The 57671-nt window shown below is 41.0% G+C and carries 63 protein-coding genes and 1 pseudogene (2 of these 64 cut by a window edge); 7 read left to right on the top strand and 57 right to left on the bottom strand.

Annotation, left to right across the window (positions count from 1 at the left end):
• The 25 genes from rpmD to M1P97_RS20985 all read right to left on the bottom strand — a co-directional run.
• A protein-coding gene (gene rpmD, locus M1P97_RS21105; RefSeq protein WP_009859531.1) for a 50S ribosomal protein L30 crosses the window boundary here: on the bottom strand, positions 1–124 show its 5' portion. The gene continues 53 nt to the left of window position 1, outside the view; 124 of the gene's 177 nt are visible here — the first part of the coding sequence; its start codon is at positions 122–124; its stop codon lies beyond the left edge, outside the window.
• 16 nt (positions 125–140) lie between these two features.
• Complete coding sequence (rpsE, locus tag M1P97_RS21100) at positions 141–659, bottom strand: 30S ribosomal protein S5 (RefSeq protein ID WP_075560128.1); 519 nt, start codon at positions 657–659, stop codon at positions 141–143.
• A gap of 5 nt (positions 660–664) precedes the next feature.
• Positions 665–1009 carry a 50S ribosomal protein L18 gene (rplR, locus tag M1P97_RS21095; RefSeq protein ID WP_028730664.1) on the bottom strand — a complete coding sequence of 115 codons (345 nt, stop codon included), beginning with the start codon at positions 1007–1009 and terminating at the stop codon, positions 665–667.
• A gap of 21 nt (positions 1010–1030) precedes the next feature.
• Positions 1031–1582, bottom strand: coding sequence for a 50S ribosomal protein L6 (gene rplF, locus M1P97_RS21090; protein ID WP_075558838.1), 552 nt, complete (start codon positions 1580–1582; stop codon positions 1031–1033).
• 16 nt (positions 1583–1598) lie between these two features.
• Positions 1599–1994: a 30S ribosomal protein S8 gene (gene rpsH / locus M1P97_RS21085; RefSeq protein ID WP_028730662.1), complete on the bottom strand. Its 396-nt coding sequence runs from the start codon at positions 1992–1994 to the stop codon at positions 1599–1601.
• Between the two features lie 54 nt (positions 1995–2048).
• Positions 2049–2318, bottom strand: a complete 270-nt coding sequence (gene rpsN / locus M1P97_RS21080; protein ID WP_028730661.1) for a 30S ribosomal protein S14 — start codon at positions 2316–2318, stop codon at positions 2049–2051.
• Positions 2319–2324: 6 nt separating this feature from the next.
• Positions 2325–2882: a 50S ribosomal protein L5 gene (rplE, locus tag M1P97_RS21075; RefSeq protein ID WP_010800552.1), complete on the bottom strand. Its 558-nt coding sequence runs from the start codon at positions 2880–2882 to the stop codon at positions 2325–2327.
• On the bottom strand, positions 2882–3202 hold the full coding sequence (gene rplX, locus M1P97_RS21070) for a 50S ribosomal protein L24 (RefSeq protein ID WP_075558839.1): 321 nt from the start codon (positions 3200–3202) through the stop codon (positions 2882–2884). The genes rplE and rplX overlap by 1 nt, the downstream gene beginning before the upstream one ends.
• 18 nt (positions 3203–3220) lie before the next feature.
• Entirely contained in the window at positions 3221–3586 is a 366-nt protein-coding gene (gene rplN, locus M1P97_RS21065; protein WP_046146311.1) for a 50S ribosomal protein L14, read from the bottom strand.
• 1 nt (position 3587) lies between these two features.
• Positions 3588–3845, bottom strand: coding sequence for a 30S ribosomal protein S17 (gene rpsQ, locus M1P97_RS21060; protein WP_028730658.1), 258 nt, complete (start codon positions 3843–3845; stop codon positions 3588–3590).
• A gap of 9 nt (positions 3846–3854) precedes the next feature.
• A complete protein-coding gene (gene rpmC / locus M1P97_RS21055) occupies positions 3855–4052 on the bottom strand; it encodes a 50S ribosomal protein L29 (protein ID WP_075558840.1) in 198 nt (65 codons plus the stop codon).
• Positions 4053–4057: 5 nt separating this feature from the next.
• Positions 4058–4492 carry a 50S ribosomal protein L16 gene (gene rplP, locus M1P97_RS21050; protein ID WP_028730657.1) on the bottom strand — a complete coding sequence of 145 codons (435 nt, stop codon included), beginning with the start codon at positions 4490–4492 and terminating at the stop codon, positions 4058–4060.
• A 19-nt stretch (positions 4493–4511) separates the two neighbouring features.
• Positions 4512–5252, bottom strand: a complete 741-nt coding sequence (rpsC, locus tag M1P97_RS21045; protein ID WP_028730656.1) for a 30S ribosomal protein S3 — start codon at positions 5250–5252, stop codon at positions 4512–4514.
• A gap of 6 nt (positions 5253–5258) precedes the next feature.
• A complete protein-coding gene (rplV, locus tag M1P97_RS21040) occupies positions 5259–5669 on the bottom strand; it encodes a 50S ribosomal protein L22 (RefSeq protein ID WP_009859542.1) in 411 nt (136 codons plus the stop codon).
• A 53-nt stretch (positions 5670–5722) separates the two neighbouring features.
• Positions 5723–5992 carry a 30S ribosomal protein S19 gene (gene rpsS / locus M1P97_RS21035; RefSeq protein WP_028730655.1) on the bottom strand — a complete coding sequence of 90 codons (270 nt, stop codon included), beginning with the start codon at positions 5990–5992 and terminating at the stop codon, positions 5723–5725.
• A 20-nt stretch (positions 5993–6012) separates the two neighbouring features.
• A complete protein-coding gene (rplB, locus tag M1P97_RS21030; protein ID WP_009859543.1) occupies positions 6013–6837 on the bottom strand; it encodes a 50S ribosomal protein L2 in 825 nt (274 codons plus the stop codon).
• An 8-nt stretch (positions 6838–6845) separates the two neighbouring features.
• On the bottom strand, positions 6846–7139 hold the full coding sequence (gene rplW / locus M1P97_RS21025) for a 50S ribosomal protein L23 (RefSeq protein WP_075558842.1): 294 nt from the start codon (positions 7137–7139) through the stop codon (positions 6846–6848).
• 11 nt (positions 7140–7150) lie between these two features.
• A complete protein-coding gene (gene rplD / locus M1P97_RS21020) occupies positions 7151–7780 on the bottom strand; it encodes a 50S ribosomal protein L4 (protein ID WP_195373286.1) in 630 nt (209 codons plus the stop codon).
• A complete protein-coding gene (gene rplC / locus M1P97_RS21015) occupies positions 7780–8397 on the bottom strand; it encodes a 50S ribosomal protein L3 (protein WP_075558844.1) in 618 nt (205 codons plus the stop codon). The genes rplD and rplC overlap by 1 nt, the downstream gene beginning before the upstream one ends.
• 21 nt (positions 8398–8418) lie before the next feature.
• Complete coding sequence (rpsJ, locus tag M1P97_RS21010) at positions 8419–8724, bottom strand: 30S ribosomal protein S10 (protein ID WP_005634728.1); 306 nt, start codon at positions 8722–8724, stop codon at positions 8419–8421.
• A gap of 21 nt (positions 8725–8745) precedes the next feature.
• Positions 8746–10875 (bottom strand): elongation factor G, encoded by a 2130-nt coding sequence (gene fusA, locus M1P97_RS21005; RefSeq protein WP_195373287.1) that lies wholly within the window; start codon positions 10873–10875, stop codon positions 8746–8748.
• A gap of 28 nt (positions 10876–10903) precedes the next feature.
• Complete coding sequence (gene rpsG / locus M1P97_RS21000; RefSeq protein WP_075558846.1) at positions 10904–11380, bottom strand: 30S ribosomal protein S7; 477 nt, start codon at positions 11378–11380, stop codon at positions 10904–10906.
• Positions 11381–11537: 157 nt separating this feature from the next.
• Positions 11538–11948, bottom strand: a complete 411-nt coding sequence (rpsL, locus tag M1P97_RS20995) for a 30S ribosomal protein S12 (RefSeq protein WP_028730650.1) — start codon at positions 11946–11948, stop codon at positions 11538–11540.
• A gap of 423 nt (positions 11949–12371) precedes the next feature.
• A complete protein-coding gene (locus M1P97_RS20990) occupies positions 12372–16307 on the bottom strand; it encodes a DUF6383 domain-containing protein (RefSeq protein ID WP_249390114.1) in 3936 nt (1311 codons plus the stop codon).
• 485 nt (positions 16308–16792) lie between these two features.
• Positions 16793–18073: a DUF3874 domain-containing protein gene (locus tag M1P97_RS20985; RefSeq protein ID WP_249390113.1), complete on the bottom strand. Its 1281-nt coding sequence runs from the start codon at positions 18071–18073 to the stop codon at positions 16793–16795.
• Between the two features lie 297 nt (positions 18074–18370).
• Between M1P97_RS20985 and M1P97_RS20980 the strand changes: the two genes are divergently transcribed.
• Entirely contained in the window at positions 18371–18982 is a 612-nt protein-coding gene (locus M1P97_RS20980; RefSeq protein WP_195373290.1) for an HU family DNA-binding protein, read from the top strand.
• A gap of 89 nt (positions 18983–19071) precedes the next feature.
• Here the strand turns inward: M1P97_RS20980 and M1P97_RS20975 are convergent, their stop codons facing one another.
• Positions 19072–21177, bottom strand: coding sequence for a hypothetical protein (locus M1P97_RS20975; RefSeq protein WP_195373291.1), 2106 nt, complete (start codon positions 21175–21177; stop codon positions 19072–19074).
• 170 nt (positions 21178–21347) lie between these two features.
• On the opposite strand from M1P97_RS20975, the gene M1P97_RS20970 reads away from it, so the two are divergent.
• Together M1P97_RS20970 and M1P97_RS20965 are read left to right on the top strand one after the other, a co-directional pair.
• Positions 21348–21707 (top strand): BlaI/MecI/CopY family transcriptional regulator, encoded by a 360-nt coding sequence (locus M1P97_RS20970; protein ID WP_075558849.1) that lies wholly within the window; start codon positions 21348–21350, stop codon positions 21705–21707.
• 16 nt (positions 21708–21723) lie between these two features.
• Complete coding sequence (locus M1P97_RS20965; protein ID WP_249390112.1) at positions 21724–23052, top strand: M56 family metallopeptidase; 1329 nt, start codon at positions 21724–21726, stop codon at positions 23050–23052.
• Positions 23053–23189: 137 nt separating this feature from the next.
• Here M1P97_RS20965 and mutL read toward each other — a convergent pair whose 3' ends face one another.
• The 11 genes from mutL to tig form a co-directional block, all read right to left on the bottom strand.
• A complete protein-coding gene (gene mutL / locus M1P97_RS20960) occupies positions 23190–25085 on the bottom strand; it encodes a DNA mismatch repair endonuclease MutL (protein WP_195373294.1) in 1896 nt (631 codons plus the stop codon).
• Complete coding sequence (locus tag M1P97_RS20955; protein WP_075558852.1) at positions 25082–25387, bottom strand: hypothetical protein; 306 nt, start codon at positions 25385–25387, stop codon at positions 25082–25084. Before M1P97_RS20955 ends, mutL begins: the two co-directional genes overlap by 4 nt.
• A 25-nt stretch (positions 25388–25412) precedes the next feature.
• The gene (locus tag M1P97_RS20950; protein ID WP_195373295.1) at positions 25413–27041 is read right to left on the bottom strand and encodes an OstA-like protein; all 1629 of its coding nucleotides are present in this window, start codon (positions 27039–27041) and stop codon (positions 25413–25415) included.
• Positions 27038–28402 carry a peptidylprolyl isomerase gene (locus tag M1P97_RS20945; protein ID WP_195373296.1) on the bottom strand — a complete coding sequence of 455 codons (1365 nt, stop codon included), beginning with the start codon at positions 28400–28402 and terminating at the stop codon, positions 27038–27040. The genes M1P97_RS20950 and M1P97_RS20945 overlap by 4 nt, the downstream gene beginning before the upstream one ends.
• A 22-nt stretch (positions 28403–28424) precedes the next feature.
• A complete protein-coding gene (locus M1P97_RS20940; protein WP_195373297.1) occupies positions 28425–29279 on the bottom strand; it encodes a peptidyl-prolyl cis-trans isomerase in 855 nt (284 codons plus the stop codon).
• A 13-nt stretch (positions 29280–29292) separates the two neighbouring features.
• Positions 29293–30879, bottom strand: coding sequence for a peptidylprolyl isomerase (locus M1P97_RS20935; protein WP_195373298.1), 1587 nt, complete (start codon positions 30877–30879; stop codon positions 29293–29295).
• Positions 30880–30988: 109 nt separating this feature from the next.
• Positions 30989–32464 carry an IMP dehydrogenase gene (guaB, locus tag M1P97_RS20930; RefSeq protein ID WP_129732048.1) on the bottom strand — a complete coding sequence of 492 codons (1476 nt, stop codon included), beginning with the start codon at positions 32462–32464 and terminating at the stop codon, positions 30989–30991.
• Between the two features lie 141 nt (positions 32465–32605).
• Positions 32606–34786 carry a DNA helicase RecQ gene (recQ, locus tag M1P97_RS20925; protein WP_195373299.1) on the bottom strand — a complete coding sequence of 727 codons (2181 nt, stop codon included), beginning with the start codon at positions 34784–34786 and terminating at the stop codon, positions 32606–32608.
• Between the two features lie 30 nt (positions 34787–34816).
• On the bottom strand, positions 34817–36046 hold the full coding sequence (clpX, locus tag M1P97_RS20920; RefSeq protein WP_195373300.1) for an ATP-dependent Clp protease ATP-binding subunit ClpX: 1230 nt from the start codon (positions 36044–36046) through the stop codon (positions 34817–34819).
• A 62-nt stretch (positions 36047–36108) separates the two neighbouring features.
• Positions 36109–36780 (bottom strand): ATP-dependent Clp endopeptidase proteolytic subunit ClpP, encoded by a 672-nt coding sequence (clpP, locus tag M1P97_RS20915; protein ID WP_195373301.1) that lies wholly within the window; start codon positions 36778–36780, stop codon positions 36109–36111.
• A 189-nt stretch (positions 36781–36969) separates the two neighbouring features.
• Entirely contained in the window at positions 36970–38322 is a 1353-nt protein-coding gene (gene tig / locus M1P97_RS20910) for a trigger factor (protein ID WP_195373302.1), read from the bottom strand.
• Positions 38323–38571: 249 nt separating this feature from the next.
• On the opposite strand from tig, the gene M1P97_RS20905 reads away from it, so the two are divergent.
• Both M1P97_RS20905 and M1P97_RS20900 read left to right on the top strand, forming a co-directional pair.
• Complete coding sequence (locus M1P97_RS20905; RefSeq protein WP_075558862.1) at positions 38572–38817, top strand: RNA recognition motif domain-containing protein; 246 nt, start codon at positions 38572–38574, stop codon at positions 38815–38817.
• Positions 38818–38886: 69 nt separating this feature from the next.
• The gene (locus tag M1P97_RS20900) at positions 38887–39774 is read left to right on the top strand and encodes a CPBP family intramembrane glutamic endopeptidase (protein WP_249390111.1); all 888 of its coding nucleotides are present in this window, start codon (positions 38887–38889) and stop codon (positions 39772–39774) included.
• Here the strand turns inward: M1P97_RS20900 and lptB are convergent.
• The 14 genes and pseudogenes from lptB to M1P97_RS20830 form a co-directional block, all read right to left on the bottom strand.
• A complete protein-coding gene (gene lptB, locus M1P97_RS20895) occupies positions 39771–40523 on the bottom strand; it encodes an LPS export ABC transporter ATP-binding protein (protein WP_075558864.1) in 753 nt (250 codons plus the stop codon). The genes M1P97_RS20900 and lptB overlap by 4 nt on opposite strands.
• Positions 40524–40582: 59 nt before the next feature.
• Positions 40583–41503, bottom strand: a complete 921-nt coding sequence (locus tag M1P97_RS20890; protein ID WP_249390110.1) for an endonuclease/exonuclease/phosphatase family protein — start codon at positions 41501–41503, stop codon at positions 40583–40585.
• A 113-nt stretch (positions 41504–41616) separates the two neighbouring features.
• Positions 41617–42060 carry a hypothetical protein gene (locus M1P97_RS20885; protein WP_249390109.1) on the bottom strand — a complete coding sequence of 148 codons (444 nt, stop codon included), beginning with the start codon at positions 42058–42060 and terminating at the stop codon, positions 41617–41619.
• Positions 42057–42536, bottom strand: coding sequence for a D-Ala-D-Ala carboxypeptidase family metallohydrolase (locus tag M1P97_RS20880; protein WP_249390108.1), 480 nt, complete (start codon positions 42534–42536; stop codon positions 42057–42059). The genes M1P97_RS20885 and M1P97_RS20880 overlap by 4 nt, the downstream gene beginning before the upstream one ends.
• On the bottom strand, positions 42523–42726 hold the full coding sequence (locus M1P97_RS20875) for a hypothetical protein (protein ID WP_249390107.1): 204 nt from the start codon (positions 42724–42726) through the stop codon (positions 42523–42525). Before M1P97_RS20875 ends, M1P97_RS20880 begins: the two co-directional genes overlap by 14 nt.
• Positions 42727–42738: 12 nt before the next feature.
• Positions 42739–43185 (bottom strand): HU family DNA-binding protein, encoded by a 447-nt coding sequence (locus tag M1P97_RS20870; RefSeq protein ID WP_249390106.1) that lies wholly within the window; start codon positions 43183–43185, stop codon positions 42739–42741.
• 174 nt (positions 43186–43359) lie between these two features.
• Positions 43360–43818 carry a hypothetical protein gene (locus M1P97_RS20865; RefSeq protein ID WP_249390105.1) on the bottom strand — a complete coding sequence of 153 codons (459 nt, stop codon included), beginning with the start codon at positions 43816–43818 and terminating at the stop codon, positions 43360–43362.
• Positions 43819–43891: 73 nt separating this feature from the next.
• Positions 43892–44269, bottom strand: a pseudogene (locus tag M1P97_RS20860) (HlyD family efflux transporter periplasmic adaptor subunit); the annotation flags it as partial.
• 23 nt (positions 44270–44292) lie between these two features.
• Positions 44293–45090 carry an HlyD family secretion protein gene (locus tag M1P97_RS20855; RefSeq protein ID WP_249390103.1) on the bottom strand — a complete coding sequence of 266 codons (798 nt, stop codon included), beginning with the start codon at positions 45088–45090 and terminating at the stop codon, positions 44293–44295.
• A 65-nt stretch (positions 45091–45155) separates the two neighbouring features.
• A complete protein-coding gene (locus tag M1P97_RS20850) occupies positions 45156–47348 on the bottom strand; it encodes a peptidase domain-containing ABC transporter (protein ID WP_249390102.1) in 2193 nt (730 codons plus the stop codon).
• A 2-nt stretch (positions 47349–47350) separates the two neighbouring features.
• Complete coding sequence (locus M1P97_RS20845; RefSeq protein WP_249390101.1) at positions 47351–48559, bottom strand: TIGR04150 pseudo-rSAM protein; 1209 nt, start codon at positions 48557–48559, stop codon at positions 47351–47353.
• A complete protein-coding gene (locus M1P97_RS20840; protein ID WP_249390100.1) occupies positions 48556–49821 on the bottom strand; it encodes a radical SAM peptide maturase in 1266 nt (421 codons plus the stop codon). Before M1P97_RS20840 ends, M1P97_RS20845 begins: the two co-directional genes overlap by 4 nt.
• A 12-nt stretch (positions 49822–49833) precedes the next feature.
• Entirely contained in the window at positions 49834–51012 is a 1179-nt protein-coding gene (locus M1P97_RS20835; RefSeq protein WP_249390099.1) for a 6-bladed beta-propeller, read from the bottom strand.
• Positions 51013–51172: 160 nt separating this feature from the next.
• Positions 51173–51400, bottom strand: coding sequence for a TIGR04149 family rSAM-modified RiPP (locus tag M1P97_RS20830; RefSeq protein ID WP_249390098.1), 228 nt, complete (start codon positions 51398–51400; stop codon positions 51173–51175).
• Between the two features lie 327 nt (positions 51401–51727).
• Between M1P97_RS20830 and M1P97_RS20825 the strand changes: the two genes are divergently transcribed.
• Both M1P97_RS20825 and M1P97_RS20820 read left to right on the top strand, forming a co-directional pair.
• Positions 51728–52009 (top strand): transposase, encoded by a 282-nt coding sequence (locus M1P97_RS20825; RefSeq protein ID WP_249390097.1) that lies wholly within the window; start codon positions 51728–51730, stop codon positions 52007–52009.
• Between the two features lie 181 nt (positions 52010–52190).
• Positions 52191–53054 carry a transposase gene (locus tag M1P97_RS20820; protein WP_249390096.1) on the top strand — a complete coding sequence of 288 codons (864 nt, stop codon included), beginning with the start codon at positions 52191–52193 and terminating at the stop codon, positions 53052–53054.
• On the opposite strand, the gene M1P97_RS20815 is transcribed toward M1P97_RS20820, so the two are convergent.
• The 6 genes from M1P97_RS20815 to M1P97_RS20790 all read right to left on the bottom strand — a co-directional run.
• Positions 52974–54068 (bottom strand): 6-bladed beta-propeller, encoded by a 1095-nt coding sequence (locus M1P97_RS20815; RefSeq protein WP_249390095.1) that lies wholly within the window; start codon positions 54066–54068, stop codon positions 52974–52976. The genes M1P97_RS20820 and M1P97_RS20815 overlap by 81 nt on opposite strands.
• 238 nt (positions 54069–54306) lie before the next feature.
• On the bottom strand, positions 54307–54531 hold the full coding sequence (locus M1P97_RS20810) for a TIGR04149 family rSAM-modified RiPP (protein WP_249390094.1): 225 nt from the start codon (positions 54529–54531) through the stop codon (positions 54307–54309).
• Positions 54532–54629: 98 nt separating this feature from the next.
• Positions 54630–55370: a helix-turn-helix transcriptional regulator gene (locus M1P97_RS20805; RefSeq protein ID WP_249390093.1), complete on the bottom strand. Its 741-nt coding sequence runs from the start codon at positions 55368–55370 to the stop codon at positions 54630–54632.
• The gene (locus M1P97_RS20800) at positions 55367–56146 is read right to left on the bottom strand and encodes a galactosyltransferase-related protein (RefSeq protein WP_249390092.1); all 780 of its coding nucleotides are present in this window, start codon (positions 56144–56146) and stop codon (positions 55367–55369) included. The genes M1P97_RS20805 and M1P97_RS20800 overlap by 4 nt, the downstream gene beginning before the upstream one ends.
• Positions 56143–57189 (bottom strand): glycoside hydrolase family protein, encoded by a 1047-nt coding sequence (locus M1P97_RS20795; RefSeq protein WP_249390091.1) that lies wholly within the window; start codon positions 57187–57189, stop codon positions 56143–56145. The genes M1P97_RS20800 and M1P97_RS20795 overlap by 4 nt, the downstream gene beginning before the upstream one ends.
• Positions 57190–57235: 46 nt before the next feature.
• On the bottom strand, positions 57236–57671 hold the end of the coding sequence (locus tag M1P97_RS20790) for a glycosyltransferase (RefSeq protein WP_249390090.1). It continues 2222 nt past the right edge of the window; 436 of the gene's 2658 nt are visible here — the last part of the coding sequence; its start codon lies off the right edge, out of view; its stop codon occupies positions 57236–57238.

The following is a 57671-nucleotide window of genomic DNA, read 5'->3' as shown; positions in this document are numbered from 1 at the left end:
CCGGAGTAGCTTCATGTTCTACCACACGGTTCAACTTTGTCAGGCCCAGTGCATCGAGTGTTCTTTTCTGGTCTTTCGGGCACTTAATTCTACTCTTAACTTGTTTAATTTTAATAGTCGCCATAATTTTTCCTCCCTAATTAACCTCTAAACACTTTTTCAACAGAAATACCTCTGTTCTGAGCAACCACAAACGGACTTCTCAATTCACCCAAAGCAGCAATAGTAGCTTTTACTAAGTTGTGAGGGTTTGAAGAACCTTTTGACTTTGCCAAAACGTCAGTAATACCAACACTTTCCAATACAGCACGCATAGCACCACCAGCTTTAACACCGGTACCGTGAGATGCAGGCTTAATCAAAACTTGTGCACCACCAAATTTAGCAAGCTGTTCGTGAGGAATAGTACCTTTATGAACAGGAACCTTGATTAAATTCTTTTTAGCAGCTTCTACACCTTTAGCGATAGCTGTCGTTACTTCACCAGCTTTACCTAAGCCCCAACCGATGATACCATCTTCGTTTCCTACTACTACAATAGCAGCAAAACTAAAAGTACGTCCACCCTTTGTTACTTTAGTTACGCGGTTGATTGCAACTAATCTGTCCTTCAACTCTAAGTCGTTGGTCGATTTAACTCTATTATTAACTCCTGCCATCTTCATTAAAATTTAAGGCCGCCGTTACGTGCAGCATCAGCTAATTCTTTAATTCTTCCGTGATACAGGTAACCGTTACGGTCGAAAACAACAGCCTGAACACCAGCTTCCTGAGCACCTTTAGCGATCAGTTCACCAACTTTGGCAGCGATTTCTTTCTTAGGAGCCTTAACATCTAATTTCAAAGATGAAGCAGCAGCCAAAGTTTTACCTGTAGTATCATCTATAACCTGTGCATAGATCTGCTTGTTGCTTCTAAACACAGTAAGGCGCGGGCATTCAGGAGTTCCTGAAACTTTGCCACGTATACCTCGTTTTATTTTTAATCTTCTTTCTTCCTTCGTTGTCATGATAATTTCAGTTTACGTAGATTACTTACCTGCTGATTTACCAGACTTTCTGCGAATTTCTTCACCCACGAACTTAATACCTTTACCTTTATACGGTTCCGGCATTCTGAATGAACGAATCTTTGCACAAATCTGACCTATTAATTGCTTATCAGCTGATTCAAGGATAATAAGAGGATTCTTATTTCTCTCAGTCTTCGTTTCAACTTTCACTTCTTTAGGCAACTGCAAATAAATGTTGTGAGTATAACCTAAAGAAAGATCCAACAGCTGGCCTGTGTTAGACACACGATAACCAACACCGACTAATTCCAGTTCTTTTTTGTATCCTTCAGATACACCGATCACCATATTGTTGATCAAAGAACGATACAAACCATGTAATGCACGATGGTTCTTTTCTTCTGTCGGTCTTGTTAAATGAATAACTCCGTCTTCCAAAGTTACATTTATATCAGGATTTACGGCCTGAGTCATCTCGCCTTTAGGACCTTTTACAGTCACTACGCTATCCTTAATCGTAACCGTTACACCGGCTGGCACATGAATTGGTAATTTTCCTATTCTTGACATTCTTCTTTCCTCCTAATTAATAAACATAACATAATACTTCGCCACCGATCTTCAAATCGCGGGCTTCTTTGTCTGTCATCACACCCTTAGAAGTAGAAAGAACGGCAATACCTAAACCATTCAATACTCTCGGCATTTCTTTGTAACCAGTGTACTTACGCAAACCTGGAGTAGAAACTCTCTGAAGCTTCTTGATCGCATTCACTTTGTTTACCAAGTCATACTTCAGGGCAATCTTAATTGTACCCTGAGGACCTTCTTCTACAAACTTGAAGTTAAGAATGTAGCCCTTTTCGAAAAGGATCTTAGTGATCTCTTTCTTTAAATTTGACGCCGGCACTTCAACAACTCTGTGCTTCGCTTTAATTGCATTACGCAATCTTGTCAAATAATCTGCAATAGGATCTGTCATATATAAATGAATTAAATTGATCCGGCCACCCGGACAATATTTAAATAAAAAAACTTACCAACTTGCTTTCTTTACACCCGGTATTAAACCATTGGATGCCATTTCACGGAACTGAATACGTGAAATGCCGAACTGGCGTACATACCCTTTCGGACGACCTGTAATTTTGCAACGGTTGTGCAAACGTACAGGAGAAGCATTTTTAGGTAAAGACTGCAAAGCGTCATAGTTGCCTTCTGCTTTAAGCTGTGCTCTTTTAGCAGCGTATTTTTCAACAAGCTTTGCTCTTTTAACCTCGCGGGCCTTCATTGATTCCTTAGCCATAACTACTTAGTCTTTTTTTGCATTTTTAAAAGGCAACCCAAATTCTCTCAATAGAGCATACCCTTCCTCATCTGTTTTCGCAGAGGTCACAAAGGTAATATTCATTCCCAATATTTTGGTAATATTATCGATATTTATTTCAGGGAAAATGATTTGTTCCTGAATACCCATAGTATAATTACCTCTACCATCCAGCTTACTTTCAATACCTTTGAAGTCACGAATACGAGGAAGAGCGATACGAACTAATCTTTCCAGGAACTCATACATTTGTTCACGACGCAATGTAACCATTACACCGATAGGCATTTTCTTACGCAACTTGAAGTTAGAGATATCCTTTTTAGAAACTGTCGCAACGGCCTTTTGACCAGTGATTGTAGACAATTCGCTGATGGCGATATCGATAATCTTCTTATCAGCAGCAGCCATACCCAAACCCTGATTGATAACAATCTTCTTCAGTACGGGAACCTGCATTACTGATTTATAACCGAACTCTTTCGTCAAAGCAGGAACAATTCTGTCCTGATATTCTTTTTTAAGACTGGCAGTATTGCTCATTACTTAATTTCCTCCCCAGATTTTTTAGAATAACGAACTAAAGCACCTTCTGCATTTTCCTTACGGCCGATACGTGTCGGTTTTCCAGATTTAGGATCAACCACGTTCAGGTTAGAAAGATGGATAGGAGCTTCTTTCTTTTCAATTCCTCCTTGCGGATTCTTTGCATTAGGCTTGGTATGCTTTGATACCATATTAACACCTTCAACAATAGCACGGTTCTCATCTACGAGTACCTGTAAAACACGACCTGTTTTACCTTTGTCTTCGCCGGTATTAACAAAAACTATATCGCCTTTTTTGATATGTAATTTACTCATTACCTTAAATTTTACGAATTAAAGTACTTCAGGTGCAAGTGAAACAATTTTCATATTTGTTGCACGAAGTTCTCTGGCAACCGGACCGAAGATACGGCTTCCACGAATATCACCACCGGCATTCAACAATACGCAAGCGTTATCATCGAAACGGATGTATGAACCATCCTGGCGACGGATTTCTTTTTTAGTGCGAACAATGATAGCTTTAGAAACAGCACCCTTCTTCACGTCACTTGACGGGATTACACTCTTAATTGCAACTACAATTACATCCCCAACAGTGGCATAGCGTTTTCTTGTTCCGCCCAAAACACGGATACATAATGCTTCTTTTGCGCCACTGTTATCTGCTACTACTAGTCTTGATTCTTGTTGTATCATGTTACTTAGCTCTTTCGATTATTTGAACTAATCTCCATCTCTTTGTTTTGCTCAAAGGACGAGTCTCCATAATTTTTACGGTATCACCGATATTACACTCGTTCTTTTCGTCGTGAGCATGATATTTCTTCGTTTTATTAACGAACTTACCATAAATGGGGTGTTTTTCCTTCCATTTAATAGCAACTGTGATGCTTTTTTCCATCTTGTTGCTAGTAACCACGCCCGTTCTTTCTTTTCTTAAATTTCTAGTTTCCATCAGGCTCAATTATTTGTTGTTAAGTTCTCTCTGGCGCAATTCTGTTTTCATGCGCGCAATCATCCTGCGTTGTTGTTTAATCTGTGCAGGATTGTCTGTCGGAGAGATAGTGTGGTTAATAACCTTCTGATCGTAGGCAGCAACCTCAGCATCAACTCTTTCAAGCAATTCTTTTGTGCTTAATTCTCTAATTTCTGCAATCTTCATAACAATTACGCATTTTGATTAGCCATATCATAATCACGTCTCACAACAAATTTCGTTGTTACAGGAAGCTTCTGTGCCGCTAAGCGCAATGCTTCTTTTGCAACATCAAAGGGAACACCTTCGATTTCGAAAATAAGACGACCTGGAGTAACAGGCGCAACAAATCCTTCTGGATTACCTTTACCTTTACCCATACGTACTTCGGCCGGTTTCTTTGTAATAGGTTTATCCGGGAAAATCCGAACCCAAACCTGACCTTGACGTTGCATATAACGAGTTACCGCGATACGGGCAGCTTCAATCTGGCGACCGGTAATCCATTTATTCTCTAACGCTTTTATACCAAACGAACCGAACGCCAGCTGGTTGCCACGTTGAGCTTCGCCCTTCATGCGACCTTTCTGCTGTCTTCTGAACTTGGTTTTCTTTGGTTGTAACATCTCTTCTTAATTCTAACGTTTAACGATTAGCTTTCTTTCTCTTGAAGTTCTTATCTCCTCTGTTGTTGCCGCCGGCATTGTCATTTCTGCGACCTGAATCTTTTGATGCAGTGAATGAAGGAGCAAGATCTCTCTTACCATAAACTTCACCACGGCAGATCCAAACCTTAACACCCAGCAAACCAACTTTCGTCAACGCTTCAGCCAAAGCGTAATCGATATCTGCTCTCAGTGTGTGTAACGGAGTTCTTCCTTCTTTGTACATTTCAGAACGGGCCATTTCAGCGCCATTCAAACGACCAGATACTTGCACTTTAATACCTTCGGCACCCATTCTCATGGTAGAGGCGATAGCCATCTTGATAGCACGACGGTAAGCAATTTTTCCTTCAAGTTGACGAGCAATATTGTTTGCAACAATGACTGCGTCTAATTCGGGTCTTTTTACCTCAAAGATGTTGATCTGAACTTCTTTGTCGGTAATCTTTTTCAACTCTTCTTTCAATTTATCAACTTCCTGACCACCTTTACCGATGATAATGCCCGGACGTGATGTGCAAACTGTTATTGTGATCAACTTAAGCGTACGTTCAATAACGATACGAGATACACTAGCTTTAGCAAGACGAGCATTCAGATATTTACGAATTTTGCTATCTTCCAGCAAAGTATCTCCGTAATTCTTGCCGCCATACCAATTGGAATCCCAACCACGGATGATTCCTAAACGATTACTAACCGGATTAACTTTTTGTCCCATCTACAATTAATTTTGACTATCGTTTTTACTAAGTGTATCAACAAACAAGGTTACATGGTTCGAACGTTTACGAATTCTGTATCCTCTACCCTGGGGAGCCGGACGCATTCTCTTCAATGTTGTAGCGCAATCTACGCTGATTGAAGAAACAAACAACTCACCAGTTTCTGCTTTACGTTCATTTTTCTGCTCCCAATTGGCAATTGCTGAACGAAGCAATTTTTCTACTCTTGCTGCAGCTTCCTTGTTAGAAAACTTCAAAACACCAAGTGCACGGAATACTTCCATACCGCGGATCATGTCTACAACGAGACGCATCTTACGCGGAGAAGTAGGTACGTTACGCAATTTTGCGAAGTACATGGTCTTTTGGGCTTCTTTTCTTGCTTCAGCTGATATTCTTTTTCTAGCACCCATTTTTATTGATTCTTTTTATTTTCAGATTCCTGAATTCCTGTTACTACCGATAATTATTTCTTCTTGTTACCGGCGTGACCACGGAACGTACGAGTTGGTGAAAATTCTCCCAACTTGTGACCTACCATATTTTCGGTTACAAAAACAGGAATAAATTTATTTCCATTGTGAACTGCAATAGTATGGCCTACAAAATCAGGCGAAATCATTGAAGCTCTTGCCCATGTCTTAACTACGGCTTTCTTTCCTGACTCATTCATAGCCAAGACTTTCTTTTCCAGCTTGATGTTAATATACGGGCCTTTTTTTAGTGAACGACTCATAGTTTACTTAATTAATCAGATTATTTCTTTCTTCTTTCAATAATATACTTTGAAGAATGCTTCTTCGGAGCTCTTGTCTTCAAGCCCTTAGCATACAAGCCTGTACGAGATCTTGGATGACCTCCGGAAGCACGACCTTCACCACCACCCATTGGGTGATCAACCGGGTTCATTACAACACCACGGTTGTGAGGACGACGACCTAACCATCTAGAGCGACCGGCTTTACCTGATTTTTCAAGACCATGGTCTGAGTTACCTACACTACCAATTGTAGCCTTACATGCAGCAAGAATCTTTCTGGTTTCGCCAGAAGGCATCTTAATAATTGCATAAGCGCCTTCTTTAGAAGTCAACTGAGCAAATGCACCTGCAGAACGTACCATTTTAGCACCCTGTCCAGGACGAAGCTCAATATTGTGAATAATTGTACCAACGGGAATATTTGCCATAGGCAAAGTATTACCTACCTCAGGAGCGGCATCGCTACCTGAAACCACTGTCTGGCCAACTTCCAATCCGTTCGGAGCGATGATATAGCTCTTTGCTCCGTCAGCATAATACAATAAAGCGATACGAGAAGTACGGTTTGGATCGTACTCGATAGACTTTACTGTTGCAGGAATGCCATCTTTATTTCTCTTGAAATCGATAATTCTGTACTTTTGTTTGTGACCGCCACCAAGATAACGCATTGTCATCTTACCTGTGTTGTTACGACCACCAGTACTGCTCTTACCTACCACAAGAGACTTCTCTGGTGTACTTGCAGTGATTTTATCAAATGCACCAATAACTTTGTGTCTCTGCCCCGGTGTTGTGGGCTTTAATTTACGTATTCCCATTTCTTTTTTTAGATATTACTAAAGAAATCTATTGTTTCTCCTTCTTTCAACGTTACGATTGCCTTCTTAAAAGCTGCCTGTTTACCATTGATAATACCTGATTTTGTATAACGGCTTTTCAACTTGCCAGAGTAGTTGATGGTATTAACATCAACTACAGTTACATTATACATATCCTGTACAGCTTTTTTGATCTCCAACTTGTTGGCATCAGGAGAAACACGAAAACCATAGCGATTAGCCATTTTTTCTGTAATCGCTGTTTGCTTCTCTGTTACTATAGGTTTAATAATAATTCCCATTTCTTTACTCCTTATGCGTTAAAAAGTTTTTCTATAACAGCAACAGAACTTTCAGTCAGCACTAAATTGGCTGCATCAAGAACTTTGTATGTGTTTAATTCAGAAGCTGTTATAACACTTGTCTTCTCTAAATTACGAGCCGACAAATATACAAAATTATTTTTCTCTGGTAAAACCATAAGTAACTTTTTATCAGCCACTTTCAGGTTTTTAGCAATTGTTATTAATTCTTTAGTCTTAGGAGCTTCCAGAGCGAAATCTTCTACAACTACAATTGCGTTATTAGTAGCTTTATAAGTCAGTGCAGACTTACGAGCCAGACCTTTTACCTTCTTGTTCAGCTTGAACTCATAATCTCTCGGTTTCGGACCGAATACACGAGCACCACCAACCAATACAGGAGAGTTGATATCACCACGACGTGCACCACCTCCACCTTTCTGGCGGATCAGTTTACGAGTACTACCAGAGATCTCACTTCTTTCTTTCGATTTATGAGTACCCTGACGTTGGTTAGCCAAATACTGCTTTACATCCAAGTAAATAGCATGATCATTGGGTTCAATGCCGAAGATAGCATCGTTCAAAGTTACCTTTCTACCGGTATCTTCACCTTTAATATTAAATACGCTCAGTTCCATTACTTTTCAATTATTACGATTGAACCTTTTGCTCCTGGAACAGATCCTTTAACCAATAAAAGATTGTGTTCCGGCATTACCTTGATCACTTCCAAGTTCTGAACAGTTACACGTTCATTACCCATCTGTCCAGCCATACGCATGCCCTTAAATACCTTTGCAGGATAAGAACAAGCACCGATACCACCGGGAGCACGCAAGCGGTTATGCTGACCGTGAGTAGTCTGACCTACACCACCGAAACCATGACGTTTTACAACACCCTGGAAACCTTTACCTTTTGATGTACCCACTACATCAACGAAACCAGCATCTTCCAGATAATCTACAGTGATTACATCACCCAGATTGTATGCAGTTTCAAAATTCTTGAACTCGGCCAAGTATCTCTTGGGAGCTACACCGGCTTTCTTGAAATGGCCCATTTCCGGCTGTGTAGTGTGTTTCTCCTTTTTGTCTTCGAAACCAATCTGCACTGCTTCATAGCCATCTTTCTCGATAGTCTTAATTTGTGTAACAACACAAGGACCCACTTCGATAACAGTGCATGGAAGATTTTTTCCCTCGGCACTGAAAACGGATGTCATTCCGATTTTTTTTCCTAATAATCCTGGCATTTCACTTAATTTTTAAATAACTCACACTTTAATTTCTACTTCAACACCGCTGGGTAATTCCAGCTTCATCAATGCGTCAACTGTTTTAGCAGTTGAGCTGTAAATGTCTATCAATCTTTTGTAAGATGATAGTTCGAACTGCTCGCGAGATTTCTTGTTAACGAAAGTTGAGCGGTTCACAGTAAAGATACGCTTGTGTGTAGGCAGAGGTATAGGACCACTAACAACAGCACCTGTAGCCTTTACCGTCTTCACGATCTTCTCGGCAGACTTGTCTACCAGAGAATAATCGTAAGACTTTAATTTAATTCTGATCTTTTGGCTCATATTGTTATATATGTTTCTAAATTATTTGATCAAATCAGCACGACCCTGTACTTCTGTCAGTACCTGCTTAGCGATAGAAGAAGATACCTGAGCATAGTGAGAGAACTGCATTGAAGATGTTGCACGACCTGAAGTGATAGTACGCAGAGCTGTTACATAGCCGAATGTTTCAGCCAAAGGAACCTTAGCCTTCACAACACGTGCACCGGTACGGCTTGATTCCATACCTTCAACCTGTCCGCGACGTTTGTTCAAGTCACCGATAACATCACCCATGCTTTCTTCCGGAGTTACAACTTCCATCTGCATGATCGGTTCCATCAAAGCAGGACCTGCCTTTTCAGAAGCGCTCTTGAATGCCTGGATACCTGCGATTTCGAAAGACAACTGGTCAGAGTCAACCGGGTGGAATGAACCATCGATCAATGTTACTTTCAGTTTATCCAACGGATAACCGGCAAGGATACCGTTCTTCATAGCTTTCTCGAAACCTTTCTGTACTGAAGGGATAAATTCTTTAGGAATGTTACCACCTTTCACTTCGTCGATGAACTGCAGTGTACCTTCGAATTCAGCATCAGCCGGTTCAACGCGAACAATGATATCAGCAAACTTACCACGACCACCAGACTGTTTCTTATAAACTTCACGAAGTTCAACAGATTTGGTAATAGCTTCTTTGTAAGTTACCTGAGGTTTACCCTGGTTACATTCAACTTTGAATTCGCGACGCAGACGGTCAACGATGATATCCAAGTGAAGCTCACCCATACCGCTAATTACAGTCTGACCTGTTTCTTCGTTAGTCTGTACGCGGAAAGTAGGATCCTCTTCAGACAGTTTAGCCAATCCCATACCCAGTTTATCCAGGTCTTTCTGAGTCTTAGGCTCTACTGCAATACCGATAACCGGTTCCGGGAATTCCATTGATTCCAGTGTGATCGGATGATTTTCGTCACAAAGCGTATCACCAGTACGGATATCTTTGAAACCAACACCAGCACCGATATCACCACAACCGATAGCTTCCATCGGGTTCTGTTTATTTGAATGCATCTGGAACAGACGAGAAATACGTTCTTTCTTACCTGAACGAGTGTTATAAACATAAGAACCGGCAAGCAGAGAACCCGAATATACACGGAAGAAGCACAAGCGGCCTACATACGGGTCGGTTGCAATCTTAAATGCCAGTGCAGTCAACGGTTCTTCGAACAACGGTTTACGAACGACTACTTTATCAGGATCGCTAGGATCTGTACCTTCGATAGCATCTGTATCAGCAGGACTCGGCAGATATGCACAAACTGCATTCAACAGAGTCTGAACACCTTTATTCTTGAAAGAAGAACCACAGATCATCGGATTGATCTGCATAGCGATAGTACCTTTACGGATAGCAGCTCTGATTTCATCTTCAGTGATAGTAGAAGGATCATCAAAGTATTTTTCCATCAAAGCATCGTCGCATTCAGCCAAAGTTTCAAGCATCTTGTCTCTCCACTCATCAGCTTCACCCTTCAGGTCTGCCGGAATTTCTTCAATTGAATATTCAGCACCCATTGTTTCATCATGCCAAAGAATAGCTTTCATTGTTACAAGGTCAACTACACCTTTGAAAGTTTCTTCTGCACCGATAGGAATCTGAATAGGACAAGGGTTTGCGCCTAATACAGCCTTCACCTGACGAACTACTTCAAAGAAGTTTGCGCCGGAACGGTCCATTTTGTTTACATAACCAATTCTGGGTACATTATATTTGTCAGCCTGACGCCAAACTGTTTCTGATTGGGGTTCTACACCACCAACAGCACAGAATGCAGCAACGGCACCATCCAGAATACGCAGTGAACGCTCTACTTCAACAGTAAAGTCCACGTGCCCCGGGGTGTCAATCAAGTTGATTTTATATTTATCATTAGCGTAATTCCAGAAAGTAGTTGTAGCAGCAGAAGTGATAGTGATACCACGTTCCTGTTCCTGCTCCATCCAGTCCATAGTTGCAGCACCGTCGTGAACTTCACCAATCTTGTGAGTCAGACCTGTGTAGAAAAGGATACGCTCTGAAGTCGTAGTCTTTCCTGCATCGATGTGCGCCATGATACCGATGTTTCTGGTATATTTTAATTGTTCGTCAGCTTTTGTTGCCATCTTTTTTTATTCTCCTAAATTTGCTAAATTAAAATCTGAAGTGAGCGAATGCACGGTTAGCTTCAGCCATACGATGCATATCTTCTTTTCTTTTGAATGCGCCACCCTGGTTGTTGAAAGCATCTACAATCTCTGCAGACAACTTATCAGACATAGTCTTACCACCTCTCTTACGTGAGAAGATAATAAGGTTCTTCATAGAAATTGATTCTTTACGATCGGGGCGAATTTCAGTAGGTACCTGGAAAGTAGCACCACCTACACGGCGTGACTTCACTTCGACTTGAGGGGTAATATTGTCGAGTGCAGCTTTCCAAATTTCGAGAGCAGACTTTTCTTCGTTAGGCAATTTGGCCTTAACGGTTTCCAGAGCGGAATAGAAAATTTCGAAGGCAGTATTTTTCTTGCCATCATACATTAAATGGTTAACGAATCTCGTAACCTTAACATCACCGAAAACAGGATCCGGAAGGATCTGTCTTTTCTTTGGTTTTGCTTTTCTCATTTTGTTTTCAAAAATTTCGTTTTTTTCTTTGGTTGCCTTTTTAAACTTTGTCTTCAACGGTTCCGCCGAACCATTTACTCAACCTTGTAGCCTATCCAAATACTCAAACCAGCTTTAATACTTAATTTAAATTCTCAGTTTGAAGGGATGTAACTAATTACTTCTTCTTTCCTTTAGCTGCAGCAGCTGCCTGTCCTGGTTTCGGACGTTTAGCTCCGTATTTAGAACGTCTTTGAGTACGTCCGTTTACGCCAGCAGTATCCAAGGTTCCACGTACAATGTGATAACGTACACCAGGAAGGTCCTTAACACGACCACCACGTACCAAAACGATTGAGTGTTCCTGCAAGTTGTGTCCTTCTCCCGGAATGTAAGAGTTTACTTCTTTACCATTTGTCAAACGAACTCTCGCTACTTTACGCATTGCAGAGTTAGGCTTTTTCGGTGTTGTAGTATACACACGTACACAAACGCCACGTCTCTGAGGACATGAATCCAGTGCAGGTGACTTACCTTTTACCACCAAAGTTTCCCTTCCTTTTCTAACTAATTGCTGAATTGTAGGCATTTCTTTTCTTTTTTAAACTTTGAATGTGTTATAATTATATTTATATCTTTTTCTATTTCAGGCTGCAAAGATACGCATTATTTCCGTATAACCAACGAGTTACAGTTCTTTTTCTGCATAATTCGCGCTAAAAACGGTGCAAAGTTACATAATAGTTCCCGTTTGTTTCTGCTACACAACAGGTGAATTTATACTATTTATTATTATTTAACAACGAAGCCCCGTTGGCTTAAAACCAACGGGGCTTGTCTTGTGTCTGCTTTCTTCCTTCACAGGGATACTGACAGATGAACTTTATTTTCATTACTTTAGTATTAAGAACTGCTTGTTCCCCCTCACAGGATACTTAATCAGGGATAGACACGGGATACCCGATACCGCCCGGAATACACAGTTCATCTATTTGATTATAAATATCTTATATTACTTTACAATTGCTTTAACAGCAGCTTCACCTTCTACTGAAACGATCACAATACCTGCAGGTGCAGCAATTGTAGCGTTATCAGAAGAGATCACTGAGTTAAGTACAGTCTGACCTAATACATTAGTAATTGTAACTACTTTACCAGCTGCACCATTTACTGTGATCTGGCCTTCACCAGCGATTACAGCAACAGAAGAAGCGGTAAGATCTTCGTTAGCAACAGGGTTACGATCGTCAGCTTTCAATTTGAATACTTCTGCATCTTCCATGTTCGGAGTAACAACTACGTTTCCGTTGATCCAACGCAGGTAACCGGTTGCAGGTTCATTTGAATGATCAACATCCTGCGGATATTTGTAACCGGTTTCAACAATGAATGTATTAGCATCGTGATCCATTACACGGAATGCGAATTTAACCAACTGACGAGAAGGAGCACCAACTTCAATCTTATCGAATTTACCGTCTGCACGAGCTACATATAATGTATCGTTTGTACGGAAACCTTCTTCGAAACCAAGTTTAGCATAACGAGTTCCGTTATCATAAACATATTTGTTAGTATGGATATCTCTTGTATCTTCTACGATAGCAGAGTCAGCATAGTTAACAAGGAATGCGCCGTAAGTAGTATCAGCCTGATGAATACCGTGAGAAGGGACATTACATTTGTAAGTTGTATCGATACGAGTTACATTAATACCTAACAGATATTCCCAACGGTTGTTTGCACCACGGTTGTAATATACTGTATCAACATACAGAGCAGGATTGATCTTGTTGAATTCAATAGCATTGCCCATACCCAGGAATTCACCTTTCTGATATAATACGTCTGATTCAGTTTCTGAACGGAAGATCTTGATCGTATCCCCCTGGTTCAACTTAACATATTCAGGAGCATCTTTTTCTTCTACAACGAACAGGTCGTTTTCAGTCTGAGCGTACATATCTGTGCGGTTCAGGATACCCTTATCTGCGCTATCGCCACCATACACTTTATTATTATACCACTGGAATTGACCATCTGCATAAAGAGAGTTTTTATTCACTTCTAATAAATTGTAAAGAGCTTTACCATTTGCATTCTTTCCTACAATCTTCAATGCAAAGTACTGAGGATTCTTTAAGTTACCAGTATTATCCGCATTACCAGTTGTATAACGAGTTACATCTTTAGTATTGTTATAGTTCATAAACTCATTATTCGCCTGATTCATTAAAGAGTAAGACAACAGTTTCAAGAAAACAGTCTGATTACCATCATCATCATTTGATGTTACATAAGTTCCGTCAGCTTTGAAATAACCTAAAGTACTACCAATCTTGATTGTGTCAGGACGAGTATACAATTCATCACCCAGATCATCCAGTTTTGTATATTTAGCCGCAGCTAAATGCCATTCTGTAGCATTCTCTTTATCTGTATCTAAGCCAATCTGATGATTTTCTTTGTGATTTTCTACAGCATAAGCAATACCTTTCCATACAGAAGATTGAATACCTACATAATACAATTGGTCTCTCAACTTATCAGCATCCAGTCTTTCAAAGCCATCCGAGGGAAGGAATTCTGCAACAGGAGAAATTTTAATTGTATCACCCGTGTTGTAATCTGCGAAAGTATTAGGATCACTGGTCTTATACAGATTATTTGCTGAATAAGCGAAATAAACAGGTGAATAGTTTCCAGAACCAACCGGAGATTCTGTTAAATATCTATATGCATTAGGATATTCACGGTTTCTCAAAGTGATAATACCGGCATTATAAGTAACAGCCCATTGAGTTTCCGGCTGACCAACTAGTGCATTTTCAGCTTTTACATAAGCAGGTTTTCCAGTAGCATCCAAACCTAAAACCTTACCATAATTCTCAGCCTTCTTATTGTTGTTTACAACTGTAACAGAATAGAATACTGGTTTAGTAAAGAACTTTTCTACTACGATCTTATTAAATGTACCAACCTTTACAGTTACAGTTTTCAAAATATTCTTTCCAACAAGTTCTGCAGCCAGATTAGTGACATCTCCAATTTCCAAAGCACCTAAGACATAAGAGTTTGATCCACTTTCAGTAGTTGCAGAAATAGAAACAACAGACTCATTCTTACCTGCAATAAAATTATCTAAAGCGTTAAAAGAGAAGAAGCATGCATACTTTTCAGCATCCTGACCAACCAAAGCAAGAGCCAGATCAGCCGGAGACATTTCAATCACTTTATAACCGTAATCAGCTGTACCTACTGAATATTTCTGATCCAAACGAATAACAATCATTTTACCTTCAGCGTTCTGCAGCATATAAGATTCTGCAAGACTTGTTTTATCCAAAGGCTGTGCAACTTTACCAACTAACTTTACTGGTTTCAAAATACCGGTAAACGGATTTGCACTCAACGGCTTCTTATTATACAGTATTTCAGCTTCGAAACCAGCTCCGTAAATCTTCAGTAATTCACCTGCGGTTAATGCGCGAGTTCCAATTTCGCATAAAGTATAAGCAGTTGCACCTGTAGTTGTTACAACTTGTCCATCTTCTACATTTACTAAAGCCAATGCATTCAAAGCTTTGCTCGGAGCCCACTTATCATTAGTCTTTTCAATCTTTATGCCAACGAATTTTTCACCAATCTTCAGATACTTACCTGCATTGTTCACCAATTTGGCATATCCCGTAGTAGCACCTGTTTCTAATTTTTCAAAAGACCAGAAGAATGAAGCGTCTGTTTTATCATCATAAGTATCAATAGCAAAACCATTAGCAGCATCTGCTTTTAAAGCCTTGCGGTTTGTACTATTAGCACTCAGGATAAAAGGTGTATCGAATTTGAATGCATCTGCTTGTGCAGCAGCATCACAAACGACACCTGAAATAGACACTGTTGCACTAACAACCGGCATAGTATTACCAACAGGTACAGTAGCACCACCCAATAAAACCAAAGCATCGTCACAAGCAATAACTGTTTTTGAACCAGCAACATCCGTTGTAGTTTTTGCAGCTTCAAGTATATTCAAAACTTCAGCATAAGTGGCACCATTTACAACAACCTGAGCATCTGCTATAGAGGAAGCTACTACATCAACAACAGCATCTGAGTTCTTCAATTTTGCATCGTAAGTAACCTGAGCAAATTTGTAAGCTGCACCAGTTGTAGCTGATTTTACCGTCGGAACTACTCCAATATAAAGGAAATCAGAAAAACATTCATTGAATGTATTATTCTGAGCCATTGCAGCAGCATCCAATCCAGATGTGATTTCAACGGTTGCATTCTCGCCGTAACCTTTCAATTCTGATTCAGCAAAAGGATCCCCTTTTTTTGTAGCAAGCTTCAAACCTTCCTGAATGATAACACCAGCTGAAGCATAATTAGGTGTACCAGTACTTGAAACAAAATTATTAGTAAAAGTATTACCTGTAACATTGTAAGAAGCAGTGGCAGCCTGAGGGAAAATAACAAGACTGTTTGAAACAGAAACATTATCACCTGTAGCTCTTGCACCTTGCACGAAAGTATTTCCGACAACTGTCAACTTAGCTGCAAAAGCTGTAACCGCATTCTTTGTCCAATAACCATTTGCATCTTCATTTGCCGGGTTATTGATCAATGTCATATTCTTTACTGTTACATTTTCTGCTCCAATAACCAAACGACCTGCCAATGTTACATCTGCATTTGATGTCAAAACAACATCTTTGGTATTAATCACCATATATGCTCCAGAACGGCCATCTGTCCCTAAGGAAACATTTTCCGTAAGATTAACAACAAGGTCTTTTTCACCTTCAGGCAAAGTCAAAATCTTCTTATCATTAAGAAGTTTTGCAAAATCTGCCGCGTTGTAATCCTTCGCATTTACATTACAAAACAGCGCGCCGGAAAGAAGTAGGCCCGCTGTTGCCAACGTAGAAAACTTTTTGTTCATAATTCTAAATTTAATATTAATACTAGTGTTCGTAAAAGTTCGATCTAAGAACGTTTCTAAATGTTAATGACTAGCTAAAACGTTCCTTTTTTCTCGTCATCAGTTTGATGGATAAAAGAGTTTGTAATGAAAAGCCACAATTTCGTACTAAACTTGCTATTCAATTGATAAGAAAGAACATACGATTTCATTTTTTTCTTTGGAAAGGATTGCTAATCCAAAAGGAATTTGTACTTTTGTTGACGAGAAAAAAGGAACGATTAAATTAGTCATTGTTTTTGGCCTCATTTTTAGACTATCTACCTACATAACAGCACATTAAAAGAAGAAACTCCTTTTTGTTAATAATTATTTCATCGGCATTCTGTTTGAATACTATATAATGTACCCGTACATAATTAATATAGGAACCGTTTTACACTCTGCAACCACTTTCTACAAAGAATTCACACATCTGGTGTCACCTGTCACACCTTCATATACGCTTAGATATCAACCGTTTGCAGTGACACCACCTGATAAAAGTTTCCATACTTGGTATGTTTGCGTTCCACGCCCATAGCAACCAGTAATTTGCCAAAATGGGCTGCCGATGCGCTTCGCATAGCTGCCGGATTACATTTTTTCAATCGTTTAAAGATTTCGGCAGACGAAAGAGACAATGCTTCCTCACCATATTCGGCCGGACGAAAGCAAGAGTAGAACACCTCCTCCTCGACCGGACTCTTATAGAAAGCAGCATTCGAAGCCATTATCTTTGCTTCTTCTTCTCCCGTAAACCAATAACGTTCGCCGGCAAGTAATTCCGCTTTCAATTGGGCATACAGCTGGGCATGATCCACAGGCGAACAATCGATCTTCTCCTCTATCTCAACACAAAGAAAACGACGGCTTCCGGTCGGATCAGTCAGCAACTCCTTCTGATTGGAAGTAGCTATAAATGAAGCGATACGGGGAAGTGAACTATAATTTTTCTGATGTGCCTTGCGAATATTCAAGCCGGCCATCTGCATCAGGTTTTTCAATAAAGCCATTTTGCGGGGTGAGAATTTATCAAACTCATCCAGGTTGATCAAACCAAATTCCGACAATTTCCGTTCGGCTCCTGCCTGGCTGGCAAGATCAAAACTATCTGTATAATAACGCTGTAACTCACCAGGCAATATCATTTTACAAAATGTAGACTTTTGTTTTCCCTGTTTACGGCTTACCAAAACCGGTGCGACGCTATTGGCATGCAATACATCCATTCCTAACCATTGTGCCGTCATACCCAGCAACCAGCGATGAAAACCTTCCACCCACAAGGGTGCTTCCGACACCCGACGAGCCAGTCCGTCTACCCGATCTGTGCCGTCCCAATGAGGTAACTCATTCATAAACAAATGGAAGGGATGATATTCTTCGATACTATCTGAATAAATATATCGTGAAATATCACGATCCCAACAATCAAGTCCACTCTTTCTGGCCGCTATGCAGAAGCTGTTCAAGTCGCGCTGGCCCACCGCCACAAACTGACAACCGGACACATGCCGTATCCGGTACTCGGTTTCGCCGGTCAGGTTATTAAAACGGAAATCATACTGCTCCCCCAGAAAATCTTCCATCTTCATAAGCGCGTCCGTCACTTTTCCCGCAGGTGATTTTTCAACTTGCCTTCCGGTAGCTGCCGGATGTTTCACTTCACGACTGTCATCCGCACTACCCAGCCACTTTTGAACCAGGCAAAAAACTGTTTCAATAAGATTTTTCATACTTTCCATACCTTCATTTTTTATGTATTTTTCATCGAAGGTATAATGCGAACAGGGGGTTTTGCAAATTTACAGACAAGTATTTTCCGGGAAACTCATCTAACTCGCGGCCTTGAATATACTGTTGCACAGGTCATATCTTATTAGTACATTTGTAGGGAGATTTGTATCGTTCAACAACACTGAAGCGATCGCTTAACAGGTGTGGGACGATCGCCTTACACGTGTCAGACAATCGCCCCACAAATGTAAAACGAACAAAAAGTAGGCACTTAAATACTAATTACTCAAGAGAAACGAACGAATATGTCAGCAGAATACGACTTCTACAAAAACCCAATACCTCCCGGTAGCAAGAGAAAACCGCGTCTACACGCACGCATAGTAACAAACGGAACAATAGGAACGGAAGAACTGGCGGAAGAAATACACGGCCGGAGCACGTTGACAACCGCCGATATCCACGCTACACTTATCTCGCTCAGCAAGGTGATAACCGAACATTTGCGACGTGGCGAACGCGTTCATATTAAAGGGCTGGGGTATCTGCAAATGACTTTGCAATGTCCTCCGGTGAAATATCCCAAAGAAATACGTGCCGAGTCGATACATTTCAAATCAGTAGCCTTCCGCCCTGAGATAGCCCTGAAGGATTCATTGAAAACAACCAGTTTCGTACGCGCCACGCGAAAAAATCATTCTGCCGGCTATTCAGACATAGAGATAGACGGTCTGCTGACCGGATATTTTCTAGATCATCCCTCCATCAGCCGGGAGAAATTTCAGGATCTGTGCTGCTTCACCAAAGGGACGGCCAATCGCAGACTGGCAAAACTGGTACAGGAAGGGAAACTCAGGAAGGAAGGATTATACCGTTTTCCGGTTTACGCACCGGTTCCCGGAAATTACAGAAAATAACAAAGGTGAAACGCGAGGCTTCACCTTAACAAACTGTTCACCTGCCCATTACGATCAATGTGACAGGTGAAGGGTATGCGTTGAAACAACTACGGCATCGGCAGAAAACCCTCCGCTCTCACTGTCCAGCTTCCATCTTGCGGGAATCCGGGAGCTTCGCCCGATGATCCGTCCCAACCGGCAGCCATCATGGCGACAGCAGTCAATAAGGCACCGTTGGACGGGAAGTAAGGAAACGGACCGCCTGTAGCCAATCCATGTTCATCGAACTGGAAACCACCGGCCGGATGAAGCAGGAAGTCCACCGCCTGTCCGGGTTGCCCACAGCGCGCGGCTGCCATAGCCAGCATCGGAAAGTCCCATCCCCAGGTCCGGTCAAAATTCCAGGTAGCAGTGATCTTTGCCAATGTACGTGCCAACGTATCCGGATCAACCCCGTCCCCCGGCAGCATACCGTAAGTACCGATTAAAGCCGGATGCTCGAAGACAAAGTCCGTCCACATGTCCGGGATACCCTCATACGTAACATATACATCTTCTTCAACAGGCAACGGAGAGAGTCGGGCTAATACCTTTTCCCACTTTTCATCTACCGGAAGCGACATGCGTTCACGCCATTCACAAGCCATCCGCAGGCCATAACGCCAATAACCCAACTCGAAGGCCGGATTCAACGTTATTTCGGGTCGCGTATTCTCGGAAACAATAAAAACAGGAGGCCCTAGTACATACCGATCCTGTGCCTCGTCATAATGTGCATAATCGGCCATAAAGTCGGCGGTAGCCGAAACGACAGGTTCCCATTTCTCCAACGTCTCGCGGGTAGGATGCAGCCGGTAATCGAGGTCGGCAAAATAGATCGGGTGCGGTTGCTGCCAGATCAGGGTAGCATGGATGATATGCGGCCACTCACGATCGAAATCAGCCGTGCATTTAGGCCAACGGGCTCCTTTATACCCTTGCTGCTGTGCACGCATCTGTGAAGTAGGGAGAAAATCCCGGTAAACGGTCAGGCTCTCTTCAAGCAGAGGCCAACGGTTCCATAAAGCATAATGTACGCCATGCCACCAGATCATTTCGAAATGGAAACGGCCGTACCAGCCATTATTCACCAATCCGCTTTCCTGTGGAGGAAGCGATCCGGCCTCGTTCACCTTCATAAGGTATTGCGAAAGGACGATTCGGCGTTCCAGTTCTTTCCAGCGCGGGTCTTTGCTACCGGACAGGTCGATTGCCGCCCCCGATTGCCAGAAAGCTCTCCATTCCCTGGAACTGTCATTAAATATGCGGGAAGCGGTCGGGATATCCGCCATCTCTTCCTGTGAGAAAAGACAAGAGAAAGACAACTCCTCCGTATCTTCCGGGATCAGTTCAAAACGGTGAGATGCCTCTGCTCCGTCCTGCACGAAACCAGCGCGGGTATTCCACCGCAACGAAGTATAATAATGTGTTTCATCCATTTTACGGGCTATGAGAACAGATCCTTTCTTTTCGTCCCGGATAACCGAACGGTGCGCCCCGGGTTTATCATAAGTACCGACATACTCTTTCATCTCCCCGCTCTCCGCATAAGGGAAATCGAGAAAAACACTTACCTGTCCTTTCTTGAGCAACGGACTTTCTACTGTGACGCCTACCGCATCCAAAGCCGGATGACAAGCCGTTTTAACAGAAACGGGAACACCGTCCAATTTAAAACGGCTGTGTATGATACCGGTCCACATATCCACCTCCTGGTAAGTATCCGAAAGATCTTCGGCAGTTGCCTCCCTCCCATCCGAACGAAGCAGTTTAAAGCCGATACGTCCCAGGTTGAAGCGATGGGGATTAGCGGCCAGCCAGGCTGATAATTCGGGTTGTTCCGGATTAGGTATATCGTAAGGGAGCATCTTGCCATAGGTCTCTATCAAAGGCTTTCTGAAATCCTCCACCCGCAGCCCTTCCGGCAGGGGAAAGCTATGCCAGCTCCACTGGGCCATCGTATTGAAAGGGACAAAGGTTTGCAATCCGGTAATATCAACCCCGAAAGCGAATTCGCCATTCCCTACCTGGGCAGGACTCCGGGGATCAGTCTTCGTGGTTACGATACGATGCCTGTCTACCAATGCTTGCCTGTCGATACGGGACTGATTACAGGCTACAAACGAGAACACGCTCACCAGAAACAGGAGGATAAGTCGGATCGGTCTTTTCATTTTCTCATGATTTAAATGTAACAGTCTCAAATATACAACTTTTCCATCCTATACACCTTGCTTTCTCTTTTCTAGTTAACAATATTTATCAATAAAAAGAATCACCATCTACTTAAATTAAGTAGATTTGCGAAAAGATAGTAGATTAAAATTCAAATAATTAAAGAGACATGGAGAGACTGACTGCACAAGAAGAAGACATTATGCTCTATATTTGGAGACTAGGTCCCTGCTTTATCCGGGATATACTGAACGAGATGCCTGAGCCCCGTCCGCCTTATACGAGCGTGGCCTCTGTGATCCGTAACCTGGAAAAGAAGAAATATGTCACACCGAAGAAGTTCGGAACCATCACAAGGTTCTCTCCCAAGGTGAAAGAGGCTGACTACAAGCGTACTTTCATGTCGAACGTCGTAGAGAATTACTTCACCGGCTCTTACAAAGAGATGGTATCCTTTTTTGTCCGCAACCGTAAACTGACGAAAAGCGACTTGCAGGACCTTATGAACCAGATAGAAAACGAAGAATAGATAAAAACGAATCCATATGGAAACATCGATACTGGCCTATTTCCTGAAGGTGAATCTGGCGTTGGCAATCCTTTATATCTGCTACCGCCTGTTATTCCGGGATGATACCTTTTTCCGCTTGCGGAGAGGTGTATTGCTTTCTGTCTACCTGATTGCATTCCTCTATCCATTATTGGATATCAGTATCTGGTTATCCTCCCGTGAAAGCATGACAGAAATAGTGAACTACTATTCTACGATCCTTCCACAGAAAACGGCGGCCATTACGGATGATACGTCTCTCCTTGCAAAATCGAACCGGCAGATGATGATAGAAAGCGCTTTGTTTCTGGTCTATCTGACAGGAGTATGCCTATTGTTCTTCCGTTGTATCGTGGAATTGGTCATGGTGGTCAGACGCCGGTTCAGAAGTCCTGAACGAGAGATCAGCGGGACAACTATTCACATATTACCCGCAGGGGAAGAACCTTATTCCTTCTTCGGCTGGATATTCGTTTCACCGGATTCACACACTCCGCAAGCGCTGGAAGAGATACTGGTGCATGAGAATACCCATGTCCGCCAGTTTCATTCGGCCGATGTAGTTCTCGCAGAGCTCGTATGTATCCTATATTGGATCAACCCCTTTGCCTGGTTATTGAAAAAAGAGATCAGTAGCAACCATGAATACCTGGCAGACGAACAGGTGATGCTTGCCGGATATAATAAGAAAGAATATCAGTACCATCTGATCGGACTGGAACATCCCGATATGGCTATAGCAAAACTATATAACAATTTCAGTGTCTTACCATTAAAAAAGAGAATTACTATGTTAAACAAAAAAAGAACCGGCAGGGTTGGGAAAGTAAAGTACCTGACACTGCTACCGCTGGCAGCCGGCTTATTGCTGCTCAACAACATCGACGCAATGGCACGGATCATGAACCGGCAGGCGACTGTTCCCGCCCCCGCACAACAGACAGAGGTTGTATCTGCACCGGAAACAACTCCTGCAGAAGTAGCAGTACCGCTGCCACCGCAGGACGACAAAGTATATGAGGTGGTAGATGTGATGCCGGAATTTCCCGGAGGGCAAAACGAACTGCTAAAATATCTGGCAAGGAATATCAAATATCCGGAAGAATCAGTAAAGAATAAAGAAGAAGGTAGAGTTTCACTCACTTTCATTGTCAACAAAGACGGCAGTATCTCGGACGTCAAGGTAGTAAGAAACGCAACTCCGGCATTGGATGCAGAGGCGATACGGATAGTCAAAAGCATGCCAAACTGGACTCCTGGAAAAGAAAAAGGCAAAGATGTTCGGGTAGCTTATACTGTCCCAGTAACCTTCAGGCTTCAATAAATAGCCGATTAAACATATTATTCCCTTTTTGAGACAGACACAAAAAAGGCATGAAACTTTCCCTAATGCTAGCAGGCGATCAGAAAAGTAACATGCCCATAGCCCTTCTCAAAAAGGGATATTTTTTAATATTCCGTCTACTTAAACCGCTTCTCCAACTCCTCGTCGGTCAACATCGAAACGATCGTTTTCCCGTCGGGTGTCAGGTTCGAATCCGGACAGGAGAAAAGAGTGGCGATCAAATGATCCATCTCATCGGCAGACATCACTTTCCCCGGACGAATGGCAGCAGCTTTTGCTAGTGCCAACGCGATCGACTCACAAATCTCCTCGTGCACTTCACAGCCCGTTTCTATGGCACGGCTGACAATATCCTTTATCAAAACGACCTGATCCACATTTTCCAGGCCGGCCGGTAAGCCATTGATTGCATAGCTGTTATTCCCCAGGTTGGAGAGATCGAAACCGATAAAACGCATATCTTCCAGCAACACAGGCAAAACGGCAGCCTCGGCCGCGGTAAACTCGATAATTTCCGGGAAAAGCACCTGCTGGGAGGCTCCTTTCTGCTGACGGATATTATTCAGATACTGGTCGAACAGGATGCGGACATGTGCCCGGTATTGATCGATCAATGCCAATCCCGACTTGAGCGAAGTAATGATATAACGTCCTTTGTACTGATAACAAGGGGTAGTTGTGTCAGCAAACAAAGCCTCGTCACCGGCAACCACCTTAACGGGGTCCGGTGTCTCCACCTCCTCCGTATCCAATACTTCACCCATCATTTCCAGGTCCTTGCGTACGGCATCCCGGTCACTTTCAAACCCCTGATAGAGTTGAGACCAGTCGAACTCCTGCTTTTTTGAAGAAGGGGACGAGGATGACGAGGGCGAATACGAAGACGACGAAGAGCTCTTGAAAGGATTGTATCCGGAGTCGAGTTGCACAGTAGGAGACTTAAAAACATCCGCTTCCCTGACAGGGTTATAGACCGGTATGTCGATTGCATCCTCCACATCGAAGTCGATGGTAGGAATGGCACTCGATTTGGCCAGTGCCTCACGGGTAGCAGCCATCAGTATCTGCCAGATAGGCTGTTCGTTCTCGAATTTAATCTCAGTCTTGGTCGGATGGATATTTACATCGATCGTAGAAGGATCAAGCGTGAAATAGATAAAATAGTTGGGTTGTTCGCCGGGAGGGATCAACTGTTCATAAGCCTGCATGACCGCCTTATGAAAATATGGATGTTTCATGAAACGTCCGTTCACGAAAAAGTATTGCAGTGCCCCGCGCTTTTTGGCAGAATCGGGACGGCCTACAAAACCGGAAATAGTGACCAACGAGCTTTGTGCATCCACAGAAAGCAACTTCTGGTTCAGGTTCTTGCCGTAAACGTTTATAATACGCTGACGCAAACCGGATTCCGGCAAATTAAATATCTCGGTATCATTATGATTCAGCCCCAAAGCCACCTGAGGGTTCACCAATGCGATCCGTTCGAACTCATTGATTATATTACGAAACTCCGTCTCGTTCGATTTCAGGAATTTACGCCGGGCAGGTACATTAAAGAACAGATTCTTTATAGAGAAAATACTACCTTCCGTACAGGCGTCCGGTTCGATATCCTGTAAGGTGGAACCTGCCATCGAAAGCTTCGTACCGAGTTCGGCACCTTGCAGCCGGGTACGCAATTCCACATGGGCTACTGCTGCGATCGAAGCGAGGGCCTCTCCACGGAACCCCATTGTATGGAGCGAAAAGAGGTCGTCGGCAGAAGAGATCTTAGAGGTGGCATGCCGTTCGAATGCCATACGGGCATCGGTTTCAGACATACCTTTCCCGTCATCGACCACCTGGATCAATGTACGCCCTGCATCCTTGATGTTCACCTGGATGTGACCGGCTCCTGCATCTATCGCATTTTCAACCAGTTCCTTTACAACGGAAGCAGGCCGTTGAATAACTTCACCGGCCGCTATCTGATTGGCTATACTATCTGGTAATAAATGAATTATATCGCTCATGACCAGAACAAATACCAGAATAATGCACCCAGAACCGCAATTGCAACAATGAGCTTAACGCTCTTATATGTACGGCTACGTGCATTGTCCCCTCTGTCAAGGCTTTTCTTCAGGTGCGAAGTACCTTCAACAAAGGTTCCTTTTATCTGAGGTTTATATTCTTCCAGTGACTCCTCCACTCCCATCTCGCGTTTTATCTTACGCACACGTTCCTCCATAGCCTCTCTGTGGGGATCCCAGTAAATCGGCTTATGGTCGTATTGACGGGGCTTACGCATATTATAAAATGAGAAAAGTGCCATAACTTAACAAATTTAATAGTGAATTCTATTCCTCATGTTTGAATTTATTGTCACCTCTAACCGGTGCGTCTTCCACCTTCTTCTTCACCACAGTGTATATATCATCTTTGTTTTTCGGACGCAGGTAGTCATACCAATAAAAATCCTTCAGTGTTTTCTGTTCCGGCTTCAGGTCGGGTATCGGTGTCAGGTTACCCAGTGGGGTCGGCCATATCTTAAGCTTTTCGAGCTTATTCTCTTTTACCCAGATCGTAAGGAAACCACTCTTGGTTTCATTCAAACCGATCTTGGCTCCATCGCTTTCCAACGGGTAATAGATCGATTCCGCATTTCCCTCCACATCAATCTGCCGGACAGCCTGACCTTCAAAGTAAGCTTTGAGGTCGTTCCCTTTCAGTTGATTATAATAAGTCGAATCGAGATGCTGCACCGCAAACGCAAACTGTATGACATGTGCATATTCGATCGTACTGTCATTCATAAAAATCTCTATCGTATCTCCGTACAACTGATACTGTTCGTTCCACAAAACCGGATTATCATACATATATAATACGGAATCACGGGTATTGAACTGCATCGAATCGCAAACGCCCTGCATATCGGTACGATAGAAACGTACCCCATGAAAAGCCTTTATCTCACGGGCCGTCGAATCGAGTGTCGACATTTCAAGAGTATCGGCATGCAGATATAAGGTATCTCCCTGCGAATATTCCAGAAAACGGGCACTGTCGGTAGCAAAAGCGTACTCCGTCCGTTCATTATAATAACCGTACTGCCCTTCCAATGTAACCTTTTGTGCCGTATCTACCAGGCACATATTTCCAAATGCTTCCCCAAAACCGGCATCCTGATTATACGAGATAGAATCGCCGATCAATACCCTGTCTCCCGAATAGACCTCGGAACGGTCAAGCAGTAAGGATGTATTTGTTTCCGTATTGTACCATCCACGGGAAGAATGAATCGTTCCACTGTCTGATACAATAATAGAAGGCCCTAATATCGTTGCTATTTTCGACTCTGTATCGTAATGGAGCGTATCCGAATACAATGTAAAATTAGGATTCTCCAAACGTACGCTATCGTTAAATATCGCCAGCTTCGTACCCGGAGAGTATTGTCCATAGAATGATGAAAGTTGATTCAGCGAGTCGACGATCAGACCACCATCAAAATAATATCCGATATCCGGAATACGCTCATAGTTCAGGCTATCGGTAAAAAGCGTTACCTGCCCGTTCTCCATACGGACGTTTTCACGCAGGTAAGCGATCTGGGTATCTCCGTCATAAAACAGATAGTTACCATACACAAACAGGGTGTCGCCCTGTTCCATCCTCACATTGCTGAAAGCTTCCAGTGAGTTGGTTGTCTCAAAAAAGTAAGCACTGTCACAATACATATATGAACTATCGTGACGGAAGCACACATCTCCTTGCAGAAACTGTGCATCCGCTTTCATCACTTCCTTATCATAAGACACCGTATCGGCATGCAACAGATAGACCAGCGTTTTTTTGGTGGTGGCAGTATCGACAGGCTGTGTTTCTCCTTGTCTGACGGGAATAGAATCCTGCGTTTGTGCAAAGACACAAACCGTCAGTAAACAGAATAGACCTGTAAGAAAAAACTTATTTACAATTTTCATTCTTTCACCCAACCCGGAAACTTGAAGTCACAGTTACGCCATCCTTCCGAAATACGTACATAAGTCGTTTTTTGTTTCTTCAGGATCCAGTCATTCAATAATTCTTCTCTTTTTTGCTGTTCCACCAGGTTCTTCATTGCCTGGAAGTCGTCTGAAAGATTTGCTTTATGTTGTTCAGTACGTGACTTCAACTTGACAATAGCTACTACCTCTTTCTGTTTGTCGGATATCATGGTAAACGGTTTGGAGATATCTCCTACCTGCATGTTATAAACGACTTTACCCACTTCCTGCGGAAGTTCCTGCATTTCGAACTTAGGCGTACCGAAGTTATTCCCTTCATGGTTCTGATTCACCATCAACCCTTTGTTGTTACGGGTATCCTTATCGTACGAAACGAATGTGGCAGCTTCTTCAAACGAGAACTTGTCTGCCTTCAAGTCGGTATATAAAGAGTCCATGCGGACAGTTGCCTCTGTCAATTCCTTTTCCGATACTTTCGGCTTCAACAGGATATGGCGGCAATTGATACGGTTACCGCGTTTCTCGATCAGCTGAATGATATGGTAACCATACTCGGTCTGAACGATCTGTGATACACGCTTCGGATCAGACAGGTTGAAAGCGACATTGGCAAACTCCGGTAGCAAGTCAGTCTTGCTCATAAAACCCAGTTCACCACCTCTGGCAGCCGAACCCGGATCTTCCGAATACAAGCGGGCCAATGTAGAAAATTCCATCTTACCACTGTTGATCTGCTCAGTGAAATCACGCAGGCGGGCTTTGATAGCATCAGTCACTTCGAACGGTATCTTCGGTTCGAAAGTAATGATCTGCACTTCCACTGTTGTCGGGATAGTCGGCAGACTGTCTTTCGACAACTGGTTATAGAACTTACGGATCTCGGACGGAGTCAGCTTGATCTCACCGATCAGTTTCCGCTTCATCTCCTCGGTAACCTGTTGTTCACGGATCATATCCTTACGTTCATCCTTGATCTGTGAGATTTTCTTTCCGAAATATTCTTCTACTTTTTCTCTCGATCCGATCTGGTTGATCGCCCAGTTGACCCACTGGTCTGCAGCCTGGATAATCTGTCCTTCACCAACTTCGATACTGTCGATCTTCGCCTGGTTCAGATACAGCTTCTGTATTGCCATCTGCTCCGGAATCACACAATAGGGATCACCGTCCAGACGCTGACCTTCGTTTTGCATATACAAACGCTGCGTCTCTATGTCTGAACGTAAAATAGCATCATCCCCTACCACCCACACAATTTCATCAATCACATTATCCTGTGCCATTGCCACACAAGATAAGCAGGCAAGAAAGAATACAGTTAAAATCTTTTTCATCATATCTACCTTTATAAGTTACAAATTACGGTTCTGTATAAAATTTCACATCACCTCCTCTGACTGCATCATTATATAATTCTTCTTCAAACGTCTTCAAAAAATCCACTTTCCGCTGGTTGATAAGCATTTCCGTGATCTGCGGACTTGCATAATCGTATGGAGCGACACTTCCTACAGAAAGATACTCCTTGATATTCAGCAGATAGCAATAACTACTATCAGCTACTTCCACAAACTTGTTCGCTTTCAGATAAGCGTTCGGATCAGACACATGGACGGGGAGATTGTCCATCACCTCGTCAAAGTCCACCCATTTGTCGTAAAAGTAGTCATAAATAGTGGCATTTTGCACACTATACTTCTCAATTTTTTCCAAAGAGGTCTCAGAAGTCGATTTATACCACCCTTTTACATCAGAAAGACCGGGAGCATCCACCGGTATCTTCAGGAAAAGACCTTTGATCAGGGCCTTATCAAGTGTAAACTTTTTCTGATTCTCTTCATAATAGTTCAGCTTATCGCTCTCGCGGATATTAGCCGACAACTTTTCTTTTATCAATCGTTCCTGATAACGGTAACGGATCAGCGAATGGCGGTATTCTTCCACGAGCTTGTCAACCTCTTCCTTCTCGTTTCCGAGGTTCCGCTGAGCGACTTCATAAACCAGAGCATCCTTCACCCATTTCTTTACAAAGCTTTCGGCTAACAACAAACTATCCGCAGAGGATATCCCCCGCGGAATCAGACTAACCACTTCCGAACGTTTCAACGTCCGGTCCTTCACTCTTACCAGTACATCCGCATCGTTGGTTTGCTGGGTCCGTTTACAAGAACACAGCAAAGATACGAATGCTATAAAAATGAAGCAATACTTCATAACCTTCTCTTTCTTATTTCTTTAGTTTTTTCAACAATTTCCAATTAATAGTAACAGGATACTCTTTATTCAGCTGCTTCACCCATTCCTCTTCCAGCGTGGCTTGCTCTGCAGCCGGTTTACTCCAGATCTTCTCATTACTAATATTGAATAACAAAATGCCATCACGATATTCCTGCATCAAATGCGTGAACTCGGGATGCTTTGTCACCAGGTTTTTACGCTCTGCAGTCGTAACGATATCACGGATGAATAGATCATACACTTCCTGCATGAAGTCTCCTGCATATGTTTTTGTGGAGAACGGGCAACGCTGTATATAGTAGGCGAACTCGCTCTGCGGGAAATCGGTATCTGCCAGGTGGAACAAGGTCTTGTTCATATCCTTTGCTTTTTCATAAAACTCCTTGTCTGTCGGGAAGTTATCATTGCAAAGAGCAACCAGTTCCGCATAGGCTTCCGGATAGAATTTATATCCGTATTCTTTCTTCAAACGTTCGTCGAATGCTTTATAATATTCAAAATTACGTTCCCCCTGTGCCATTATTTTCGACCAGGATTTTTTCTTTTCTTCAAAAGAAGGAATGCCATTCTTTCCGATTAGTTTGATAATATGATAACCGAAACGTGTTTTTACCGGCTGTGACAACTCGCCCGGAGTAGTCAGGGCAAATGCCGCCTTCTCGAACGGTTCAACCATTTCGCCTACACCGAACCAGGGTAACTCTCCCCCTTTTCTTGCAGACGCACCGTCGGAAGAATATTCTTGCGCCAACTCACCGAAGTCGGCTCCGTTTTGTGCTTTTTTATAAACTTCGTCCGCCAACGCGAGTGTTTCACTTTCGCTACGCGTTACCGAATCCTTTTGGAACGGGATCAGGACATGAGCGACATGGCGCATACCCGGATTAGGTTTCCGGCTAAGCAGTTTTATGATATGAAATCCGAGGGTAGTACGTACAGGCATCGATAACTCACCCGGCTGCATGGAATAGACTGCGTTTTCAAACGCTTTTATCGTCTGCATCGGCAACAGGCAACGGGTATATTCATAACCGGTATTTTCAGGATCTTCCTCTTTCAGCTCACGACCGACAGCTGCGATATCTTCTCCTCCCTTAATACGCCGGTATGCTTTCAGGGCTTTCTCATATACAGCCACTGTATCTTTCGAAACGGTGTGTTCCGGCAAACGGAACAGGATATGACTTAATTCCATCACTTCCCCCAGTCGTTCGTATTCTACACGAACTGCCGCTTCTTCACCATCCTTATCAGATAAATAACTTGAAGTCAATTGTGCGCGGTATCCCTCCAACTCATCTGTGAATTCTTTTGTCTTATCCATCCTGGCGGTCTCTGCATCGGTAACCTTCAGTTTGAAGTTCTTATACAGTTCCACATAATTTTCCAGCGACTTACGATCTGCCAAATTTACTTCACCGTTCTTCTTAGCCATAAAAACAAATTCCGCAAGAGGGACCTGCTTACCGGCCACAGTCATCACTACAGAGTCAGGCAAATTACGCGCTTCTCCTGTTAAACAAGCGAATACCAAAGATAATACAAGTAACTTTTTCATCAAAAATCTGTTTATCATACTACGTAGACATTACAAAAATAACACTAATCTAACGGACAACATCCTTAAAAAGTATGCTATCGAATTAAATTAGTGTTTTTTATATAACGGGGATTATCCGCATTTATTATTCGCCGCGGCTATAATTGGGTGCTTCCTGTGTAATGGCCACATCATGCGGGTGGCTCTCCTGCACACCGGCATTCGTGATACGGGTAAATTTAGCTTTATGCAACTCATCAATATTATGAGCTCCGCAATATCCCATACCGGCACGCAGACCACCTACCATCTGATAGATCACTTCAAATAAAGATCCTTTATAAGGAACACGGGCTGCAATTCCTTCCGGAACCAACTTCTTCACATCATCTTCCACATCCTGGAAATAACGGTCTTTCGAACCTTTCTGCATAGCTTCCAGCGATCCCATGCCACGATACGATTTAAACTTACGTCCGTTAAAGATAATTGTTTCACCCGGCGACTCTTCCACACCGGCTAACAGGGAACCCATCATAACAGATGATCCACCGGCAGCAATTGCCTTTACAATATCTCCCGAATAGCGAAGTCCGCCATCGGCAATTAAAGGAATGCCTGTTCCATCCAATGCTTTCGCCACGTCATAGATAGCCGACAACTGGGGCACACCCACTCCGGCAATCACACGGGTTGTACAAATCGAGCCCGGTCCGATACCCACTTTAACGGCATCGGCACCGGCATCTGCCAGATATCTGGCTGCATCTCCGGTAGCAATGTTACCTACCACACAATCGATACCCGGATATTGGGCTTTGATCTGTTTCAGGACATCCACCACTCCTTTGGAATGACCGTGAGCCGTATCGATAACCAATGCATCGGCACCGGCTTCAACCAGGGCAGCTACACGTTCGAATGTATTAAACGTCACACCCACTCCGGCTGCTACGCGCAAACGCCCTTTGGCATCCTTGCAAGCAGAAGGTTTATCTTTCGCTTTTGTTATATCTTTATAGGTAACAAGCCCTATCAGTTTATTGTGACTGTCCACAACCGGCAGTTTTTCGATCTTATGCCTCTGAAGGATCTGGGCGGCAGCTTCCAGGTCGGTAGACTGATCAGTCACCACCAGGTTCTCTTTCGTCATCACCTCATCGATCGAACGGTTCATATCTCTTTCGAAACGCAGGTCACGGTTGGTAACGATACCTACCAGATAACCGCCTTCGTCTACCACAGGTATACCGCCGATCTTGTATTCCGCCATCATAGCCAACGCATCGGCCACACGCTTTCCTTTCGTGATCGTCACAGGATCATAAATCATTCCGTTCTCTGCACGCTTAACGCTTTGAACTTGCTTGGCCTGTTCTGCGATCGTCATGTTTTTATGAATAACGCCGATACCGCCTTCGCGGGCAATAGCAATAGCCATCTTTGCCTCGGTAACCGTGTCCATGGCCGCCGATACCATCGGAATATTCAATGTAATGTTTCGTGAAAACTTTGTCGAGAGGTCGACATTTCGGGGAAGAACTTCTGAGTAAGCAGGGATCAACAATACATCATCGAATGTTAATCCGTCCATAACTAACCTGTCTGCAATAAATGACATAAAACGTATGCTTTAAAAATTATTGCGCGCAAATATACGATTTTTCCGGAAACTATGCAACGATAAAAACAAAAATGGCCCTCTCCCCTAAAGTAAACAGGGAGAAAGCCATTTTTATTCCTGACGAAGACGGCTAATAAATCAATTGGCCATTTCCGACAAAAATTTAATGCGGACCAGACGGATCTCTTCTTCGGTATAGTCGTTACCCAGTTCTTCGATCGCATCTTCCAGGTCATCGGTTTCAGAATCTTTGAAGTATTCATAGATATCTTCAATGTGATCTTCATCCATGACATCATTCACAAAGTAATCGATATTAATACGGGTCCCGGAATAGACGATCGCTTCGATCTCGTCGAGCAGTTCGTTAAATTCAAGCCCATTGGTCAATGCGATCTCATCCAGAGCCACCTTGCGGTCGATACGCTGAATGATAGACACTTTCAGTTTCGACTTATTGGCAACCGTACGTACACGCAGGTCTTCCGGTCGCTCGATTTCATTTTCTTCTACGTGTTTTTTGATCAGCGTAATAAATTCCTGACCATAGCGTTTTGCTTTTCCGGCACCTACACCCGGAATGTTCTGCAATTCATCCAATGTTACCGGATAAGTGGTAGCCATAGCTTCCAGCGACGGGTCCTGGAATATGACGAAAGGAGGTACTTCCAAACGTTTGGACAGCTTCTTCCGTAAATCCTTCATCATAGAGTACAGAATCGGATCGACCGCACAAGTTGCTCCACCACGTACAGGAACTTCTTCCTCTTCTTCTTCAAACTCGTTATCTTTCGTTATCTTGAACGATACAGGTTTCTTCATGAAATCTTTTCCTTTCGGAGAGATTTTCAACAAACCATAGTTTTCGATATCCTTTGTCAGATAACCGGCGATCAACGCCTGGCGAATAACAGCGTTCCATGTCTTCTCATCTTCATCCGTACCGGAGCTGAAGACTTCCAGTTCATTGTGTTTGTAAGATTGAATTTCGGAGGTCTCGTTTCCGACCAACATATTGACAATATAGTCTGCCTTAAATTTTTCTTTTAAAGTACTTATCACTTCAAGTACTGCACTCAACAATTCTTTCGCTTCCACTTGCTTTTGGGGGTTCAAACAATTATCACAATTTCCACAATTTTCTTCCAGGTACTCTTCACCGAAGTAATGCAACAGAACCTTGCGGCGGCATACGGATGTCTCTGCATAAGCAGCCGTTTCAAGCAACAACTGTTTACCGATCTCCTGCTCCGCAACAGGTTTGCCCTGCATAAATTTCTCCAGCTTCTGCAAGTCTTTGTATGCATAAAATGCAATACACTGCCCTTCACCGCCATCACGGCCGGCACGTCCTGTTTCCTGGTAATAACCTTCGAGGCTCTTGGGGATGTCATAATGAATCACATAACGCACATCCGGCTTGTCAATACCCATACCGAATGCGATAGTAGCTACAATAACGTCTGCTTTCTCCATCAGAAACGCATCCTGATTTCCCGACCGTTGCCCTGAATCCATTCCGGCATGATAGGGAAGCGCCTTGATTCCGTTTGCTTTCAGAATATCGGCAAACTCTTCCACCTTCTTGCGGCTCAAACAATAGACAATACCCGATTTACCTTCGTTGGCTTTAATATACTTAATAATCTCGCGGTCAATATTCGGACCTTTCGGACGAATCTCGTAATATAAATTAGAACGGTTAAAAGAGGATTTGAAAACTGAAGCATCTATCATACCCAGGTTCTTCTGGATATCATGTTGTACTTTCGGAGTAGCAGTTGCCGTAAGCGCTATCAACGGACGTTTTCCTATCTCATTAATAATAGGACGTATCCGACGATATTCGGGACGGAAATCATGTCCCCATTCAGAGATACAATGTGCTTCGTCTACTGCATAGAATGAAATATTCACATTGCGCAGGAAATCTACATTTTCTTCCTTTGTCAACGACTCGGGAGCAACGTACAATAATTTCGTGCGGCCTGCCATTATATCCGCCTTCACCTGGTCGATAGCCGACTTATTCAGTGAAGAGTTAATAAAATGAGCTACTCCATCTTCCTCACTGAAATTACGCATGGCATCCACCTGGTTTTTCATCAGGGCAATCAAAGGAGATATAACGATTGCCGTACCTTCCATTATAACAGAAGGCAACTGGTAACAGAGGGACTTACCTCCACCGGTCGGCATCAATACAAAAGTATCGTTTCCGGCCAGCACATTTTCAATAATAGCTTTCTGATTCCCCTTGAAGGTATCAAAACCAAAATGAGTCTTTAAATGCTCAGTTAAACTATCCTTCTTCGCCATACTTATTTATATTTTACAAACCGCCGGCATTTACGCTATCTGCAAACGGTTTACATCTGATTTTTCAAACTTCTCCTTCGCATACTCCAATGTAACATGAAGTTTCTTTTTCTTTTCTGAAGGCATGCTGAACATAGCATCCATCATAATAGCTTCAACGATTGAACGCAAGCCACGTGCACCCAGCTTAAATTCCAAAGCCTTATCTACAATATACTCGTAGACATCCTCATCGAACGACAGCTTGATGGAATCCATCTCAAACAATTTTATATATTGTTTGATAATAGAATTCTTCGGTTCTGTTAGAATACTGCGAAGCGTACTCCGGTCGAGCGGGTTCAGATAAGTCAGAATAGGCAGACGGCCAATAATCTCAGGTATCAGTCCGAACGACTTCAGATCGGTCGGCGTAATATACTTCAGGAAATTATTCCGGTCCACCTGAGCTGTATCTTTGCTGGCCGAATAGCCGACAACACGCGTATTCAGACGCTGTGCGATCTTCTTTTCGATGCCGTCGAATGCGCCACCACAGACAAAGAGGATATTTTTTGTATCCACCGCTATCATTTTCTGTTCAGGATGCTTTCTTCCACCCTGGGGTGGTACGTTGACGATCGACCCCTCCAGTAATTTCAATAACCCCTGCTGTACTCCTTCTCCACTTACATCACGGGTTATAGACGGATTATCACTTTTACGTGCAATCTTATCTATCTCATCAATAAAAACGATACCCCTTTGGGCTGCGTCTACATCATAATCAGCTGCCTGTAACAGGCGGGTCAGGATACTTTCGATATCTTCTCCCACATAACCGGCTTCAGTAAGCACCGTCGCATCCACGATTGCAAACGGAACATGCAACAATTTTGCAATTGTCCGCGCCAGCAAGGTTTTGCCTGTGCCGGTGGCTCCGACCATAATTATATTAGACTTCTCGATCTCCACATCATCCGAGGTAACTTTCTGAAGCAACCGTTTGTAATGGTTATAAACCGAAACGGAAAGATAACGCTTTGCGTCATCCTGACCAATTACATATTGATCCAGAAATGTTTTTATATCCTCAGGTTTCGGTAGTTCTGTCTGCTCAAGTCCTAAAGCACTTTTCTTTGAAGGTTGTTGCTCTTTTACAATTTCGTACGCTTGCTGTGCACATTCATCACAGATAGCACCGGATATCCCATTTATCAGCATGTTGACGTCCCGACTGCTCCGTCCGCAAAACGTACAAAAGTCGCCTGTTTTGGCCATAGAATATTTGTTTTTTGGATTGTCAAAAAAGACAAGGCATAAAAGCCTTGTCTATGTTGTTGTTATTTCTTCTTTTCACGGACCAGGATTTCATCTACCATACCATAGGCTTTCGCTTCTTCGGCAGTCATCCAGTAGTCGCGATCGCTATCACGTTCTACTTCTTCGTAAGGTTTACCTGAATGGTCAGAAATAATAGTGTACAGCTCCTTCTTCACTTTCAGGATTTCACGAGCTGTGATCTCGATATCCGAAGCCTGTCCCTGTACACCGCCCAGAGGTTGGTGAATCATCACACGTGAATGCGGAAGGGCCATACGTTTGCCTTTCGTACCGGCAACAAGCAATACTGCTGCAAAAGAAGCAGCCATACCTGTACAGATTGTAGACACATCGCATCCGATAAACTGCATGGTATCGTAAATACCATAGCCCGCATAAACGGAGCCGCCCGGTGAATTAATATAGATAGATATATCTTTGCCGGGATCGCTTGAATCCAGATATAATAATTGCGCCTGGATCACGTTAGCCGAATAGTCATCGACCTGTGTTCCCAGGAAGATGATGCGGTCCATCATCAAGCGGGAAAATACGTCCATCTGCGCAACATTCAGCTGACGTTCTTCGATAATTGTCGGAGAAATGTAACTGCTGGTGATATTCATATAACTATCCAGCGCATTACTGTTCATCCGCAAATGTTTCGTTGCATACTTTCTAAAATCGTCCATAATCTACTTTTTTTATATTACCGGAAGTCATAAAAAAAGGGATTCCCCTCTGACTTATCGGAATAACAAAGTTATAAATAAATTTCTGAAAGAAACAACTTATTTGCTATCCGGTAAGAGTTTTTTTAGAGAGAAAACCCTTTTTCTTGTTAAAACCATAGTGTTTACTATGGTTTCTGAAGGATAATATTATTCAAAGAGCTTGTTGAATTCGTCAACTGAAACTTCTTTTACATCCAGTTCCACCTGTCCTTTCAACCATGCAGCCAGTTTTTCTTCTACCGCGCGGTCGATAATATTCTGCAAAGTCTGCTTATTTTTCAACATATCTTTGGCATAGTTAGCCAATACCTCTTCAGGGACAGAAAGCATACCATACTGTGCAAACTGAGCTTGCGCTACACGTTTCGCGAAGTTTTCGATATCTGCATCTTCCACTTTCAGATTGTTGGTCTTCACCAGATTTTCTTTGATCAACTGATATTTCAGGTCTTCGATAATCTTTGGGAAATCTTCTTCTACCTTTTCAGCTGTAGTATTTTCGTTTGTAGCTACCAACCAGCGTTTCAGCATATCGTCGGCAAACTTCAGTTCACCGGCTTTCTGAACCAGAACTTCGCGTGCATCCAGCAGGAATTTATAGTCACTCTGAGGAGTGAACTGGTCTGTCAATGCTTCTTTGATCTTGTTCTTGAATTCTTCTTCGCTGTTCACAACGCCTTCACCAAATACTTTATCGAACAATTCCTGGTTCAGTTCAGCATTTTTGTGACGGGTAATTTCTGTAATTTCAAAGCTGAAATCGCCAGTGATACCGGCAACAGCTTCTTTGTCGACTTTCAGGAATGAAGAGATTTCTGCTTCAGCACCTTCATAAGCCTTATTCGGGTTGAATACGATTACAGAGTTAACTTTAGCACCTACAAATTTAGCTTTTTCAGCTTCATCCTTCATGTATGCCGGCATCAGTACAGCGTCTTCAACAACGATACCGCCTTCTTTCGGAGAACCGTTTTCAAGTTCAGCAACAGTACCCTTAACCATATCTTTCTCTTCTACTTCGTCTACTTTGTCATAAGTACCGAAGTTAGATGTATAAGCATCGATCTGCTGGCTCATCATTTCTTCATCGATATCGACCTGATAGTAGGGAAGTTTGTCATTTTTGCTCAGTTCAATATTGATCTCAGGAGCTATAGCTATATCGAAACAGAATTCGAAATCTTCCTGTGTATCAAAATTAATGGGCTGTTGTTCTGATTCGTTTGGCATCGGTTCACCCAATATGTTCAATTTGCTTTCGCGGATATAGTTGTACAACTTATCAGAAACCAACTTGTTTACTTCTTCAACCAGTACATGTTTTCCATACATCTTCTTTACCATACCCATCGGCACCATTCCCTTACGGAAACCCGGTACATTTGCTTTCTGACGGAAGTTGCGCAGGCTCTTTTCAACCTGTTCAGCGTAGTCAGCCTTCACTATTTCTAATTTCACAATACCGCTTACGGCATCAATGTTCTTAAGCGAAACGTTCATTCTGAATGATTTATTTAATTAATAGTCGTATCGAATTTTAGGCTGCAAAATTAGAGTTATTCTTTTAATCTCGCAAATTGTTTACCTAAATTGTTATAAGCAAGCCTAATTTAGACACATATTATTTTTTTTATCGCAAAATGTTGTTTATCTAAAATTATTGTATTCCTTTGTAAAGTGAAAGGATCGAAAACTCCGGTTTACTACTTTCATAAGTAACAATTTTATTTTTTAATTATTTCTATTTTTATGAACATTTACATTGGTAACCTGAACTATCGTGTTCGGGAAGAAGATTTGAAACAAGTAATGGAAGAATACGGAGTTGTAGATTCTGTAAAGATCATCATCGACCGTGAAACCGGAAAATCTAAAGGTTTTGCATTCGTAGAAATGCCGGACGATGCCGCTGCGAAGAAGGCTATCGCCGAATTGAACGAAGCAGAATATGAAGGCCGCCAGATGGTAGTAAAAGAAGCCAGACCAAGAATGTAATCTGCAACTTCCTGGAAGAAATAAAAACTTCTGCTATCTTTGGCAGAAGTTTTTTTATATACTGTATCTATGGAATTAAAAGGTATATATGCCGGAAAGCCGGCGACGTTTCAATTATTACTCCTGTTACTCTGTCTTTTACTCGGAGGTATCTTTTCATCTTTGATCGGAACGGGAGGTCTTTATCTGTTGTACGGCGCGTACAGCAATCCCATGCAACATCCGGAAGCCATGCGGCTGATGCAATTGATCTCTGCCATTGGAACATTTTTATTTCCTTCACTTGCGGTAGCCTGGTTATGTAGTCTGGATCCGAAGGAATATCTGTGGATAAAAAAAAGTCCGTCTAACAAAATTCTGCTCCTGGTATTTGCCAGCATGTTCCTGATATCGCCGGCCATCACCCTGACGGCTCTTTTGAATAAACAGATGGTTCTCCCCTCTTTTATGGCTCCGGTCGAAAACTGGATGAAAGCGCAGGAAGCACTTGCCGAACAACTGACCAATACACTTTTAGCTGGCGACGGCCTGATGAATATTTTAGCCAACCTGTTGGTTATCGCCGCCGTGGCCGGTATTACGGAAGAATTCCTTTTCCGTGGTGCTCTGCAACGGATTATTGGAAAATGGACCTCGAACCACCACATTGTTATATGGACTGCCGCAATTATATTCAGTGCTTTCCACATGCAGTTCTATGGTTTCCTACCCCGCATGTTGCTGGGTGCTTATTTTGGATATCTGTTATATTGGAGTAGAAATATATGGATTCCGGTTTTCGCACATTTTGTCAATAACGCTTTCGCCGTCATCAGCATGTCGGATGCTCGCCTGAAAGAGAACGAATTTATCACGGGAGAGATTTCAGATACAAACCTGTTGCCGTACTCAGCACTGGCAGTCGTAACCTTATTGTTATTCTACCTTTGTATCCAACAGATCAGAAGAATGCTCTAAAGATCCTTCTTTCTTAATACGAAGTCCTTACCCAGATACTTTTCACGTACGATCTCATTTTCAGCCAACTGTTCCGCTGTACCCTGGAAAAGCACCTTTCCTTCGAACAAGAGATAAGCACGGTCGCAGATACTGAGGGTTTCGTATACGTTATGGTCGGTAATGAGGATACCGATATTCTTATGTTTCAGCTTGGCAACAATCGTCTGGATGTCCTGTACGGCAATCGGGTCTACACCGGCAAACGGTTCATCGAGCATGATAAACTTTGGGTCGATAGCCAGACAGCGGGCAATCTCAGCACGACGACGCTCACCTCCGGACAACTGGTCCCCCAGATTCTTCCTTACCTTATGTAAGCCGAATTCAGCGATCAGGCTCTCCAGCTTCTCCTTCTGGTATTCGGGAGTAGTATCCGTCATTTCCAATACGGAACGGATGTTATCCTCCACAGTCATCTTACGGAAGATAGAAGCTTCCTGAGCCAGATAACCGATACCGTTACGGGCACGCTTATAAACGGGGAACTTGGTTATTTCCATATCATTCAGGAATATCTTCCCCTCATTAGGAGTTACCAGCCCTACAGTCATATAGAATGTAGTCGTTTTCCCCGCTCCATTGGGACCGAGTAATCCTACAATCTCACCTTGTTTCACATTTATGGAAACATGGTTCACCACCGTACGTGTTCTATATTTCTTCACCAGGTCCTCCGTGCGGAGCACCATCTGTTGTTCGTCTGCCATATCCTACTAATTTACGGGTACAAAGAAACGCAATTAATTAGTTTTCCACAATACTATTATCATTTCTTAATCTCCACGACAATCATTACAGGGAAATGGTCCGACGGAGTACGGGCCTTATATTTGCTTAATGACACTTCTTTGGGGAAGTTCCCGTTCTGCTCCTTTTGGGCACTCTCTGCGACTTCCGAACGATAGGTATCAGTTAATATCCCGTACTTTTTCACATCAAATTCTTTCGTCAGGAAAATATGATCGATACGGCTTTCTGTCTTCCGGTCCGTATGGAAACCGTTAAAAGTACCATTAGGGGCGTAACGGAAATCTGCTATTTCATAAGCATCGCGCATAACACCGGAACCATCCAGTAATTTATAAGATTCACTGTTCTGGTCTACATTAAAATCACCGGTCAGGACAGCCGGTAACTTTTTAGGAAATTCTTTGATCTTCTTCAATATCAATTTGGCACTCTCCGCACGGGCCTGTACTCCCACATGATCCATATGTAAGTTAAAGAACAAGAAAGTAAAACCAGTCTGTTTATCCCGAAACTCACCCCAGGTACAGATACGGGGAAGAACGGCATCCCATCCTTTATTTGGACGGTCCGTTATCTCGGACAACCAGAAATCCCCATGTTCCAGCACTTCGAACTTATCCGTACAATAAAAGATCGCAGAGTGTTCACCTGCCTGTTTTCCGTCATCACGTCCGATACCGATATATTCATACCCCGGCATAGCCTTTTTCAACTCCTGCAACTGGGGGTATAATCCTTCCTGTGTACCGAATATTTCAAAACCGTGGAATTGCACCAACTGAGCTATATACGGATAACGTTGTCCCCAACCATCCCCATTCGTAGAATCGCCATTGTTGGCATACCTCAGATTATAAGAACCAACCACTATTGTTTCCGCCTGTAGAGTAAACAAGACACAAAAAATAAAAACAAAAGAATAAATGATCTTTTTCATGGGTTATATAATTAACGAATGCAAGGTAAAGTTTTATTTTCAAAAGTTCAAATGAAAAAGTGATTTAATCATTTCTTATGCTTTATCAACATGATAACCGGATTATCCTCCGATTACTTAATCCTCCATTTTTTCCATAACCTGTAAACAAAAGGAAGCAAAAACAAAACCAATATCCACTTAACATCAGACTTCGGTTCATATTTTACAATCGTATCTTCAACCGACATCTCCATATTCATTACACTCCTCGTATCCGCAGTTATCCTTGCAGAAAGCACTTCTGCAGAATCCCTTACGCCCCATTCTTCCGTAGCATACACAACACGTTCCACATGTTGTTTCCCCGAACTATCCGGCGAAGAAAAAGAAATCTCTTTCAACCGGGAACTACCTCGTAACTGTGTTCCCCGGTTATAATGCAAACAGGATGTATCCAGCCGGGTATACACCATTGAATCCTTATACGCAGAAAATAACTCTCTACTTCCGGAATTACGTGTTGCACAGCTGGATAATCCCGCCATCACTAAAAACAAATAAAGGACAACTCTCATTTGATAATTACCTGACGACGATTCTTACCTGTTAACTTCAAAGACAGATGAATAAACCCACGACGACGATAATAAATCGCCTGATCGAAATTCAACCGGCTTTCTTGTAAAGCTTCCAGCAAACGGCAACTTCCGAATGTATAAATATCAGCCGCTTCCCCTACCATATGCTGCGAATTAACAACACCACCCACCAAACGATTCAGTTCTTCACTACGATATCCACTGGAAATATGCATTCCTGTAGGACAGTTCGCATATTCCCGAAGCGGTTCCAATAATTTTCTAACCAGATTTCTAATAGCTTTTTGCGCTGCAGGAGGTGGTGTATTATCCAGTCCCTGTTCTATAGCCACTGCACTATAAGAAAATTCCCCCATGTAAAAATGATCACTGATCCAATCCGGATGGTTTCTTCTCCATTTCCTTTGTTCGAACGTCAAACATTCCTCTACTGCATACTCACAACTTTTCATTTTTTCTAATTTTATATGAATAATCTACTCCAAACAAGGCTCCGGCAAACGTACTTATCTCACCAAAAGCCACTAACACGCTATTATGTATTTCCCCGGCCGGAGCCACCCAAAAACCGGAAAAGATCAGAGTAAGACCGGCTGCACAAAGCAGCACGGCCATCACCAGTTGGATATTCATCCTTTTCATCGTTCGATAGTTTTACTCGATAACAGGACGATCATCCTCTCCACCGCCGGGATTTTCAGTCTTTTCCTTCTCCGGTACAATCAATGAATAGTCCATCGTCTTTTTAGTTTCACGCAAATCAAAGCCGGGAGTGAAAACAATTTTAGGAGCACGGATCATTGAGGCATTAAACTTCTTCGTATCTTCCACACCTTCACTACCAACGGTAATACGAAAATTACCAAACTCACCCAACTGGACGATACGCCCATCCTGCAATTCCAGATCCAGAATATAATTCAAGTTATCCAGTACAGCTTTCACATCAGCACTCGAAACTGTGCTTCGTGCAGCAATCAACTTACACAAACGACGTAAATCCGTATACCCTGTACTCTTCGAAACCGCATAATACAATTTCTTCGATTCTTTGTTTCCCGGTTCCGACGGACGCAAAACCAATTTGTAACCTTGTGCCATAATTAAAAATATTTTAAATGAATAATTAAGTACACCGCAAAGGTATGACAGCAGAAAAAGGGCAAAAAGCAACAGAAGCTTACACGTATATGGTGATTTTCAATTTCAAAGAGTCTACAGCCCAGCAACCATTACACTCCCGTTGCTTTTCGGAAATCTAAACTTTTAACATCTTTATTCTATTACAATCTTTTCAAATAGTTCATACAAGTCATCCGTATCTGCTCTTGCATATCGGATTTTATCCGATAGATACTTCACTTTCAGATCTACATTAAATCCGAGCTTAACAGCGAATGCCAAATTCGTATAAGATGTTTTACGTTTTTTATCCGGTCGTTCCAAAAGATTCAAAATACGGATAAACAATGCTTCATCCTTCACGTCGTAAAGAAACTCTCCTAAGACAGTGTCATTGCGCACAAAATCGATAAAACGCTGACGTTCACTTTTAATCAGACTAACAAAAAAATCACGATACGCCGGACTCAGTTTTCTCCAATCAGAAAAAGCCAAAGCAAAGGAATCTTTATAAAAGGTCTCCTTTTCCTCCGGCAACAAATTATCCACATGTTTTTGATAAGTACAAACGGCTGGTTGGGCACCCAGCAATGCCATTAATAAATTTCTCATAATGTTCTGAGAAGGCTGATTACTCCTTCCAGCCCAAAGCCACTAAACAAGATAGCGGGGTCTATTAATAGAATTAGAACCCTTCTTTCAGAATCTTCTTCAGTGGTTGGAAGAAGCGTTCTATCAAACGTAAATCATCGGTTACAATTTCAGCTGTGGCTTTCATCTCATGAGAGACAGGCAAATTCTTTCCAAAATTGGTGGTCAGTCCGTCCGGGAAGGCAATCTCCACCATATAATTGTCTTCCGCAGGGACCAACGATATTGTCGCAACTTCCCCGTTTACAATACCAAACTCCTGGTCAGGATAGTTCAAAAACCGCACAATGACCCGCTGGCCGGCTTTCACCTTTCCTGACCGTTGTACCGGCAGTGAAGCCCGTCCTAATAATTGTACATCCCCGTCAGGAACAACCGTAAACACCTCTTCACCGGAAGTTACAAACTGATTTTCGTTCCAGTACTTTGTAAACGTCATTTGCCCTTCTCTTTCTCAGCCTGTTGCAATTGCAAATCCAGCAAATTTTCCTCCAACTGTCCGATCTGTATCTTCAAATTCTCCAGCGTAGCATTAGCTCCTTCCAGCGAATAGCGACTCTGGAGCCAGGCGGTTTTTGCAATCTCATACTCGGAAGGAGCGAGCACCTGACGAATAAAAAGTAAAGAATCCCGCTCATATTGTTGACAAGCTATTCCATATTGCTCCTTCGTCACTTGCTGCTGTCGTTGCTGATTCTGATAATAAACCTGATATTTATTGATTTGTCGCTGTGTAGAAGCTATCTTTTGAGGATAATAATTCAATTCTTTATAATTCTTGTATTCATGCAAGCTACCCAATACATCTATATAAGCCGACTGCATTTCACCTAAAGCAAACTCCTTCCCCGAAAGTAAAAAAAAGGCCAGGCTATCCGGAATAGATGAATAAATTTGCAAAATACATTTCAATTGGCTGACATCTGCCGTTGAAGCCGGATTCTGTATAACTCCCAGTAGCATTCCCGGAATAACCTTTTCTCCCTCGGCTACGTTCAACTGACTGATCTTTCCTGACGTGCGTGCCACAATCCGTGCTACAGGATGATGGCTTGTTAACGTCATATCCGTTATAATCACATCCGGATATTTAAAGAAATAGCTACCCACCAGAAGCGCCAGCACCACGATAAACAATAACGTGATCCCCCACCGCACAATCCAGGCCGGGATCTGTCCCATTACCTCCTGCACTTCCTCACTGCGTAATTCTATATCTTTCCCTTCTTTCATCTTTTATTAATAGTATCCAATAGTAACTTTTCCCCTCTCCGAGAGGGGGCAGGGGGTGTGTTATCTTATCCCCCAAGTTCCAACTGATTCTTTACCAACCGATAATAAACACCCCTCCGTGCCGCCAGTACCTCATGAGTACCTTCCTCTACAACCCGTCCTTTATCCAGAACAACTATATTATCCGCATCCTTCACCGTGCTCAATCGATGAGCCACGACAACCACTGTACGTCCTTTATAAAACTGATGCAAATGTTCCATAATCTCCCGTTCATTATTCGCATCCAAGGCATTCGTCGCTTCATCCAGAAAAATAAACTCCGGATTCTTATACACTGCCCGTGCAATCAGGATTCGTTGCCGTTGTCCCTGGCTTACCCCATTTCCTTCCATACCTATCTTCGTATTATAACCGAGTGGCAGCGAGTCGATAAAATCTCGGATATTAGCCACTGTTACCGCATGCAACAGCCTTTCCTTATCAATCACCTCTGCGCCGACAGCAATATTCTTTGCTATCGAATCCGAAAAGATAAATCCATCCTGCATTACACATCCTGTATGCGCACGCCATACATGCGGATTAATATTCTTCAAAAGTTGATCGCCCACTTTGATGCTCCCCTTATTCGGATCATAAAATCCAAGCAGTAACTTTATCAATGTCGTCTTTCCACTACCGCTTGCTCCTACGATAGCCGTTACTTTATGTTGTGGAATCGTCAACTCAACATGATCCAACACATACTCCCGATCTGCTCCGTCATAACTAAAGCTTAAATCCTCAATACGTAAAGTTCTGTTCTCCGGCAGAAGGTTAACTTTCATTGATAATGTTTGTTCCTCATCTTCCCGCTGGTGAATCTCCCCCAAACGCTCAAGGCTGATCTTCGCATCCTGAAACGAACGGGCAAAGCCAATAAACTGCTCTATCGGAGCAGTCAACTGCCCCACAATATAGGTGAGCGACATCATCATACCTAGAGTCATCTCACCGAAAACAACAGCCCGGGCGGCGAGAAAGGAGATAAGGATATTGGTGGTTTGGTTAAAAAACACCGACCCGAGTTGTTGATATTGCCCTAAAGCTAATCCTTTTATACTAATCTTAAACAATTTGACTTGAATACGTTCCCATTCCCAGCGTTTCTCCGTTTCACAGTTATTCAGTTTGATTTCCTGCATACCGGTGATCAATTGAAACAAATTACTCTGTTCGCCGGCAGCTTGTGCAAATCTTTTGATATCCAATTCACGTCGATACTTCATAAAAGCCAGTATCCAGGCAACATACAACCCATTTCCAAACAAAAAAAGTCCCAGTATCGACAAATCGTAGTATGCCAGGACAAAACCAAATACAATAAAATTGACAAAAGAAAATAATGTACTGATTGAAGAACCCGTCATGAAAGACTCTATTCGGTTATGGTCGCCAATACGCTGCATAATATCACCGACCTTTTTCGTATCGAAAAAATGAAGGGGTAACCGCATCAGTTTCGCCAGAAAATCAGAGATCAAAGCAATATTGATACGGGTATTTACATGCAGTAAAATCCAACTGCGAATAAAATCAACAGATAACCGGGCAATAAAAATAACTAATTGAGCAATCAGAATCAGCGTAATAAAATTCAGGTTATTATCCCGAATACCGGTGTCAACCAAGCTTTGCGTTAGAAATGGCATAATCAGTTGCAGGATACTTGCGGTCAACATTCCTAAAATCAACTGAAAAAGTTCCCGTTTATAGGGAGTTAGATATCGAAAGAAAAAAGATAGTCCTTGTTTCTTACCCTTTATTTCTTCCTCCTGTTCATAAAAGTTCGGCCCGGGTTCAAGAAGCAAAACAGTTCCTGTATCTTTTCCTTCCACCAAAGAACTAAACCAACAACGCTCAAACTCCTCTTTATTATAAACAACCTTTTTACTAGCCGGATCAGCTATACTATATTTTCCTTTTTTTATTTTGTAACATACTACGAAATGGCGCTGGTTCCAATGCAAAACACAAGGAAATGGAACCTCCTTCTCCAACTGCTCCAAAGTAACACGCACCCCCATCGTTCGAAATCCAATTTGCTCCGCAGCATCACTGATACCCAACATCGATACACCTTCGTGCGTGATATAAGCACGTTCGCGCAGATACTGAATTGAATAGGTACGACCATAGTACTTCGCAATCATACGAAGACAAGTGGGACCGCAGTCCATAGCATCCAGTTGATGATAATAAGGGAAAAGATTCATTCTTAATTCTTCACATGACAAAGATTCGGTCGATCAAGAGCTATTTCGTAATTAGATGGTGAAGGACATAACCATTGATAAACACAATTTTCACATGTAGCCTGAGTTCTCAATTTAAACCATGATTCTCCACTAGTGAATTCCTTATATACAATCGAATAGGGTGAGTCGTCAATAGTACCCAATGAAGGCATATTAACATTTGCGTAAACTTTCCCATCAGGCATTATCGTTAACTTACCAAAGTCTCCGGTATTTATTGCCTGTCGTATAAAAATCTCATTCTTAGATAAATCGATATTATCCATATCCTCTTTTTCTATAAATACATTTGATTCGAAAAAAGACAGATTCTCTTTATTATATATGGGGATAAAATAGATATCCCGAGCTGATGAGAATGTATCAAACATACTCGAATATCGCAAAAAATCATCATCAGAAAAGACAAAGACCGTGAGAGAAAAAGGAAGAGGAAAATCCTTCAAAAACGAAATATCAAAAATTGTATCAACTAATATATTAATCCGAGTATCAGTCGGCCAGTTCATTTCTTTTATCTTCTGTACATGGTCCAAGAAATCCATTATCGATATATGAATAGTCAATTGAATGGATAATTCAGAAATATCGTTGATCAATCCTTCAAAATCAGAATATGAAAAAAAATCGCCAACTAAGTTGATATTAGATAAAAAGAAACTCCGACTATTTTTAATAAACGATCGAATTTTCTCTCTCTCTAAAACCAGATTGCTTCCAACTGGGAAAATGGTTTGTTTAAAATATTCAGCATCTCCCTGTTCACTTCCATTAATATAAAATGTAAGCTCATGAAGATTTTGAAGTATCTTCCCCCTAAACCCAAGCTCTTGTTGCCCTTCATAATATTCTCTATTATCTTGAACTTTCAAAATAGGCATCAATGAAACCGGTCTTTTATCAAATTCAACATTCAAGGATAGATACCCGGCTTGTATATTTACTAACGAATGAACCCATTCATTAATTTCGTTATCACTAATCTCGTCATCTGTAAGTTCTACTGTATACAAATTTTCTATTTCCTGCAGTTGATGACAAATCTTTTCAATTTTATCAGATAAATTAAAAAGCAATCTATTTTTATTCTCTGCATTATATACTAATCCCATATTACCTTTTAACCATAAAAAGGTATCCTCATGTAATGTAAACCAATGTGTATTCATAATGTAAAACTAATATCATTTAATACTCTTTTGTAGTAATGAGGATGTTCTCGAAGAGAAATAAAATTTTCTTCTTTTTCTTTATTAAATCTCTTCGGAGTATAGAAACTAGGACAATGCGTCGATTTACTCCTTATGTCATCAATATGATATATACATTGAAAACAAAATTTACTTCCGACACAACTAATACATTGATCTTTAAATTTTGACAAATAATAATTATGTCGTTCTGCTACATGATTATAATCCAGTTCTACTGAATCATCATGAACATGTCCCACCTCAAAATCATGATCTATACGTTCACAAGGCAAAATTTTACCATCCACTGCGAGAAACAACTTCTTTGAAAATGGAGTACATGTTCCTGTTGATACTACATCATTACCGTATTTTTGCATCAACAGTTGATTATAGTTATAATATATATTTCCACTCGTATGATATAAAAATTGTGATAATCGAAGTCCTTTAGGCATTGTCAAAAAATACTTATCCTGAATTGCTTCACAATTCGTAGATTTAATAAGACTCTGTGACTTATTCTGATACATTGTCCAAAATTCTTCTTTTTTATCTTCACTTATGGAATGAGAACTCAATGGATTAATCATAGGCGTCTTATCAAAATGAGTTTTAAAGAAATCAAGAAGAGGTTCTACGTCATTCCTGTTATGTAATACTGAGATAAAAGTCACTTGATAACTTTTGAAATAGTCCGGATAAGTTTGTTGCAGTAGTTTCACATTGCGTATAACCCGACTATATGAGTTATTTCCTGCATGATCTATCCTGTAACCCTGAGCTGTCTCATCACCATCAAGGCTAATAGCCAAATTAAATTTTTTCTCCGCCAAATAATCCATCTCTTTATCCAGCAACATAGCATTGGTAGTCATTGCATAGTAGACTTTCCGACCGAGGATATTTGATTTTTCAATATAATCTATAATTTTTTTTATCAAAGGCATATTTAGTAATGGCTCCCCGCCGTAAAAACTCACAATAAGTGGTAAATTCATATCTTCTACATAATTCTCATTCCACAAATTAAGAAGATAATCGACCATCAACTTCGCTTTTTCAAATGGCAAATCTCGAAATTCTCTTAGATCGTATTTTTCATATAACCGTTCTGATAACCCACAATATTTACATTTCAGATTACATTTTTCAGTAACCTCAAAAACAATATTTTTAAGATTAATCAAATTATTCTTTACGACTTTTTCGTCTATTAAGCCAATTGTTTTCATCATACATGTTATTTATTACTTAAATTTGATAATCCTTACCACCGGATTATCATCTTCAACAAGATTCTTTGCAATCTTCATACCATTCCCCACTAAACGTTTTCCGTTATAAGCATCTATGACAGATGATGCCTGAATAAATTCGGCAGACATATTCTTGGCGATGGCAGGAGATCCACCTGGTTCCCATCTTCCCTGACTCCAAGCTCTTGTGTCATATTCTGTATCTAAAATAGACACTTTATTTATCTCACTAGTTTTAAAGTCATACATAAATACTGGAATCTTTCCTCCTGACGAATTAAAATCTAAAAGAAACGTACCGATTAGCATGAATTTATCGGTTGTTAAAATAGGCATCCATATATTCCGGGGCTCAGAGGCGTGAACTGATGGTGTGCGGGTCAATAAGGGTATTAGTCCCCTGTTTGGAGATATCTGGTATAGTGTATCGGACGATATATCCATCATCATTATATCTGAACCGTAATGCATGTTCTGGAAATAATAAAATTTATAGGGCCTCCAATTATTACCTTCTAATTTTTGAGGAATAGCATTTGAATATCTTTTAGAAAAATGGATTCCCAACAAGGAAATCAGACTACCATCTTTTTTTGAGACTAAGCGATAAGGATCTTTTTTAGTCCTGTCTGCACGGCCCGGTTCTATAATTACACTATCATATATAAGTAGAGATTCTTCATCAAAATTAAAAACTTTCATATCATCCACCATCGTATTTACTTTCAATGTCCGTTTGTATTCTCCCTTCAGCGAATAAACCTGAATGAATTGCGAACACACATAAATCTCCTCCTTCTTTTCATCTAAAATCGTACCAGTACTAATCCATACATATTCCATACCACTTTGTCCTTTATGGTTAAAATGAGAATAGAGCTTTCCTGTTTTACGATCGAAAACAAATATATCTCCCAGCCGAGCTTCATGTACGAGAATATACTTATCGGTAACAGCAGAGAGTACCGATGAACCTCCCATCAATATATCAGCAGTTGTCTCTAACGGTACATATTCAATATCAGCCATATCCTGAAGACATAATTTCTTTTGAGGATAGTTTTTTGAAAAATCAAATACAGGTAAATTTCCAGTCTTTGACTGAGAATTAATTACTTGACTTCCTATAAAGAAAAGGAATATCACCCCAAAAAAGTATTTCATCTTCATAATTTTCATGTTTAAGCATTCACCATACAAAAAACAAAGGCTGTCTCAAAATAAAAAATCATATTTATGTGTCATTATAGATTAAATCAGCAATCTTATACTTATAAAACAATAACCCTGAAACTACAATCGTTCTTTTTAAAACAGCCTTATTTTTCTTTTATATCCCATGACTTACAGTGCCAGAAAGATTTGCAGTCACACTACCACTCCCACTGTCACTTGAGTGTTGCCCAGATGGCATACTCCCTGAGCCGTCCCAACTACCACAACCACAAGCACCACAACCACAACCACAATTAGCTCCTCCTTTCAATACATTCTGCTGTCTTTCATCTAGCGCATTCTCGCTAAGATGATTTAATTTTAGTTTTTCAAGCTTTTTCATTTTCTCTTGATTTAGAATTAATATTCATCAAATAATATATTACAAAATTGTAAAAATCAAGAATATCATACAATAGGTGATTTCCCTATATTTTATACGATTATATTTCGCTATTCAGGGTCTACCGAATCAACACAATTAGCTAATTATTAACATTTTACCACGTATTTTATTGCTCAATTAGGATAAAAGGCTATATTTGTATGTTAAATGAAGCAGATATGAATTTTAGTTCACAGGAGAAACAGCTACAAATAGATGCGTTTAGGTCTTCATTAGAAGGCTTATTTAAGGAACCGTACAACAGTCGCTTAAACAACGGCAAGCGTGGCGCAGGTAATAAACACGCGCATGATTGTTGGTGCTTTAGTAATCAAACATAAAATGAATCTTTCGGATGAAGAAACAATTCTTGCCATTGAGGAGAATCCCTATATGCAATACTTTGTGGGTCTATCTGAGTTTACAGATAAGCCCATCTTCGATTCGAGTTTATTTGTGGCCATTCGCAAGCGTTTGGGCACAGCCGATTTCAATGACATGAGCGTCTCATTGTTGACATTGCAAGTGGAAAAGGCCAGAGTGGCTACCTATTCTGATAAAGAATAGAGAAGGATAAATCCAACCCGGGTGATTCTCCATCCGGCAACAACACTTCAGACTGGTTCATCCCACCACTTATTACAAATCTGTCCGGAGCGCATACCTTGAGGTCATTAAGCACAAGAAGAAAAGTAAAAGTCTGATAAACAAAGGAAAGTCTCTTTTATTGGGCTATTTGATCCGCGACATGCACAGTTTCATTGACTTGATAGCCATCAATGGCGCCCACTTGTTTGACGACCTTAAACGTAATGAACAGAAGATCGCCGGAGCGATTATTAAGATGTATCATCAACAGAAACAGATGTTTAAGCAAGGTTTTCGCACTTGTACAGATCGTATCATCAGCATCTTCCAATCACATATTCGCCCCATTGTCCGTGGTAAGGCCAAATCACCTACTGAGTTCGGTGCCCAAATAGGTGCAAGCATTGTCAATGGCTATACTTTCGTGGATCATCACAGTTGGGATGCTTACAATGAAGCTTCAGATCTATCTCTTCAGATTGAACTTTATCGCCAACGTTTTGGTTTCCTTCCGGCACAAATTTATGCGGATAATATATATATGAACAGGGAAAACCGGAAGCTGATGAATAGAATGGAAATTCAAGCGAAGGGAAAACCTTTAGGAAGATCTCCCAAAGAAGCTGAAACGGAAGAATACCAATCACAAATAGCACAAGCTGTTGGCGAACGAAATGAGATAAAGGCAACTTTTGGAACGGGTAAACGAATTTATCGAGCGAACAATATTAGAGCTAAGTTACCTGAAACAGCCAACTGCTGGACTGCTATGTGCTACTTCGTGAAAAACGTGAAGAAGTTCCTAAGAGAACTTCTTCATGCTCTATTTTACGTGCTCAATCTATTGATAAATACAGGCAGTATTTGGGACAATATTTTTGCCAACAGGAATTTGACTATTGTCGCATTTTACAAGATTGGATTATTCAGCAAACCCTATTTATTACTTGAATTTGATAATCCTTACCACCGGATTATCATCTTCAACAAGATTCTTTGCAATCTTCATACCATTCCCCACTAAACGTTTTCCGTTATAAGCATCTATGACAGATGATGCCTGAATAAATTCGGCAGACATATTCTTGGCGATGGCAGGAGATCCACCTGGTTCCCATCTTCCCTGACTCCAAGCTCTTGTATCATATTCTGTATCTAAAATAGAGACCTTACTTGTATCACCAGTTTTAAAGTCATACATTAATGTAGGAGTCCTCCCTCCAGACGAATTAAAATCTAAAATAAATGTACAGAACAGCATAAAGCTATCGGTAGTTAAAAGGGGGAACCATATATTCCGAGGCTCAGAGGCATGAACTGAGGGTTTACGGATCAACAAAGGTATTAATCCCTTATTTGGGGATAGCTGGTATAGTGTATCAGAAGATATATCCATTATCATTATATCCGAACCAGAATGCATGTTATGAGGATAATAAATTTGAAGAGGTCTCCACATATTACCCTCTAATTGTTGAGATATTTTGTTCGAATATCTTTTTGAAAAATAAAGCCCTAGTACGGAAATAATACTACCGTCTTTTTTTGATACTAAGCGATATGGATCTTTTTTTGTTCGATTTTCGCGACCGGGTTCTAGAACAATATCATCATATATAAGCAAAGATTCATCATCAAAATTAAGGATCTTCATATCATTTTCAAATCCACTTATTTTCAATGTTCGTTTGTATTCTCCCTTCAAAGAATATACCAGAATGAATTGGGAACACACATATATTTCTTCCTTTTTTTCATCTAAAATCGTACCATTTTTAATCCAACTATATTCCATACCACCTTGCCCTTTATGGTTAAAATGAGAATAGAGTTTCCCCGTTTTACGATCGAAAACAAATATATCACCCAATCGAACCTCATGGACGAGAATATATTTATCCGTAACAGCTGAGAGAACCGATGACCCACCTAATAAAATATCATCCGTCGTCTCTAACGGCACATATTCAATATCTGCCATATCCTGAAGACGCAACTTTTTTTGAGGGAAGTCTTTAAAAAAATCAAATACAGGCAAGTCCCCTGACTTTGATTGGGATCTAATCACTTGGCTACCCCCAAAAAAAAAAGGAATAACACCAAAAGAAAGTATCTTGTCTTCATAATTTCCTTGTCCAAATATTAATTAAACAAAAGACAAAGACTGTCTTAAAATAAAAAACATATTGAGCATCATTACAGATTCAATTCACAATCTTATACAACAATAGCTACTATAAGTGTTATTTTTAAGACAACCTTATTCCTCTTTTATTTTATATCCCGTGACTAACAGTGCCAGAAAGATTTGCACTTACACTTCCACTCCCACTATCACTCGAGTTTTGTCCATGTGGCATAGTACCCGTACCATCCCAACTACCACAACCACAATTGCCACAAGTACAAGGACAGGAACCACCTTTCAAAGCATTCTTCTGTCTTTCATCCAAAGCATTCTCGCTAAGATGATTTAATTTTAGTTTTTCAAGCTTTTTCATTTTCTCTTGATTTAGAATTAATATTCATCAAATAATACACTACAAAATTGTAAAAATCAAGAATATCATACAATAGGTGATTTCCCTATATTTTATATTTATATACGATAGATCAGTCTGCGATTGGAAGCGTACTGAATTGCCTGTTCTATTGAGTTTACTCCAAATTTTTCAAAAAGTGCACACCTTATGCTCTCTATCGTTTTATCAGAGACATTCATTTTATCCGCCGTTTCCTTTAAGGAGAATCCCTGCTGGGCCCACATCAGCATTTCTTTTTGTCTTTTGCTTAATGATAAAAATGGGTAATATGTCCATTTTCCCATTTTAAAAGAATAATTAGAATAACCCATATTTCTATAATATGCAAATAATTGATTATTTTGTTCCCGAATAACAGAGGCTGACAATATACAAATTCCATATCGTAATTGAGTATTCACCCATTGTGGTTTCAATTTCACATAGGCCATAAAATAATTAAATTTACCATTTGATGATAAATCACTATTAATCCTCAATAAAAATGAAAAATAATTAATCCGTTCTATAGGTAATTCATTGTTGTTAAGACTATCCTGAATAATATTACACACATCTTCCAAAAAATCTCTATCATTTGGATGAATGATCTTTTTACAACAATCAAAATCAAGAAATTTCTCTGTATAACTACAAGAGATCGATTCATTTTTTGGCATATAGTTAAAACTCTTTTGATCAAAATCAAATACAACAAGTGAATCGGCTATCATACTTGATAAGAAGTCATACATAACAGAGCATTTTTCAGCATCCATTTCCGAACTATTTTCGAGATTTTGTATCTTGTTTTTCATTTATGAAATTTATTTATTAGTTCTTCTTTCGTCGAATTTCTGATTTTGAAATATTCGTGCATTATTTTAGCTTCATGATAATCAGATCGAATCATCCCATTTTGGTCTCTAGGATGAGAAAGATGAAATAAAACCCCTTGACTCCTAAACATTCTATAGTTCAGTATCAGCCAACGATAATAACGTTCTCCGTCTTCGGCTCCCCACCCATAAAATAGTTCATTTTCCAGACCGGAATATTTATATTTTTCTGTAGAAATAAGAAAAGCTCCTCCCACAGCATTCCCTTTACTTGAAGAGGAATATAATAAATCCATTTTGGACGTGTTATTTTTCAAGAACTCAATATTTTTATAAAGCAGATAATGTCTCCTTAGAATCTCAGAAGTATCAAAGCATCTACCATCATAAGGATAGGCAAAATCACAATTTTCAATTCTAAGTTGATGCACAGCTTCCATAATTTGAGTACTTTCCATAATTATATCAGCTTCCCATACACCTATAATAGCAGTATTTATCTGTTTCAAAAAGGTATTCAAATGTTTTGTACGATGAAATATAGGATCTTTATCTTCAATAAAAGAATAGGATACTGTATTACCAACCAATCGTTTTAATATTCCATTATTATAATACGAAGCTTCAACAACAACAATATGTGTGTCAAAATTAGATTCCAGGAGCTCCAGAGCAAGCAGCAAATTTTCTAACCGAATTATTGAATCAATCCGGACAACAAAAATAAAAGTAGTATCTGTCAATTCGTATTTCATAAGAAATGTCTTTTTATATGTAACAATACCAGGTATGCTCCCGGGAAACCATCAAAGAGTTGTATGTATCTACAAAAATAAAAATCTTTACTTAACAATGCATTCCATGCCTCTGAAGTACTTATCTTAGAAAAAAATAACTGTGGATCATAATCAATACTATATGATGGATTTGTCTTTTGAAGGTAAAAGAGAAATATATACACAGATGATAGACCATTTGTTACATATATTCCCTGATTTCCAAATTCTGTGTTGACTATATAATCAATATCAATGCTATCCTTCAGTAATTGGATATGAGAATCTATTTCATTTTTATAATATCCTGGCAGATAAGGTTTAATACAGGTAAGCCCCCACAATAAATAAAGTCGGTTCGCATGCGAAAGAGGAAACATGGATAATATTTGATTAATATATTCTTCAAGAATCTTACTAATTCTATCATTATATATATTAAGATCATATATTTTGCTCATGATATACAGAAAAAACGGCAGATGAAAGTCACGCAACGAAAAAGAAAAGTATTCATTAAAAAAGTCGGCATTCAAATCCTCTTTAAACATTTCAATCGTTTTTATTATTAATTCTTGAAAAACATATTGATTATCTGAAGATGTTTGTTCTGTATACCGTACATACAAATAATATAACAAATGAATAAGATCCGCTTTCGGAATATGTTTCCTGGTATCTTTATAGATTAAAAATGCCAGTTTTTTAAAAATGACACTATCCATATCTTCCAATATCTCATTGATATCACCTTCTATAAATTTTTCTTTTACTAAATGACTTATACCAATAGCAACACCAGCCAATCCGGACTCTACAGTCACATCAATTGTATCGGATAACTGACTCACTACATCATCAAGCAAATTTTCTGCCATCTGTTTAAATTCATCATTCTCTTCCCAACGGGATAAGTAAAAATAGTAGATACACAAACCCAATTTCCCCGTGACTAAACCTATCGGATAGTCCTTTTCTGCAAACGAGAACAATTTCTTATTAAAAAAATCCATTTGATTCATATCCACTTATATTTGTTTTACTTTTATGTTTTTCTACAAGAGACTCTTACCGCAAATCCCTTTTTATCCAGACCGGATAAAACCGAGTATACAAATTCCAACTCGGTCTATCAATCTCTTCTAACGGGATCACCGATGTGCCATATCGTTTCAATAAAAGAGATAAGACACTCTGGTCATGCCGATGCTCCACAAAACCTTCCTCGTTTGGAGATTGTGAAAGTGTATTATCCATCAAATGAAAGTCTTCATAATACATATCCATCCAGAATTGAATTAAAGCAATCGTTTTGGGCTCTTTACGGATAAAAATTACTCCTGCCTGATATTGAGGAGAATACATATATTCCTGTCCTCGTACCTGGAAATAATCCAATAGATCCCCCTTTGTCCAAAAACATTCTTTTCGCATAGATTCCAATTGTGAAACCAAAAATCCGCTTTCATTATGCTTCACTTCTTCCCAATAAGCCAGTAATTTT

This window comes from Parabacteroides leei (genome assembly GCF_023369805.1).
GTDB classification, from domain to species: Bacteria; Bacteroidota; Bacteroidia; order Bacteroidales; family Tannerellaceae; genus Parabacteroides; species Parabacteroides leei.
The sequence above is the reverse complement of the archived record's forward strand: the minus strand, read 5'-3'. Positions and strand labels throughout refer to the sequence as shown.

Excerpts from the sequence above, each read along its gene's own strand:
- rpsE (WP_075560128.1), bottom strand. The coding sequence starts at position 659 with ATGGCAGGAGTTAATAATAGAGTTAAATCGACCAACGACTTAGAGTTG.
- rplR (WP_028730664.1), bottom strand. The coding sequence starts at position 1,009 with ATGACAACGAAGGAAGAAAGAAGATTAAAAATAAAACGAGGTATACGT.
- rplF (WP_075558838.1), bottom strand. The coding sequence starts at position 1,582 with ATGTCAAGAATAGGAAAATTACCAATTCATGTGCCAGCCGGTGTAACG.
- rpsH (WP_028730662.1), bottom strand. The coding sequence starts at position 1,994 with ATGACAGATCCTATTGCAGATTATTTGACAAGATTGCGTAATGCAATT.
- rpsN (WP_028730661.1), bottom strand. The coding sequence starts at position 2,318 with ATGGCTAAGGAATCAATGAAGGCCCGCGAGGTTAAAAGAGCAAAGCTT.
- rplE (WP_010800552.1), bottom strand. The coding sequence starts at position 2,882 with ATGAGCAATACTGCCAGTCTTAAAAAAGAATATCAGGACAGAATTGTT.
- rplX (WP_075558839.1), bottom strand. The coding sequence starts at position 3,202 with ATGAGTAAATTACATATCAAAAAAGGCGATATAGTTTTTGTTAATACC.
- rplN (WP_046146311.1), bottom strand. The coding sequence starts at position 3,586 with ATGATACAACAAGAATCAAGACTAGTAGTAGCAGATAACAGTGGCGCA.
- rpsQ (WP_028730658.1), bottom strand. The coding sequence starts at position 3,845 with ATGGAAACTAGAAATTTAAGAAAAGAAAGAACGGGCGTGGTTACTAGC.
- rpmC (WP_075558840.1), bottom strand. The coding sequence starts at position 4,052 with ATGAAGATTGCAGAAATTAGAGAATTAAGCACAAAAGAATTGCTTGAA.
- rplP (WP_028730657.1), bottom strand. The coding sequence starts at position 4,492 with ATGTTACAACCAAAGAAAACCAAGTTCAGAAGACAGCAGAAAGGTCGC.
- rpsC (WP_028730656.1), bottom strand. The coding sequence starts at position 5,252 with ATGGGACAAAAAGTTAATCCGGTTAGTAATCGTTTAGGAATCATCCGT.
- rplV (WP_009859542.1), bottom strand. The coding sequence starts at position 5,669 with ATGGGTGCTAGAAAAAGAATATCAGCTGAAGCAAGAAAAGAAGCCCAA.
- rpsS (WP_028730655.1), bottom strand. The coding sequence starts at position 5,992 with ATGAGTCGTTCACTAAAAAAAGGCCCGTATATTAACATCAAGCTGGAA.
- rplB (WP_009859543.1), bottom strand. The coding sequence starts at position 6,837 with ATGGGAATACGTAAATTAAAGCCCACAACACCGGGGCAGAGACACAAA.
- rplW (WP_075558842.1), bottom strand. The coding sequence starts at position 7,139 with ATGGGAATTATTATTAAACCTATAGTAACAGAGAAGCAAACAGCGATT.
- rplD (WP_195373286.1), bottom strand. The coding sequence starts at position 7,780 with ATGGAACTGAGCGTATTTAATATTAAAGGTGAAGATACCGGTAGAAAG.
- rplC (WP_075558844.1), bottom strand. The coding sequence starts at position 8,397 with ATGCCAGGATTATTAGGAAAAAAAATCGGAATGACATCCGTTTTCAGT.
- rpsJ (WP_005634728.1), bottom strand. The coding sequence starts at position 8,724 with ATGAGCCAAAAGATCAGAATTAAATTAAAGTCTTACGATTATTCTCTG.
- fusA (WP_195373287.1), bottom strand. The coding sequence starts at position 10,875 with ATGGCAACAAAAGCTGACGAACAATTAAAATATACCAGAAACATCGGT.
- rpsG (WP_075558846.1), bottom strand. The coding sequence starts at position 11,380 with ATGAGAAAAGCAAAACCAAAGAAAAGACAGATCCTTCCGGATCCTGTT.
- rpsL (WP_028730650.1), bottom strand. The coding sequence starts at position 11,948 with ATGCCTACAATTCAGCAATTAGTTAGAAAAGGAAGGGAAACTTTGGTG.
- M1P97_RS20990 (WP_249390114.1), bottom strand. The coding sequence starts at position 16,307 with ATGAACAAAAAGTTTTCTACGTTGGCAACAGCGGGCCTACTTCTTTCC.
- M1P97_RS20985 (WP_249390113.1), bottom strand. The coding sequence starts at position 18,073 with ATGGAAAGTATGAAAAATCTTATTGAAACAGTTTTTTGCCTGGTTCAA.
- M1P97_RS20980 (WP_195373290.1), top strand. The coding sequence starts at position 18,371 with ATGTCAGCAGAATACGACTTCTACAAAAACCCAATACCTCCCGGTAGC.
- M1P97_RS20975 (WP_195373291.1), bottom strand. The coding sequence starts at position 21,177 with ATGAAAAGACCGATCCGACTTATCCTCCTGTTTCTGGTGAGCGTGTTC.
- M1P97_RS20970 (WP_075558849.1), top strand. The coding sequence starts at position 21,348 with ATGGAGAGACTGACTGCACAAGAAGAAGACATTATGCTCTATATTTGG.
- M1P97_RS20965 (WP_249390112.1), top strand. The coding sequence starts at position 21,724 with ATGGAAACATCGATACTGGCCTATTTCCTGAAGGTGAATCTGGCGTTG.
- mutL (WP_195373294.1), bottom strand. The coding sequence starts at position 25,085 with ATGAGCGATATAATTCATTTATTACCAGATAGTATAGCCAATCAGATA.
- M1P97_RS20955 (WP_075558852.1), bottom strand. The coding sequence starts at position 25,387 with ATGGCACTTTTCTCATTTTATAATATGCGTAAGCCCCGTCAATACGAC.
- M1P97_RS20950 (WP_195373295.1), bottom strand. The coding sequence starts at position 27,041 with ATGAAAATTGTAAATAAGTTTTTTCTTACAGGTCTATTCTGTTTACTG.
- M1P97_RS20945 (WP_195373296.1), bottom strand. The coding sequence starts at position 28,402 with ATGATGAAAAAGATTTTAACTGTATTCTTTCTTGCCTGCTTATCTTGT.
- M1P97_RS20940 (WP_195373297.1), bottom strand. The coding sequence starts at position 29,279 with ATGAAGTATTGCTTCATTTTTATAGCATTCGTATCTTTGCTGTGTTCT.
- M1P97_RS20935 (WP_195373298.1), bottom strand. The coding sequence starts at position 30,879 with ATGATAAACAGATTTTTGATGAAAAAGTTACTTGTATTATCTTTGGTA.
- guaB (WP_129732048.1), bottom strand. The coding sequence starts at position 32,464 with ATGTCATTTATTGCAGACAGGTTAGTTATGGACGGATTAACATTCGAT.
- recQ (WP_195373299.1), bottom strand. The coding sequence starts at position 34,786 with ATGGCGAAGAAGGATAGTTTAACTGAGCATTTAAAGACTCATTTTGGT.
- clpX (WP_195373300.1), bottom strand. The coding sequence starts at position 36,046 with ATGGCCAAAACAGGCGACTTTTGTACGTTTTGCGGACGGAGCAGTCGG.
- clpP (WP_195373301.1), bottom strand. The coding sequence starts at position 36,780 with ATGGACGATTTTAGAAAGTATGCAACGAAACATTTGCGGATGAACAGT.
- tig (WP_195373302.1), bottom strand. The coding sequence starts at position 38,322 with ATGAACGTTTCGCTTAAGAACATTGATGCCGTAAGCGGTATTGTGAAA.
- M1P97_RS20905 (WP_075558862.1), top strand. The coding sequence starts at position 38,572 with ATGAACATTTACATTGGTAACCTGAACTATCGTGTTCGGGAAGAAGAT.
- M1P97_RS20900 (WP_249390111.1), top strand. The coding sequence starts at position 38,887 with ATGGAATTAAAAGGTATATATGCCGGAAAGCCGGCGACGTTTCAATTA.
- lptB (WP_075558864.1), bottom strand. The coding sequence starts at position 40,523 with ATGGCAGACGAACAACAGATGGTGCTCCGCACGGAGGACCTGGTGAAG.
- M1P97_RS20890 (WP_249390110.1), bottom strand. The coding sequence starts at position 41,503 with ATGAAAAAGATCATTTATTCTTTTGTTTTTATTTTTTGTGTCTTGTTT.
- M1P97_RS20885 (WP_249390109.1), bottom strand. The coding sequence starts at position 42,060 with ATGAGAGTTGTCCTTTATTTGTTTTTAGTGATGGCGGGATTATCCAGC.
- M1P97_RS20880 (WP_249390108.1), bottom strand. The coding sequence starts at position 42,536 with ATGAAAAGTTGTGAGTATGCAGTAGAGGAATGTTTGACGTTCGAACAA.
- M1P97_RS20875 (WP_249390107.1), bottom strand. The coding sequence starts at position 42,726 with ATGAAAAGGATGAATATCCAACTGGTGATGGCCGTGCTGCTTTGTGCA.
- M1P97_RS20870 (WP_249390106.1), bottom strand. The coding sequence starts at position 43,185 with ATGGCACAAGGTTACAAATTGGTTTTGCGTCCGTCGGAACCGGGAAAC.
- M1P97_RS20865 (WP_249390105.1), bottom strand. The coding sequence starts at position 43,818 with ATGAGAAATTTATTAATGGCATTGCTGGGTGCCCAACCAGCCGTTTGT.
- M1P97_RS20855 (WP_249390103.1), bottom strand. The coding sequence starts at position 45,090 with ATGAAAGAAGGGAAAGATATAGAATTACGCAGTGAGGAAGTGCAGGAG.
- M1P97_RS20850 (WP_249390102.1), bottom strand. The coding sequence starts at position 47,348 with ATGAATCTTTTCCCTTATTATCATCAACTGGATGCTATGGACTGCGGT.
- M1P97_RS20845 (WP_249390101.1), bottom strand. The coding sequence starts at position 48,559 with ATGAATACACATTGGTTTACATTACATGAGGATACCTTTTTATGGTTA.
- M1P97_RS20840 (WP_249390100.1), bottom strand. The coding sequence starts at position 49,821 with ATGATGAAAACAATTGGCTTAATAGACGAAAAAGTCGTAAAGAATAAT.
- M1P97_RS20835 (WP_249390099.1), bottom strand. The coding sequence starts at position 51,012 with ATGAAGATGAAATACTTTTTTGGGGTGATATTCCTTTTCTTTATAGGA.
- M1P97_RS20830 (WP_249390098.1), bottom strand. The coding sequence starts at position 51,400 with ATGAAAAAGCTTGAAAAACTAAAATTAAATCATCTTAGCGAGAATGCG.
- M1P97_RS20820 (WP_249390096.1), top strand. The coding sequence starts at position 52,191 with ATGCACAGTTTCATTGACTTGATAGCCATCAATGGCGCCCACTTGTTT.
- M1P97_RS20810 (WP_249390094.1), bottom strand. The coding sequence starts at position 54,531 with ATGAAAAAGCTTGAAAAACTAAAATTAAATCATCTTAGCGAGAATGCT.
- M1P97_RS20805 (WP_249390093.1), bottom strand. The coding sequence starts at position 55,370 with ATGAAAAACAAGATACAAAATCTCGAAAATAGTTCGGAAATGGATGCT.
- M1P97_RS20800 (WP_249390092.1), bottom strand. The coding sequence starts at position 56,146 with ATGAAATACGAATTGACAGATACTACTTTTATTTTTGTTGTCCGGATT.
- M1P97_RS20795 (WP_249390091.1), bottom strand. The coding sequence starts at position 57,189 with ATGAATCAAATGGATTTTTTTAATAAGAAATTGTTCTCGTTTGCAGAA.